This is a genomic window from Streptomyces sp. NPDC051172, assembly GCF_040682555.1.
Taxonomy (GTDB): Bacteria; Actinomycetota; Actinomycetes; order Streptomycetales; family Streptomycetaceae; genus Streptomyces.
Genome location: NZ_JBFBBE010000048.1, coordinates 1 through 57,671 on the forward strand (window position 1 = coordinate 1; position 57,671 = coordinate 57,671).

General features: G+C 70.1%; 49 protein-coding genes, 1 tRNA gene and 1 rRNA gene (1 of these 51 running past the window's edge). 31 read left to right on the forward strand and 20 right to left on the reverse strand.

The window, feature by feature from the left end:
* The 3 genes from rrf to AB0N07_RS26670 all read left to right on the forward strand — a co-directional run.
* A 5S ribosomal RNA gene (gene rrf, locus AB0N07_RS26660) occupies positions 1–95 on the forward strand; the annotation flags it as partial.
* A gap of 115 nt (positions 96–210) precedes the next feature.
* On the forward strand, positions 211–873 hold the full coding sequence (locus AB0N07_RS26665; RefSeq protein WP_365839298.1) for a DegT/DnrJ/EryC1/StrS family aminotransferase: 663 nt from the start codon (positions 211–213) through the stop codon (positions 871–873).
* Between the two features lie 96 nt (positions 874–969).
* Positions 970–1,045, forward strand: a tRNA-Thr gene (locus tag AB0N07_RS26670).
* Positions 1,046–1,128: 83 nt separating this feature from the next.
* On the opposite strand, the gene AB0N07_RS26675 is transcribed toward AB0N07_RS26670, so the two are convergent.
* Entirely contained in the window at positions 1,129–2,373 is a 1,245-nt protein-coding gene (locus AB0N07_RS26675; protein ID WP_365839203.1) for an IS110 family transposase, read from the reverse strand.
* Between the two features lie 298 nt (positions 2,374–2,671).
* On the opposite strand from AB0N07_RS26675, the gene AB0N07_RS26680 reads away from it, so the two are divergent.
* Positions 2,672–4,162, forward strand: a complete 1,491-nt coding sequence (locus AB0N07_RS26680) for an IS66 family transposase (protein WP_365839205.1) — start codon at positions 2,672–2,674, stop codon at positions 4,160–4,162.
* Positions 4,163–4,209: 47 nt separating this feature from the next.
* Here AB0N07_RS26680 and AB0N07_RS26685 read toward each other — a convergent pair whose 3' ends face one another.
* Positions 4,210–6,963, reverse strand: coding sequence for a SpoIIE family protein phosphatase (locus AB0N07_RS26685; RefSeq protein ID WP_365839207.1), 2,754 nt, complete (start codon positions 6,961–6,963; stop codon positions 4,210–4,212).
* A 376-nt stretch (positions 6,964–7,339) separates the two neighbouring features.
* Here AB0N07_RS26685 and AB0N07_RS26690 point away from each other — a divergent pair, with 376 nt between their 5' ends.
* The 9 genes from AB0N07_RS26690 (at position 7,340) to AB0N07_RS26730 (ending at position 21,500) form a co-directional block, all read left to right on the forward strand.
* Positions 7,340–12,811: a HAMP domain-containing protein gene (locus AB0N07_RS26690; protein WP_365839209.1), complete on the forward strand. Its 5,472-nt coding sequence runs from the start codon at positions 7,340–7,342 to the stop codon at positions 12,809–12,811.
* Between the two features lie 244 nt (positions 12,812–13,055).
* Positions 13,056–13,739 (forward strand): response regulator, encoded by a 684-nt coding sequence (locus tag AB0N07_RS26695; protein ID WP_115909444.1) that lies wholly within the window; start codon positions 13,056–13,058, stop codon positions 13,737–13,739.
* Positions 13,740–13,863: 124 nt separating this feature from the next.
* The gene (locus tag AB0N07_RS26700) at positions 13,864–16,572 is read left to right on the forward strand and encodes a DNA translocase FtsK (protein ID WP_365839211.1); all 2,709 of its coding nucleotides are present in this window, start codon (positions 13,864–13,866) and stop codon (positions 16,570–16,572) included.
* Between the two features lie 243 nt (positions 16,573–16,815).
* Entirely contained in the window at positions 16,816–17,655 is an 840-nt protein-coding gene (locus AB0N07_RS26705) for a RodZ domain-containing protein (RefSeq protein ID WP_365839213.1), read from the forward strand.
* A gap of 97 nt (positions 17,656–17,752) precedes the next feature.
* Positions 17,753–19,222, forward strand: coding sequence for a 30S ribosomal protein S12 methylthiotransferase RimO (gene rimO, locus AB0N07_RS26710; protein ID WP_365839215.1), 1,470 nt, complete (start codon positions 17,753–17,755; stop codon positions 19,220–19,222).
* Positions 19,219–19,941, forward strand: a complete 723-nt coding sequence (pgsA, locus tag AB0N07_RS26715; RefSeq protein WP_365839217.1) for a CDP-diacylglycerol--glycerol-3-phosphate 3-phosphatidyltransferase — start codon at positions 19,219–19,221, stop codon at positions 19,939–19,941. Before rimO ends, pgsA begins: the two co-directional genes overlap by 4 nt.
* The gene (locus AB0N07_RS26720; RefSeq protein WP_365839219.1) at positions 19,938–20,483 is read left to right on the forward strand and encodes a CinA family protein; all 546 of its coding nucleotides are present in this window, start codon (positions 19,938–19,940) and stop codon (positions 20,481–20,483) included. The genes pgsA and AB0N07_RS26720 overlap by 4 nt, the downstream gene beginning before the upstream one ends.
* Before the next feature lie 109 nt (positions 20,484–20,592).
* Complete coding sequence (locus AB0N07_RS26725) at positions 20,593–20,967, forward strand: helix-turn-helix transcriptional regulator (protein ID WP_030947329.1); 375 nt, start codon at positions 20,593–20,595, stop codon at positions 20,965–20,967.
* Between the two features lie 254 nt (positions 20,968–21,221).
* Complete coding sequence (locus AB0N07_RS26730) at positions 21,222–21,500, forward strand: hypothetical protein (protein ID WP_365839221.1); 279 nt, start codon at positions 21,222–21,224, stop codon at positions 21,498–21,500.
* Here the strand turns inward: AB0N07_RS26730 and AB0N07_RS26735 are convergent.
* The 3 genes from AB0N07_RS26735 to AB0N07_RS26745 are packed head-to-tail and all read right to left on the reverse strand — an operon-like array spanning position 21,448 to position 28,182.
* Positions 21,448–22,212: an SDR family NAD(P)-dependent oxidoreductase gene (locus tag AB0N07_RS26735; protein ID WP_365839223.1), complete on the reverse strand. Its 765-nt coding sequence runs from the start codon at positions 22,210–22,212 to the stop codon at positions 21,448–21,450. The two genes, AB0N07_RS26730 and AB0N07_RS26735, sit on opposite strands and share 53 nt — an antisense overlap.
* Positions 22,213–22,244: 32 nt before the next feature.
* Entirely contained in the window at positions 22,245–23,081 is an 837-nt protein-coding gene (locus AB0N07_RS26740) for a DNA-formamidopyrimidine glycosylase family protein (protein WP_365839225.1), read from the reverse strand.
* 55 nt (positions 23,082–23,136) lie between these two features.
* Complete coding sequence (locus AB0N07_RS26745; RefSeq protein ID WP_365839227.1) at positions 23,137–28,182, reverse strand: ATP-dependent helicase; 5,046 nt, start codon at positions 28,180–28,182, stop codon at positions 23,137–23,139.
* Between the two features lie 286 nt (positions 28,183–28,468).
* Between AB0N07_RS26745 and AB0N07_RS26750 the strand changes: the two genes are divergently transcribed.
* The 3 genes from AB0N07_RS26750 to AB0N07_RS26760 are packed head-to-tail and all read left to right on the forward strand — an operon-like array spanning position 28,469 to position 30,401.
* Positions 28,469–29,461, forward strand: coding sequence for an AraC family transcriptional regulator (locus AB0N07_RS26750; RefSeq protein ID WP_365839229.1), 993 nt, complete (start codon positions 28,469–28,471; stop codon positions 29,459–29,461).
* Positions 29,362–30,096: an AzlC family ABC transporter permease gene (locus tag AB0N07_RS26755; RefSeq protein WP_365839300.1), complete on the forward strand. Its 735-nt coding sequence runs from the start codon at positions 29,362–29,364 to the stop codon at positions 30,094–30,096. Before AB0N07_RS26750 ends, AB0N07_RS26755 begins: the two co-directional genes overlap by 100 nt.
* Positions 30,093–30,401, forward strand: a complete 309-nt coding sequence (locus AB0N07_RS26760; protein ID WP_365839231.1) for an AzlD domain-containing protein — start codon at positions 30,093–30,095, stop codon at positions 30,399–30,401. Before AB0N07_RS26755 ends, AB0N07_RS26760 begins: the two co-directional genes overlap by 4 nt.
* Positions 30,402–30,411: 10 nt before the next feature.
* Here the strand turns inward: AB0N07_RS26760 and AB0N07_RS26765 are convergent, their stop codons facing one another.
* Positions 30,412–31,356: a hypothetical protein gene (locus tag AB0N07_RS26765; RefSeq protein ID WP_365839233.1), complete on the reverse strand. Its 945-nt coding sequence runs from the start codon at positions 31,354–31,356 to the stop codon at positions 30,412–30,414.
* Positions 31,357–31,436: 80 nt separating this feature from the next.
* On the opposite strand from AB0N07_RS26765, the gene AB0N07_RS26770 reads away from it, so the two are divergent.
* Together AB0N07_RS26770 and AB0N07_RS26775 are read left to right on the forward strand one after the other, a co-directional pair.
* The gene (locus AB0N07_RS26770; RefSeq protein WP_351482413.1) at positions 31,437–31,631 is read left to right on the forward strand and encodes a DUF3046 domain-containing protein; all 195 of its coding nucleotides are present in this window, start codon (positions 31,437–31,439) and stop codon (positions 31,629–31,631) included.
* 60 nt (positions 31,632–31,691) lie between these two features.
* Positions 31,692–32,957 carry an AI-2E family transporter gene (locus AB0N07_RS26775; protein WP_365839235.1) on the forward strand — a complete coding sequence of 422 codons (1,266 nt, stop codon included), beginning with the start codon at positions 31,692–31,694 and terminating at the stop codon, positions 32,955–32,957.
* A 30-nt stretch (positions 32,958–32,987) separates the two neighbouring features.
* Here the strand turns inward: AB0N07_RS26775 and AB0N07_RS26780 are convergent, their stop codons facing one another.
* Positions 32,988–33,794: a hypothetical protein gene (locus tag AB0N07_RS26780; protein WP_365839237.1), complete on the reverse strand. Its 807-nt coding sequence runs from the start codon at positions 33,792–33,794 to the stop codon at positions 32,988–32,990.
* Between the two features lie 361 nt (positions 33,795–34,155).
* On the opposite strand from AB0N07_RS26780, the gene recA reads away from it, so the two are divergent.
* Both recA and recX read left to right on the forward strand, forming a co-directional pair.
* The gene (gene recA, locus AB0N07_RS26785; RefSeq protein WP_365839239.1) at positions 34,156–35,280 is read left to right on the forward strand and encodes a recombinase RecA; all 1,125 of its coding nucleotides are present in this window, start codon (positions 34,156–34,158) and stop codon (positions 35,278–35,280) included.
* Between the two features lie 3 nt (positions 35,281–35,283).
* Entirely contained in the window at positions 35,284–36,177 is an 894-nt protein-coding gene (gene recX / locus AB0N07_RS26790) for a recombination regulator RecX (RefSeq protein ID WP_365839241.1), read from the forward strand.
* A 169-nt stretch (positions 36,178–36,346) separates the two neighbouring features.
* On the opposite strand, the gene AB0N07_RS26795 is transcribed toward recX, so the two are convergent.
* From AB0N07_RS26795 to AB0N07_RS26830, 8 genes are all read right to left on the reverse strand, one after another.
* Complete coding sequence (locus tag AB0N07_RS26795) at positions 36,347–36,778, reverse strand: rhodanese-like domain-containing protein (protein WP_365839243.1); 432 nt, start codon at positions 36,776–36,778, stop codon at positions 36,347–36,349.
* Positions 36,775–37,314 (reverse strand): cysteine dioxygenase, encoded by a 540-nt coding sequence (locus tag AB0N07_RS26800; RefSeq protein ID WP_365839245.1) that lies wholly within the window; start codon positions 37,312–37,314, stop codon positions 36,775–36,777. Before AB0N07_RS26800 ends, AB0N07_RS26795 begins: the two co-directional genes overlap by 4 nt.
* A 77-nt stretch (positions 37,315–37,391) precedes the next feature.
* Positions 37,392–37,439 (reverse strand): hypothetical protein, encoded by a 48-nt coding sequence (locus tag AB0N07_RS26805; RefSeq protein ID WP_309506048.1) that lies wholly within the window; start codon positions 37,437–37,439, stop codon positions 37,392–37,394.
* A 118-nt stretch (positions 37,440–37,557) separates the two neighbouring features.
* Entirely contained in the window at positions 37,558–39,159 is a 1,602-nt protein-coding gene (locus AB0N07_RS26810) for an FAD-dependent monooxygenase (protein ID WP_365839247.1), read from the reverse strand.
* A 175-nt stretch (positions 39,160–39,334) separates the two neighbouring features.
* A complete protein-coding gene (locus AB0N07_RS26815; protein ID WP_365839249.1) occupies positions 39,335–40,267 on the reverse strand; it encodes an amino acid ABC transporter permease in 933 nt (310 codons plus the stop codon).
* A complete protein-coding gene (locus AB0N07_RS26820; RefSeq protein ID WP_365839251.1) occupies positions 40,264–40,932 on the reverse strand; it encodes an amino acid ABC transporter permease in 669 nt (222 codons plus the stop codon). The genes AB0N07_RS26815 and AB0N07_RS26820 overlap by 4 nt, the downstream gene beginning before the upstream one ends.
* A 75-nt stretch (positions 40,933–41,007) precedes the next feature.
* Entirely contained in the window at positions 41,008–41,850 is an 843-nt protein-coding gene (locus tag AB0N07_RS26825) for a glutamate ABC transporter substrate-binding protein (protein ID WP_365839253.1), read from the reverse strand.
* A 79-nt stretch (positions 41,851–41,929) separates the two neighbouring features.
* A complete protein-coding gene (locus AB0N07_RS26830) occupies positions 41,930–42,706 on the reverse strand; it encodes an amino acid ABC transporter ATP-binding protein (protein WP_365839255.1) in 777 nt (258 codons plus the stop codon).
* A 297-nt stretch (positions 42,707–43,003) separates the two neighbouring features.
* Between AB0N07_RS26830 and AB0N07_RS26835 the strand changes: the two genes are divergently transcribed.
* Positions 43,004–43,690: a response regulator transcription factor gene (locus tag AB0N07_RS26835; protein WP_365839257.1), complete on the forward strand. Its 687-nt coding sequence runs from the start codon at positions 43,004–43,006 to the stop codon at positions 43,688–43,690.
* A 9-nt stretch (positions 43,691–43,699) separates the two neighbouring features.
* A complete protein-coding gene (locus AB0N07_RS26840) occupies positions 43,700–45,103 on the forward strand; it encodes a HAMP domain-containing sensor histidine kinase (protein ID WP_365839259.1) in 1,404 nt (467 codons plus the stop codon).
* A gap of 9 nt (positions 45,104–45,112) precedes the next feature.
* On the opposite strand, the gene AB0N07_RS26845 is transcribed toward AB0N07_RS26840, so the two are convergent.
* Complete coding sequence (locus AB0N07_RS26845) at positions 45,113–46,114, reverse strand: TAXI family TRAP transporter solute-binding subunit (RefSeq protein WP_365839261.1); 1,002 nt, start codon at positions 46,112–46,114, stop codon at positions 45,113–45,115.
* Between the two features lie 112 nt (positions 46,115–46,226).
* Here AB0N07_RS26845 and AB0N07_RS26850 point away from each other — a divergent pair, with 112 nt between their 5' ends.
* Entirely contained in the window at positions 46,227–46,631 is a 405-nt protein-coding gene (locus AB0N07_RS26850; protein WP_365839263.1) for a MazG nucleotide pyrophosphohydrolase domain-containing protein, read from the forward strand.
* 641 nt (positions 46,632–47,272) lie between these two features.
* Here AB0N07_RS26850 and AB0N07_RS26855 read toward each other — a convergent pair.
* Together AB0N07_RS26855 and AB0N07_RS26860 are read right to left on the reverse strand one after the other, a co-directional pair.
* Positions 47,273–48,493 carry a cation:proton antiporter gene (locus AB0N07_RS26855; RefSeq protein WP_365839265.1) on the reverse strand — a complete coding sequence of 407 codons (1,221 nt, stop codon included), beginning with the start codon at positions 48,491–48,493 and terminating at the stop codon, positions 47,273–47,275.
* A gap of 4 nt (positions 48,494–48,497) precedes the next feature.
* Entirely contained in the window at positions 48,498–48,983 is a 486-nt protein-coding gene (locus tag AB0N07_RS26860) for a TrkA C-terminal domain-containing protein (protein ID WP_365839267.1), read from the reverse strand.
* A gap of 182 nt (positions 48,984–49,165) precedes the next feature.
* Between AB0N07_RS26860 and AB0N07_RS26865 the strand changes: the two genes are divergently transcribed.
* From AB0N07_RS26865 to AB0N07_RS26880, 4 genes are read left to right on the forward strand one after another with little or no spacing between them, the layout of a single operon-like run.
* On the forward strand, positions 49,166–50,113 hold the full coding sequence (locus AB0N07_RS26865; protein WP_365839269.1) for a sensor histidine kinase: 948 nt from the start codon (positions 49,166–49,168) through the stop codon (positions 50,111–50,113).
* Positions 50,113–50,766: a response regulator transcription factor gene (locus tag AB0N07_RS26870; protein ID WP_365839271.1), complete on the forward strand. Its 654-nt coding sequence runs from the start codon at positions 50,113–50,115 to the stop codon at positions 50,764–50,766. Before AB0N07_RS26865 ends, AB0N07_RS26870 begins: the two co-directional genes overlap by 1 nt.
* Before the next feature lie 58 nt (positions 50,767–50,824).
* Positions 50,825–52,342: a tRNA (N6-isopentenyl adenosine(37)-C2)-methylthiotransferase MiaB gene (gene miaB, locus AB0N07_RS26875; protein ID WP_365839273.1), complete on the forward strand. Its 1,518-nt coding sequence runs from the start codon at positions 50,825–50,827 to the stop codon at positions 52,340–52,342.
* Between the two features lie 54 nt (positions 52,343–52,396).
* The gene (locus tag AB0N07_RS26880) at positions 52,397–53,134 is read left to right on the forward strand and encodes a class III extradiol dioxygenase subunit B-like domain-containing protein (RefSeq protein ID WP_365839275.1); all 738 of its coding nucleotides are present in this window, start codon (positions 52,397–52,399) and stop codon (positions 53,132–53,134) included.
* 71 nt (positions 53,135–53,205) lie between these two features.
* Here AB0N07_RS26880 and AB0N07_RS26885 read toward each other — a convergent pair whose 3' ends face one another.
* Positions 53,206–53,475 (reverse strand): antitoxin, encoded by a 270-nt coding sequence (locus AB0N07_RS26885; RefSeq protein ID WP_365839277.1) that lies wholly within the window; start codon positions 53,473–53,475, stop codon positions 53,206–53,208.
* Between the two features lie 61 nt (positions 53,476–53,536).
* On the reverse strand, positions 53,537–53,824 hold the full coding sequence (locus tag AB0N07_RS26890; protein WP_365839279.1) for a hypothetical protein: 288 nt from the start codon (positions 53,822–53,824) through the stop codon (positions 53,537–53,539).
* Positions 53,825–54,006: 182 nt separating this feature from the next.
* On the opposite strand from AB0N07_RS26890, the gene miaA reads away from it, so the two are divergent.
* The 4 genes from miaA to AB0N07_RS26910 form a co-directional block, all read left to right on the forward strand.
* Positions 54,007–54,945 carry a tRNA (adenosine(37)-N6)-dimethylallyltransferase MiaA gene (gene miaA / locus AB0N07_RS26895; RefSeq protein ID WP_365839281.1) on the forward strand — a complete coding sequence of 313 codons (939 nt, stop codon included), beginning with the start codon at positions 54,007–54,009 and terminating at the stop codon, positions 54,943–54,945.
* Between the two features lie 108 nt (positions 54,946–55,053).
* Complete coding sequence (locus AB0N07_RS26900; RefSeq protein ID WP_365839302.1) at positions 55,054–55,557, forward strand: hypothetical protein; 504 nt, start codon at positions 55,054–55,056, stop codon at positions 55,555–55,557.
* A 138-nt stretch (positions 55,558–55,695) separates the two neighbouring features.
* The gene (dapF, locus tag AB0N07_RS26905; protein ID WP_365839283.1) at positions 55,696–56,595 is read left to right on the forward strand and encodes a diaminopimelate epimerase; all 900 of its coding nucleotides are present in this window, start codon (positions 55,696–55,698) and stop codon (positions 56,593–56,595) included.
* 298 nt (positions 56,596–56,893) lie between these two features.
* Positions 56,894–57,671, forward strand: the 5' end (the start) of a protein-coding gene (locus AB0N07_RS26910) for an HD domain-containing protein (RefSeq protein ID WP_365839285.1). It continues 1,346 nt past the right edge of the window; 778 of the gene's 2,124 nt are visible here — the first part of the coding sequence; it begins with the start codon at positions 56,894–56,896; its stop codon lies beyond the right edge, outside the window.

Genomic DNA, 57,671 nt, shown 5'->3' on the forward strand with positions numbered 1-57,671 from the left:
AAACGCCCGGTTACATTCCGAACCCGGAAGCTAAGCCTTACAGCGCCGATGGTACTGCAGGGGGGACCCTGTGGGAGAGTAGGACGCCGCCGAACCAATTATTCAAAGGGTTGGATCCTGAACTTTGGTTCGGGGTCCAACCCTTTTTTGTTCTCCGTCACTTGAAGTTCACGTTGCGCAACAACCATCCGGAGCATGGGTACTGCTGCAATGCTCAGGGCCGCCGGCGTCGGAGTCGGTGACGAGGTTGTCGTGCCGGCCTTCGGTAACTCCGAGGTCGCCGGGGCTGTCGCCCTCGTCGGCGGGCTGCCGGCGTTCGCCGACATAGATCCGCTGACGTACTGCCTCGACCCGGCCGCTGTCGAAGCAGCCATAACTCCGCGCACGGCGGCGGTCGTTGTCGTACACCGCTTCGGTCGGCCGGCCGACATCGCGCGGCTGCACGGTGTGGGGCAGCGGCACGGGCTTCTGGTCCTGGAGCAGGGCGAGTCCGAGGTTCCGTACGAAGAGATCGCTCAGCGTAGGGAGCGGGCCGCCTATCTCGACGCCAAGTTGAGGGGTGTGCGGACACCAGACGGCGGTGACGGGCACACCTACCAGCAGTACGTCGTGCGGGTGCCGGGGAACGGGCGGCCGGACCGGGATGCCTTCGCTCGGGCAGTGCGCGCCAGGGGAGTTGAGTGCCGGGTGCCGGTGAAGACGCCTGTGCACCGGCTGCCGGAATTCCGCCGGTGCGTGTCACTGCCCGAGACCGAGCGGGCCGCCGACGAGACCCTTGCGCTTCCCGTCGACGCCACGTTGACCAAGCGGGACATGCAGCGGATCGTGGGCGCGTGCAATGCACTGGGTGGATTGCTTCAGCCTGCTTTCTGAGCGGGCGGTCGGCACTGCACGACGCGGTTGGGAGCACGTGTCTGTTCGGGGTACGATCTATTTCGTTGCTGCGGGGAAATCTTCCCAAGGTGACAGGCCCCTATAGCTCAGTCGGTAGAGCGTCTCCATGGTAAGGAGAAGGTCAACGGTTCGATTCCGTTTGGGGGCTCCAACCGGAAGGCCCCGCCCAATTGGGCGGGGCCTTTTTCGGTAGCTCTCTTGAAAATCTCGTCAGCTGAAGCACGTCGGTGCAGTTCAGGTGTCCTCGCGTGGGGTGACGGTGATGTCGAGGCCGAGGGCGGCGAGTTGCGAGAGCAGGCGTCGTGTCTGTCGTTCCTTGCCGAGCCGGTTGGTGAAGTGGTCGGCGCCGAGGTCGTGATACGGGACAAGGTCGTGGAGGATGTGCCAGGTGGCGACGAGGATGGAGTGCCCGACTGCGACGGTCGCGCGTTTCGCGCCGCGGTGCGGGACCAGCCTCCGAAACTGTGCGCCCAGGTAGGTGTTCTTGGAGCGGGCGGCGCTGGTGCCGGCCATGAACAGGGCGGTCTTGAGCCAGGTGTCTCCGTGACGGGTTCGTCCGGACTGCCGTTTGCCCGCCGATTCGTTGTTGCCGGGGCACATTCCGGCCCAGGAGGCGAGGTGCCCGGCGGTGGCGAAGCGGCCCATGTCCACGCCCACCTCGGCGATCAGGACCTGGGCCAGGGTCAGGCTGATGCCGGGAATGGTGATCAGGAGGTCGACCTGCTGCCGCAGTGGCTGGAGTTGCCGGTTGATCTCCTCGCTCAGGCGAACGATCCGGTCGTCGGCCTCGTCGATGGCCCGCAGCATCGAGGCAACCATGAAGGCGTGGTGTTCGCTGAAGCCGCCGGTCAGGGCGCGGGTCAGCAGCGGGACCTTGCCCTGCAGGCTGCCGAGTGCGAGGTTGGCCAGCATCCGCGGGTCGCGTTCTCCGGCCACCAGGGCATCCAGCATCGCCCGTGCCGAGCGGCCGGTGATGTCGGACACCACCGAGGACAGCTTGATCCCGGCGTCCTCCAGGAACATCGCCAGCCGGTTCACGTCGCGGGCCCGGTCGCGGACGGTCTCGGTCCGGTAGCGGGTCAGGTCCCGCAGTTGGCGGATATCGCGCGGGGGTACGAAGCTGGGGCGGACCAGACCGTGTTCGACCAGCCGGCAGATCCACTGGCAGTCCTTCACGTCGGTCTTACGCCCGGGGACGGTCTTGATGTGCTGGGCGTTCAGCAGCCACGGCTCGATCCCCTCGGTCGCCTCCAGGAGGTAGAACAGCGGCTTCCAGAACGATGCCGTCGCCTCCATGCCGATCCGGGTGATCCCGTTCGCCACCAGCCAGTCCCGCAACTCCAGCAGGCCGTCGCTCATCGTGGAGAACGAACGGATCTCATAGCGGGCACGCTTGCCGGCGCCCGGCACCCGGATGCATACCTTCACATCCGCCTTGCTCAGATCAGCGCCCCCGCACCGCTCCTCGAGTACATCCATGTCCTGTCCCCGCCCCTCGCGTCCCGCACCGGAAGCGGTGCCCGCCCATCAGGGACCACAGGATTCAAAGAAGCTCTCTTGCGTGCTCGCGGCAACATCACTGGACTCCTGCGCTCGGTCCCCGCGTCCGACTATTCAACGGGTTCGACCTGCGACACCAAGCTAGATCGACGTCCTCCGGACAGGCACCACGCCTGATTTTCCCGGCCACGGGGCGGGACCGACAGGGCCCGGGATGACTATTCAGCAGGGTGAGGCTGGTTGGCAGTTCGGGTTCGGTGATCGATAGGCTCGTGGGGTGTCCGATCCCGCACGCTCCGATGAGGTGCTCGCTGCCGAACTCGCTGTGTTGCGCGGCGAGTTGGCCGCCGCGCGTGAGCGCGAGGCGGTCAAGGACGAACGGATCGATGCCCTGCTGGTGCAGGTCGGGGAGCTGACCGCGCAGGTCCAGGCACTGGTGCTGCGGCTGTCGAAGGACTCTTCCACTTCCTCCAAGCCGCCGTCCTCGGACGGGCCGGGACGCCGCCCCCGGGGTGGTTCCTCGCGTACCCGGTCGGGCCGCAAGCCCGGCAAGCAGCCGGGAGACCCAGGCACCACGCTGCGGCAGGCCGAAGCACCAGACCACCGGATCATGATCCCCGCTCCAGCCTCGTGCCCGGGCTGCGCCGTCTTGCCGGCCGAGGTGCCGGTGGGTGCGGTACGCCGACGGCAGGTCTACGACCTGCCCGAGCCCGCTCCCGTCGAGGTCACCGAGTACGCGGCCGAGGTCAAATCCTGCCCCGGCTGCGGCATCAGGGCCGCGGGGGCCTTCCCCGCCGGTATCGAGAGCCCGGCCCAGTACGGGCCCGAGATCACCGCCAAGGTCGCCGACGCGGTACTGGGCGACCACATCCCTGTGCACCGCTCGACGCTGCTGGTCATGGAACTGTGCGCCGCGCGCGTGTCGACCGGGTTCGCCGCGTCCCTGCGGGGGCGTGCGGCCCGTCTGCTGGAAGAGACCTTCCTGCCCGCCGTCCGCGCCCTGATCATCACCGCGCCGGTGGTCCACGCCGACGAGACCTTCACCCGCACCGCCGGCGCCACCCGCTACCTGCACGTCGCCGCCACCGAACACCTCACCCTCATGCACACCGGCGACCGCTCGGCCGCCACCATCGACGCCGGGGACGTCCTGCCCCACCTCAGCGGGGTCCTGGCCCGCGACGGCTACGTCGGCTACACCCACCTGGACAACGTCCTGCACGCCTGGTGCGGCGCCCACCTGCTGCGCGACCTGCGCGGCATCCACGAAGCCGACCCCGAAGGCCAGTTGTGGGCCCGTGCGATGGCCGACACCCTGCTGGAGGCCAACCGCCTCGCACACGCCGCCCGCCAAGCGGGCCGCGACGCGCTGAGCGCCGGTGAACTGACCGCCGTCCAACGCCTCTACACCGGCGCCCTGGCCCGTGCCCGCAGCGACAACCGGCACCGCTCAAGCGAGCTGGCCGCGCACGCCCGTACCCTCGCCCGCCGTTTCGAAGACCACCGCGAAGTCATCCTCCGCTTCACCACCGACCTCGCCGTCCCCTTCACCAACAACCAGTCCGAACGCGACATCCGTCCCGCCAAGGTCCAGCAACGCTCCTCCGGCGGCTGCTGGCGCACCCTCCAAGGACTCGCGGACTTCGCGATCGTCCAGTCCTACCTGTCCACGGCCGGCAAGTGGGGCATCGGACGCTACGACGCCCTCAAGCGCCTCTTCACCACCGGGGCGTGGATCCCGCACGCCCTCACCCCCGCTGGCGTGTGACCACACAGCCACACCCTGCTGCTACCTTTTTCGTACTCGCGGATCCCTCAGTCCTTGTGGAGGCCCGGGACCCGCATCGCCAGGATTGCCATGTCGTCGGACGGGGCGTCGGATGCGAAGCGTTCCACCGCGCGCATGATGCGGGCGGCAACCGCGCCGGCTGTCAGACCGGTGCAGGTGGTGAGGACGTCGGTGAGGCCGTCGTCGCCGAGCATGCGGGTGCCTTCACGGCGCTCGGTGACGCCGTCCGTGACGCACAGAAGGACGTCGCCAGGGTCGAGGGTGACCGTCTGCTCGTAGAGCTCCAGGTCCTCCATGACGCCCAGGAGCGGCTGGGGTTCGGCGGCCGGTTCGACGGTGCCGTCCTGGCGCAGGCGGAGCGGGAGGGGGTGGCCGGCGCAGACCACCTTCAGCTCGGCGCTGCCGTCCTCCTGCGGCCGTAGCTCGCCGTAGAGAAGGGTCAGGAAGCGGCTGCGGGCGCCCTCGTCGAGAATGGCCGAGTTCAGTCGCTCCAGGACCGCCGGGCCGCTGAGGCCCTCACGGGCCAGGAGGCGGAGAGCGTGCCGGGCGAGGCCCGTGACCGCCGCCGCGTTGGGGCCCGTACCGCAGACGTCGCCGATGGCGAAGCCGTAGGCGTCGTCGCTGATCGGGAAGAGGTCGTAGAAGTCGCCGCCGACCTCGTTGCCCTCGCCGGCCGCGCGGTAGATGACCTCGACCTCCACGCCGTCGATCTCCGGGAGTTCCGGGGGCAGGAGGCTGCGCTGGAGGGACTGGCTGATGGCCGTGCGCTCCGAGTACAGGCGGGCGTTGTCGAGGGCCAGGGCGGCCCGTCGGCTCAGGTCCTCGGCCAGTTCCAGGATTTCCTGGCGGAAGTGTTCGTCGGTGGGCTTGCCGAGGGTCAGCATGCCGATGACTCGGTTGCGCGCCACCAGGGGGAGTACGACGGTTTCGCCGCCGACGGCGGAGGCGGTGGCGAGCGTGGGGCCGATGCCCGAGGCGATCTGGTGGGTTGGGCCGCCGCTCAGCCCCAGGCTCCGCATGGAGCTGCGCAGGGCCGCCCGGTGGGCGACCTCGCCGGGGGCCGTCCACACGCGGGCGCCGGGCGTGGGTACCGGGTCGGGCGGCGGGACCTTCGACAGCAGCGACTTGATGCCGTCGATGAGTTCCTCGTCCTCGTGCAGGACGTACGACAGATAGGGCTCGGAGGCCTGGTCGGCGATCGTGTAGACGGCGCACCAGGTGGCGAGGGTGGGGACCGTCATCTGGGCCATCAGGGCCAGGGTCTGGTCGCGGTCCAGGGTGCCTGCCAGGAGGTCGGAGGCCTCGACGAGGAAGCTCAGTGAGCCTCGGCGCAGGCGTTCCAGTTCGCCGAGGCGGGCCGACTCGACGGCCAACGCGATGCGGTCCGCGGCGAACTGGAGGCGCAGGGCTTCTTCGTTCGAGTATCTGCGGGGGCTCTCGGCCGCCACGCCGAGGGAGCCGGTGAGGCGGCCCTCGACCTTCAGGGGGACGGTGACGACCGAGCGCATGCCCGTGCCGCTGAGGAGCGGTACGGCGCCCGGTACGGCCGTGAGGTCGTCGTGGACGGCCGGCATGCGGGCCGAGCCGTAGCGGCCGGGGCCTGCCTCGACGGGCACGCGCGCGAAGCGCTGCCGGGCGGAGGGCAGGCCGGTGGAGGCGCGGACCTCCAGTTCCGTCTCGTCGTCGGTCGCCAGGAGCAGGAAGGCGGAGTCGGCGTCGAGCATGTCACGGGCGCGTTCCACCGTGCGCTGGAGGAGACCGTCGAGGTCGTCCGGGGCCGGAGAGCCGATGAACACCTCGAAGGGGTCGGTGCTCTGTCCGTCGGCGGCGGGTGCCGTGTCGGAGGCCGGGATGCGCAGCGGTGTCTGCAGGACGGCCCGTTCGTGGTCCCGGACGAGGAGGCAGACGGTGGACGGTTCGCCGCCCGTGTCGCGGACGCGGAGGTGGGAGGCGTACACGGGGGTGACGCGGCCGTTGGCGCCCCTTATGCCGTAGCTGCCCTCCCAGCGGGAGAGCTGGAGGGCCTCCGCGATACCGGTGCTGGTGCCCGGGGTGTGCGGCCACGCGGCGAGATCGGTAAGGGGCTTTCCGATCACCTGTTCGCCGGGGTAGCCGAAGAGTTCCTCCGCGTCCTCGTTCCACGAAGTGATGGAGCCGCTGCGGTCGATCTGGACGACCGCGACGCGGACCCGCCCGTCGGCGAGGGGGAGGAGGTCGGCGGGGAGGGACGGGCCGGCGGCGCGGGTGCCCACGGCGCGCTCCGGGAGGTCGAGCTGGAACCAGACCTGCTTGTGGGTGGGCGTGTACTCGACACCCCAGCGGCCTGCGAGTGCGGCGCACAGCTGGAGTCCCCGGCCGCCCTCGCGGTCCGGGCTGCCCATGTTGACGGCATGACCCTGGAGGGGGATCTCGCGCTCCGGGTACCGGTCGGCCACCTCGATCCGTACGCCCTCGTCGCTGCGCAGGCACAGGACGTCCGCGGAGGTGCCCGCGTGGACGACGGCGTTGGTGACCAGCTCGCTGGTGAGGACCACGGCGTCGTCGACGATGTCGGCGAAGCCCCAGCCCTGGAGGGTGTCGCGGACGAAGGAGCGGGCGGTCGCTACCGATCGTCCGACGGGCTCGAAGCTGGCGGCCGCGCGCGCGGTGATCACAGAACTCCTCGGCCGGTTGTCGACGGGCAGGGCTGCCTGGCCGACCGGCTCGTGCCGCTGATGCGGCAGACCGCCCGTCGGCCGGGGGTCCGGGGGCTGTCCCCCCGGGATCAGTCCGGTGGTCATGTGTGCGGCCGCCCCTCCGATGCCCGCTCGTTCTCGTGCCACCGCCCAGGCCGGACGGACCGGCGCGGCTGGACAGCCGCATGCAAGGTTACTTACCTTCGACGGCCATGCGGATGCCGGTCTGCAGTGTTTCCGCCCAGAGGGTGTGCGGACGATGTGCGAAGCTGCCGAACTGTTATGGCCGGGTTCAGGCAGGGTGAAACACTGGGCAAGCTTCTTGTGAAGGTCCGGACAGGCCGAGTGGCTTCCGTGTGCAGTGGGCAGCAGCCCGTGGTGCGGCCTGGTACATCGGGCAGAAACAGGCAGCAACAACTGGTACGTCCAGCGGTAGTACCGGAGCACAGCAGTAACGGTCGACCCCTGCGGGAGGGACACAGTGGAGTCTGGCGCAGCGACGCGGGGCACTAAGACGCGCGCGAAAGGCGGACAGTCCCTGAACAACCAGCGCAAACCGCGCGGCGGGACGACCGCAGTGGACACGGCTTCTCTGAACAGGCTGCTGGCGGCTCTCGTGGCGATGCGCGACGGGAACTTCCGCAAGCGGCTCACGGTGTCCGGAGACGGCGTGATGTCGGAGATCGCGGCGGTCTTCAATGAGGTGGCCGACCGGAATCTCCATCTGACGGGTGAGCTGTCGCGGGTGCGGCGCATGGTGGGCCGTGAGGGCAAGCTCACCGAACGGCTGGAGACGGGCGCCTACGAGGGTTCCTGGGTGGCCGCCATCGAGGCGTCGAACGCGCTCGTGGACGACCTCGTACGGCCCGTCTCCGAGGTCGGCCGGGTGCTGTCCGCGGTCGCGGAGGGCGATCTCTCGCCCCGTATGGAGCTGCGGACGCAGGCGCCGGACGGGACCGGGCATCCGTTGCGCGGGGAGTTCCTCAAGGTCGGACGGACTGTAAACAACCTTGTCGATCAGCTGTCGACCTTCACCGACGAGGTCACGCGCGTGGCCAGCGAGGTGGGCACCGAGGGCAAGCTGGGCGGGCAGGCACGAGTGCGTGGCATGTCGGGTTCGTGGAAGGACCTCACGGACTCCGTCAACACGATGGCGTACCGGCTGACGGCCCAGGTGCGGGACATCGCCCTGGTGACGACCGCGGTGGCCAAGGGTGATCTGTCGCGGAAGGTCACCGTTCATGTCGCCGGCGAGATGTTGGAGCTGAAGAACACCGTCAACACGATGGTGGACCAGCTGTCGTCCTTCTCCTCCGAGGTGACGCGAGTCGCGCGTGAGGTGGGCACCGAGGGCGAGCTCGGTGGGCAGGCGCAGGTGCCGGGTGTGGCCGGGGTGTGGAAGGACCTCACCGATTCGGTGAACCTCATGGCCGGCAACCTGACGGCACAGGTGCGCGGAATCGCCCAGGTCACCACGGCGGTCGCCAGCGGTGACCTGTCGCAGAAGGTCACCGTCTCCGCACGCGGCGAGGTCGCGCAGCTCGCGGACACGATCAACCAGATGACGGAGACGCTGCGGATCTTCGCGGACGAGGTCACGCGTGTGGCCAACGAGGTCGGCGCCGCGGGACAGCTGGGCGGCCAGGCGAACGTGCCGGGCGCGGCGGGTACGTGGAAGGACCTGACGGACTCCGTCAACACGGTGTTCCGGAATCTGACCATTCAGGTGAGGGACATCGCGGCGGTCACCACGGCGGTGGCCAACGGTGACCTCTCCCAGAAGGTCACCGTCGACGTGGCCGGCGAGATGCTCGAGCTGAAGAACACCGTCAACGGCATGGTGGATCAGCTGTCGTCGTTCGGTTCCGAGGTCACGCGGGTGGCCCGGGAGGTCGGTGTCGAGGGTGAGCTGGGCGGGCAGGCGCAGGTGCCCGGCGCGGCCGGTACCTGGAAGGACTTGACCGACTCGGTCAACACCGCATTCCGCAACCTCACCGGCCAGGTGCGCAACATCGCCCAGGTGACGACGGCGGTCGCCAACGGCGATCTGTCGCAGAAGGTGACCGTGGACGTCTCCGGCGAGATGCTCCAGCTGAAGAACACCGTGAACACGATGGTGGACCAGCTGTCGTCCTTCGCCGACCAGGTGACGCGGATGGCCCGGGACGTGGGCACCGAGGGTCGGCTGGGCGGCCAGGCGGTCGTACCGGGTGTTGCAGGTACGTGGAAGGAGCTCACCGACTCCGTCAACGGCATGGCCGGCAACCTGACGGCCCAGGTGCGCAACATCGCCCAGGTGACGACCGCGGTCGCCCAGGGCGACCTGTCCCAGAAGATCGACGTGGACGCGCGCGGCGAGATCCTGGAACTGAAGAACACCATCAACACGATGGTCGACCAGCTCTCCGGATTCGCCGACCAGGTGACCCGGGTGGCCCGCGAGGTGGGCACCGAGGGTCGTCTTGGCGGTCAGGCGCAGGTGCCCGGCGTGGCAGGCGTGTGGCGCGACCTGACCGACTCCGTGAACGGCATGGCCGGCAACCTGACGGCCCAGGTGCGCAACATCGCCCAGGTCGCCACCGCGGTCGCCCGAGGTGACCTGTCCCAGAAGATCACCGTGGACGCGCGCGGGGAGATCCTGGAACTGAAGAACACCCTGAACACGATGGTGGACCAGCTGTCGTCGTTCGCGGAGGAGGTCACCAGGGTCGCCCGCGAGGTGGGTACCGAGGGGCAGCTCGGCGGTCAGGCCGAGGTGCAGGGTGTCTCCGGCACCTGGAAGGACCTCACCCAGTCCGTGAACTTCATGGCGAACAACCTGACCATCCAGGTGCGCAACATCGCCGAGGTCACCACCGCGGTCGCCAAGGGCGACCTGTCCAAGAAGATCACTGTTGACGCGAAGGGCGAGATTCTCGAGCTCGTCACGACGGTCAACACGATGGTCGACCAGCTGTCCAGTTTCGCCGAGCAGGTGACCCGGGTGGCCCGCGAGGTGGGCACCGAGGGCATCCTGGGCGGCCAGGCGCACGTTCCGGGCGTCACGGGCATCTGGAAGGACCTCAGCGGCAATGTGAACCTGATGGCCAAGAACCTGACCATGCAGGTGCGCAACATCTCCCAGGTCGCGGCGGCCGTCGCCAACGGCGACCTGACGCGGACGGTGACGATCGAGGCGCGCGGCGAGGTGCAGCAGCTGGCCGACACCTTCAACACGATGGTGAAGACACTGAGTTCGTTCGCCGACCAGGTCACGAAGGTGGCCCGCGAGGTGGGCACGGACGGCATCCTGGGCGGTCAGGCGCATGTGCCGGGCGTGGCGGGCACCTGGAAGGACCTCACCGATTCGGTGAACGGCATGGCGTCCAACCTGACCGGTCAGGTGCGCAACATCGCCATGGTCACCACCGCCATCGCCAAGGGCGACCTGACCAAGAAGATCGACATTGACGCCCGCGGCGAGATCCTCGAGCTGAAGACGACGATCAACACGATGGTCGACCAGCTGTCGTCCTTCGCCGAGGAAGTCACCCGAGTGGCCCGTGAGGTGGGCACGGAAGGCCAGCTCGGCGGTCAGGCACGCGTGCGTGACGTAGACGGCACCTGGCGCGACCTCACCGAGTCCGTCAACGAAATGGCAGGGAACCTTACCCGGCAGGTGCGCGCCATCGCGCGCGTGGCGACCGCGGTGACCCGCGGTGACCTGAATCTGAAGATCGACGTCGATGCGTCCGGGGAGATCCAGGAGCTCCAGGACTACATCAACAAGATGATCGCCAACCTGCGTGACACCACGATCGCCAACAAGGAGCAGGACTGGCTGAAGGGCAACCTCGCCCGTATCTCGGCGCTGATGCAGGGCCGTCGCGATCTGCAGGACGTGGCCTCCCTGATCATGAGCGAGCTGACGCCCGTGGTCTCGGCACAGCACGGCGCGTTCTTCGTGGCGATGCCGCTGATGGACGGCAAGGACCTGAACGCCGAGAGCGAGGACGCGTACGAATTGCGCATGCTGGGGTCGTACGGCTACTCGATGGGCTCCATGCCGACGTCGTTCCGGCCCGGCGAGGCGCTGATCGGGACGGCCGCCGAGGAGAAGCGCACGATCCTGGTGGAGAACGCGCCCAGCGGCTACCTGAAGATCTCCTCCGGCCTCGGCGAGGCACCGCCGGCACAAGTGATCGTCCTTCCGGTGCTGTTCGAGGGCAAGGTGCTCGGTGTCATCGAGCTGGCCTCCTTCAATCCCTTTACGCAGATCCAGAAGGACTTCCTCAACCAGATCGCCGAGATGATCGCGACCAGCGTCAACACGATCTCCGTCAACACCAAGACGGAGCAGCTGCTGAAGCAGTCGCAGGAGCTGACCGAGCAACTCCGTGAGCGCTCGGCCGAGCTGGAGAACCGGCAGAAGGCCCTCCAGGCGTCCAACGCCGAGCTGGAGGAGAAGGCCGAGCTGCTGGCCCAGCAGAACCGCGACATCGAGGTCAAGAACACCGAGATCGAGGAGGCGCGGCAGGTCCTGGAGGAGCGCGCCGAGCAACTCGCCGTGTCGATGCGTTACAAGAGCGAGTTCCTCGCCAACATGTCGCACGAGCTGCGCACACCGCTCAACTCGCTGCTGATCCTGGCCAAGTTGCTCGCCGACAACGCGGACTCCAACCTCACCCCGAAGCAGGTCGAGTTCGCCGAGACCATCCACGGCGCCGGATCGGACCTGCTTCAGCTGATCAACGACATCCTCGACCTGTCCAAGGTCGAGGCGGGCAAGATGGACGTCTCCCCGACGCGTATCGCGCTCGTCCAGCTCGTCGACTACGTGGAGGCCACCTTCCGGCCGCTGACCGCGGAGAAGGGCCTCGACCTGTCCGTACGGGTGTCGCCGGAGCTGCCCGCCACGCTGCACACCGACGAACAGCGGCTGCTGCAGGTGCTGCGGAACCTGCTGTCCAACGCGGTGAAGTTCACCGACTCCGGGGCCGTGGAGCTGGTCATCCGGCCGGCCGGCCGGGAGGTGCCGGCGGCGATCCGGGAGCAGCTGCTGGAGGCCGGGTCGATGAGCGACCCGGACGCGGATCTGATCGCGTTCTCGGTGACCGACACCGGTATCGGTATCGCCGCCAGCAAGATGCGCGTGATCTTCGAGGCGTTCAAGCAGGCGGACGGCACGACGAGCCGCAAGTACGGCGGTACCGGCCTGGGGCTGTCGATCTCGCGGGAGATCGCGCAGCTGCTCGGCGGTGAGATCCATGCGCAGAGCGAGCCGGGACGCGGTTCGACGTTCACGCTGTATTTGCCGCTGCACCCCAGCGAACTGCCGCCGCAGGGCTATCAGCAGGCCCTGCCCTCCTTGAACGTCGGCGACCTGGTGGCCGCCTCGGAGCGCGCTCATCTGTCCGAGGTGGAGATCGAGACGCCGGCCGAGGTGAGGTCGTACCGGGAGACGCAGAACGGCGCCGCCGCGCTCTTCAGGCGCCGCCGCAGGCACGGACTCGATGTCGACCAGCGTCTGGCGACGCAGGAGCAGTGGTCGGCCGCCGAGCAGGACGCGGCGCCGCAGGTGCAGCGCGGCATCCGGTTCGGCGGCCAGAAGGTGCTGATCGTCGACGACGACATCCGTAACGTCTTCGCGCTGACCAGCGTGCTGGAGCAGCACGGGCTGTCGGTGCTGTACGCCGAGAACGGCCGCGAGGGCATCGAGGTCCTGGAACAGCACGACGACGTCGCAGTCGTCCTGATGGACATCATGATGCCCGAGATGGACGGCTACGCGACGACCACGGCGATCCGCAGGATGCCGCAGTTCGCGGGCCTGCCGATCATCGCGCTGACCGCGAAGGCGATGAAGGGCGACCGGGAGAAGGCGATCGAGTCGGGCGCCTCCGACTACGTGACGAAGCCGGTCGATCCCGATCATCTGCTGTCGGTGATGGAGCAGTGGATGCGGGGGGAGTGACGGGAACCATCGATGTTCACGCGGAGTTGCTGACTCAGTGTGCCCGAAGCCGTGTAGAAGTACGGGATTCGGGGAACCTTCTGGTCTCCCGCTACGTTTCTGCTACGTGCACAGTGACATCGCGGTGACAGGGTGTGGCGACAGGCGGGGTGCGGCTACGATGACCGGCACAAGGACGGGCGGCGAAAGGGAGTCGTCCCCAGGGGCGGCGCCCGGTGCACATCCGGGGCGAGGAGGGCGGGCCATGGTGCAGAAGGCCAAGATCCTCCTGGTCGATGACCGGCCGGAGAATCTGCTTGCGCTGGAGGCCATCCTCTCTGCGCTCGATCAGACGCTGGTGCGGGCATCGTCAGGGGAGGAAGCGCTCAAAGCACTGCTCACGGACGACTTCGCGGTCATTCTGCTGGACGTCCAGATGCCGGGAATGGACGGTTTCGAAACAGCCGCGCACATCAAGCGGCGAGAGCGGACCCGGGACATCCCGATCATCTTTCTCACGGCGATCAACCACGGCCCACACCACACCTTCCGTGGGTATGCGGCCGGCGCGGTGGACTACATCTCCAAGCCGTTCGACCCGTGGGTACTGCGCGCGAAGGTCTCGGTTTTCGTCGAGCTGTACATGAAGAACTGTCAGCTGCGGGAGCAGGCGGCGCTGCTGCGGCTCCAGTTGGAGGGCGGCGGCGGCAAGACCGCGGCGGGCGAGGCCAAGGAGCCCGCCAGCCTGCTCGCCGAGCTTTCGGCGCGGCTCGCGGCGGTCGAGGAACAGGCCGAAGCGCTGTCGAAGCAGCTCGACGACGAGTCGGCGGATGCGGCGGCCGTGGCGACCGCGGCTCATCTCGAACGCAAACTCACGGGGTTGCGGCGGGCGCTGGACGCCTTGGAACCGGGCGCCGGCAGCGCGTCCTCGGTGTCCTCGCAGAACTGACTTCTGGACGCGGACCAGTTGTCCATGAGGACGCGTCAGTTCTGCGCCCGCTTCAGGGCGACACGAACGGGTGAAGCAGTAGGCACACGTGTCCGCTGTCGCCTCCACCGGTAACCTCACCTCTATGGCCTCACGTCCCTCCGCTGCCAAGAAGCAGCCCGCGAAGAAGGCGGCGGCTCCGGCGAAGAAGGCCGCTGCGAAAAAGGCCCCGGCCAAGAAAGCCCCGGCCAGGAAAGCCGCGGCGAAGAAGTCGGCGCCACCGCCGAAGCCTGCGCCGAACCCGACCGGGGGCGTCTACAAGCTCGTCCGCGCCCTCTGGCTCGGCGTCGCGCACGCCGTCGGCGCCGTCTTCCGCGGCATAGGGAACGGCGCCAAGAACCTCGACCCGGCCCACCGCAAGGACGGTGTCGCCCTGCTGCTGCTCGCCATCGCGCTCATCGTGGCCGCGGGTACCTGGGCAGATCTGCGCGGGCCCGTCGGTGACCTCGTCGAGATCCTGGTGACCGGCTCCTTCGGCCGCCTCGACCTGCTCGTGCCGATACTGCTCGCGGTCATCGCCGTGCGCTTCATCCGCCATCCCGAGCAGCCCGAGGCCAACGGCCGCATCGTGATCGGCCTGTCCGCGCTCGTCATCGGTGTGCTCGGCCAGGTCCACATCGCCTGCGGGGCGCCCGCCCGCAGCGACGGCATGCAGGCGATAAGGGACGCCGGCGGCCTCATCGGCTGGGCGGCGGCGACCCCGCTGACGTACACGATGGGCGACGTCCTCGCCGTACCTCTGCTCGTGCTGCTGACGATCTTCGGTCTGCTCGTCGTCACGGCCACTCCCGTCAACGCCATTCCGCAGCGGCTGCGGCTGCTCGGAGTGAAGCTCGGCGTCCTCCACGATCCGGAGGAGGACGAGTTCACCGATGACGATCAGCGTTACGACGACCAGTGGCGCGAGGCGCTGCCCGCGCGCACGCGCAGGCGTGGTCCGGCCCCCGAGTCGTACGACCCCGACGGCGCGGAGCAGGAGGCCCTCTCGCGGCGTCGCGGCCGCCCGCGCAGGTCGGCGGTGCCGCAGCCCGACATGCAGCGCCCCATGGACGCCGTGGACGTCGCAGCGGCTGCGGCCGCCGCGCTCGACGGCGCCGTCCTGCACGGTATGCCGCCCTCGCCGATCGTCGCCGACCTCACCCAGGGGGTGAGCGTCGGGGACCGCGAGGAGAGCACACCGACCCCCACACCGGCACCGAAGGCCGTGCCGGCCGCGCGCCCCAAGCAGGAGAAGCTGAAGGTCGAGGTCGCGGACCTCACCAAGCCCGCCCCCGAGGCGCCCGGTGACCTGCCCGCCCGCGCCGAGCAGCTTCAGCTCTCCGGCGACATCACCTACTCCCTGCCTTCGCTCGACCTCCTCACGCGCGGCGGCCCCGGCAAGGCGCGCAGCGCCGCCAACGACGCGGTGGTCGCGTCACTCACCAACGTCTTCACCGAGTTCAAGGTCGACGCCGCCGTCACCGGTTTCACCCGCGGGCCGACGGTCACGCGCTACGAGGTCGAGCTCGGCCCCGCGGTGAAGGTCGAGCGGATCACCGCGCTGACGAAGAACATCGCGTACGCCGTCGCCAGCCCGGACGTGCGGATCATCAGCCCGATCCCCGGCAAGTCCGCGGTCGGCATCGAAATCCCGAACACCGACCGCGAGATGGTCAACCTCGGAGACGTACTGCGCCTGGCGGCGGCGGCCGAGGACGACCATCCGATGCTGGTCGCGCTCGGCAAGGACGTCGAGGGTGGCTATGTGATGGCCAACCTCGCGAAGATGCCGCACGTCCTCGTGGCCGGAGCCACCGGTTCCGGTAAGTCGTCGTGCATCAACTGCTTGATCACGTCAATCATGGTCCGCGCAACTCCCGAGGACGTCCGTATGGTCCTCGTCGACCCCAAGCGGGTCGAGCTGACCGCCTACGAGGGCATCCCGCACCTGATCACGCCGATCATCACCAACCCGAAGCGGGCCGCCGAGGCGCTCCAGTGGGTCGTACGGGAGATGGACCTCAGGTACGACGACCTGGCCGCGTTCGGGTTCCGGCACATCGACGACTTCAACGCGGCCATCCGCAACGGCAAGGTGAAGCTGCCCGAGGGCAGCGAGCGGGAGCTGCAGCCGTACCCGTATCTGCTGGTGATCGTGGACGAGCTCGCCGACCTGATGATGGTCGCGCCGCGGGACGTCGAGGACGCGATCGTGCGCATCACGCAGCTCGCGCGCGCGGCCGGCATCCACCTGGTGCTCGCCACGCAGCGGCCCTCGGTCGACGTCGTCACCGGTCTGATCAAGGCGAACGTGCCCTCGCGGCTCGCGTTCGCCACTTCCTCGCTCGCCGACAGCCGCGTCATCCTCGACCAGCCCGGCGCCGAGAAGCTGATCGGCAAGGGTGACGGGCTGTTCCTGCCGATGGGGGCGAACAAGCCGACCCGTATGCAGGGCGCCTTCGTGACCGAGGAGGAGGTCGCGGCCGTCGTCCAGCACTGCAAGGACCAGATGGCGCCCGTCTTCCGGGACGACGTCACCGTGGGCACCAAGCAGAAGAAGGAGATCGACGAGGAGATCGGCGACGACCTCGATCTGCTGTGCCAGGCGGCCGAGCTGGTGGTGTCGACGCAGTTCGGGTCGACGTCCATGCTCCAGCGCAAACTGCGCGTCGGCTTCGCCAAGGCCGGGCGGCTCATGGACCTCATGGAGTCCAGGGGCATCGTCGGACCGAGCGAAGGGTCGAAAGCTCGTGACGTTCTTGTGAAGGCCGACGAGCTGGACGGCGTGCTCGCGGTGATCCGCGGGGAGGCTTGAGGAGAGGCTCGCGCGGGAGGGTCACCGATGTCCGATCGTGACTCACCCGTAAGGGATCATTGAGCAACCGTTTCCCGTCCACGTACGTCAAGTTGAGGGAAGCGACCATCGCGCACCCACCATCGGCGTGTCCGGCCATTCCGATGGGCTACAAAGTCCGACCGCCCGGTTGCCCCACCCTTTCGCACCCCCCATAGACTGAACCTCCAGCACAGGTGGCTTAAACGCTCGAAAGGCGCCCCCGTGTCCATCGGCAACTCCCCTGCAGACGAGCGTCCGTTCGAAGACGATCGCGCGGAAGCCCACCGCTCCATCGGCCATGCCCTCCGGCAGGCGCGAATCGCGGCCGGGTTGACCGTCGACGACGTCACCAACGCCACCCGGGTCCGCATCGCCATCGTGCACGCCATCGAGGCCGACGACTTCGCCCCCTGCGGTGGCGACGTCTACGCCCGGGGCCACATCCGGACCCTGGCCAAGGCTGTCCACCTCGATCCGGCCCCGCTGCTCGCGCAGTACGACGCCGAGCACGGCGGCCGCCCCGCGCCGACCCCCGCGGCTCCCCTCTTCGAGGCGGAACGCATCCGGCCCGAGCGGCGCGGACCCAACTGGACCGCGGCCATGGTCGCCGCGATCGTCGCCGTGGTCGGCTTCGTCGGGTTCACCGCGTTCAAGGGCGGCGACGACAGCGGCGCGAAGACCCAGGTCGCCGAGGGATCCACGCCCTCGACCAGCAAGTCGGCCTCGCCCACGCCCAAGAGCAGCAAGTCCGACATCCCGAAGTCCAACCCCTCGGACAGTGCCATCGCGGCCGCTCCCCAGGACAAGGTGACCGTCCAGGTCAGTGCCGCCAACGGCCGCAGCTGGATCTCGGCCAAGGACCACAACGGCCGGCTGCTCTTCGACGGGCTCCTCAAGCAGGGCGACTCCAAGACCTTCCAGGACAGCGAGAAGATCAACCTCGTCCTCGGCGACGCGGGCGCGATCCAGCTCTATGTCAACGGCAAGAAGATCGACGACAACTTCCAGTCCGGCGCGGTGGAGCGCCTCACCTATACGAAGGGCGACCCCCAGGCCGGCTGACAGTCGGCCGGCAGCGGGTAGGGCTCATACGGGGTTGGCCACGATCGGCCAACCCCGTCGACGTGGGCTGTCAGTCAGACAAAGTAGTCTTGAGCGCATGCCTGAACGCCGTACCGTCGCACTCGTCACCCTTGGCTGCGCCCGTAACGAGGTGGACTCGGAGGAGCTCGCAGGCCGCTTGGAGGCGGACGGCTGGGAGCTCGTGGAGGACGCCGCGGAAGCGGACGTCGCCGTCGTCAACACCTGTGGCTTCGTCGAGGCCGCCAAGAAGGACTCCGTCGACGCCCTCCTGGAGGCCAACGACCTCAAGGGCCACAGCAGAACCCAGGCCGTCGTGGCGGTGGGCTGCATGGCCGAGCGGTACGGCAAGGAGCTCGCCGAGGCCCTCCCCGAGGCAGACGGCGTACTCAGCTTCGACGACTACGCGGACATCTCCGACCGTCTGCAGACCATCCTGAACGGCGGCATCCACGCCTCCCACACCCCGCGCGACCGACGCAAGCTGCTGCCGATCAGCCCCGCCGAGCGCCAGGAATCCGCGACCGAGGTCGCGCTGCCGGGGCACGGCCCGGCGGATCTCCCGGACGGGCTGGCGCCCGCCTCCGGCCCCCGTGCGCCCCTGCGCCGCCGCCTGGACGGCGCCCCGGTCGCCTCGGTGAAGCTCGCCTCCGGCTGCGACCGGCGCTGCTCCTTCTGCGCCATCCCGTCCTTCCGCGGTTCCTTCATCTCCCGCCGCCCCAGCGACGTGCTGAACGAGACGCGGTGGCTGGCCGAGCAGGGCGTCAAGGAGATCATGCTGGTCTCCGAGAACAACACCTCGTACGGCAAGGACCTCGGCGACATCCGCCTGCTGGAGTCGCTTCTGCCGGAGCTCGCCGAGGTCGACGGCCTGGAGCGCGTGCGTGTGAGCTATCTCCAGCCGGCCGAGATGCGTCCCGGGCTGATCGACGTCCTGACCTCGACGCCGAAGATCGCCCCGTACTTCGACCTGTCCTTCCAGCACTCCGCCCCCGGCGTGCTGCGCGCGATGCGCCGCTTCGGTGACACCGACCGCTTCCTGGAGCTGCTCGACACCATCCGGAGCAAGGCTCCGCAGGCAGGCGTGCGCTCCAATTTCATCGTGGGCTTCCCGGGCGAGAGCGCGGACGACCTGGCGGAGCTGGAGCGGTTCCTGAACGGCGCGCGGCTCGATGCCATCGGCGTCTTCGGCTACTCCGACGAGGAGGGCACGGAGGCGGCGACGTACGACAACAAGCTGGGCGAGGACGTCGTCGCGGAGCGGCTGGCACGTGTCTCCCGGCTGGCCGAGGAGCTCGTCTCGCAGCGTGCCGAGGAACGCCTGGGCGAGACCGTGCACGTGCTCGTGGAGTCCGTGGACGAGGACGGCGTGTACGGCCGCGGGGCGCACCAGGCGCCGGAGACGGACGGCCAGGTGCTGCTCACGAGCGGCGAAGGCCTGAGCGTCGGCCGTATGGTCGAGGCGAAGGTGGTCGGTACGGAAGGTGTCGACCTGGTTGCCGAGCCGCTGACGGGCTCGCTCGGGTGTAGTGAGGAGGCGGGCAGATGACCGGAGTACCGGCATCGGCGGCGAACGGCTCCTCCCCGGCGGATTCCTCGCAGGCCGGCCCCGCCGCTTCCGACCGGCAGACAGGGGCGAAGTCCCCGAGGAGCGGGAAGCTGGCCGCCGCGGCCGTCAACCAGGCCAGCGTCTGGAACGTCGCCAACCTGCTCACCATGCTCCGGCTGCTCCTCGTGCCCGGCTTCGTCGCGCTGATGCTGGCCGACGGCGGGTACGACCCGGCATGGCGCTCTTTCGCCTGGGCCGCCTTCGCCATCGCCATGATCACCGATCTCTTCGACGGTCATCTGGCGCGCACCTATGACCTCGTCACCGACTTCGGAAAGATCGCCGATCCCATTGCCGACAAGGCGATCATGGGGGCGGCGCTGATCTGTCTCTCCTCGCTGGGCGACCTGCCGTGGTGGGTGACGATCGTCATCCTGGGCCGGGAACTGGGGATCACGCTGTTGCGTTTCCTCGTCATCCGGTACGGCGTCATACCGGCGAGCCGTGGCGGCAAGCTGAAGACGCTCACCCAGGGCGTGGCCGTGGGGATGTACGTCCTGGCGCTGACGGGCTGGCTGGCCAGCCTGAGGTTCTGGGTGATGGCGGCGGCGGTCGTGCTGACCGTGGCGACCGGGCTCGACTATGTAAGACAGGCCATTGTGCTGCGCAGGCAGGGAATCGCCGAGCGCAAGACCGCGTTGGAGGAGACGGAAGCGTGAACTCTCCGGCCGCCGACGTCGTACGACTACTGACGGTGAGGGGCGAGACCCTCGCGGTCGCCGAGTCGCTCACGGGCGGGCTGGTTGCGGCGGAAATCACAGCCGCCCCAGGAGTGTCCAAGGCGTTCCGCGGTTCGGTGACCGCCTACGCCACCGAGTTGAAGCACGAGATCTTGGGCGTCGACGACACCCTGCTGGCACAGCGCGGAGCGGTGGACCCGCAGGTCGCGGCCCAGATGGCGGTCGGCGTACGCAAGGCGCTGGGCGCCGACTGGGGCATCGCGACGACCGGTGTCGCGGGTCCGGAACCCCAGGACGGGAAGCCCGTCGGGACGGTTTTCGTGGCCGTGGACGGCCCCTTCGGAGCGGATTCCGGTTCCGCCGGTGGCGGAAAAGTCGAGGCCCTGCGGTTGAACGGCGACCGCGCGGAAATTCGTATGGAGAGTGTACGGAGCGTACTCGCACTGCTCCTGAAGGAGCTTGCGAGCGAACAGTCCGGGAATGAGCTGGCACAGGATACGGAACAGAACGGGGGGTTTTGATGTTTGCAGCCCTGAGTGAACACGACATCGCTCCCCGCACGGCCGCAGCGCGAGGCGGTACGGTGGGGCGTGAAGGATGCGGCTACGCGGTCCGAGGAGGGAGCCACCGATGATTCTGCTCCGTCGCCTGCTGGGTGACGTGCTGCGTCGGCAGCGCCAGCGCCAGGGCCGTACTCTGCGCGAAGTCTCCTCGTCCGCCCGAGTCTCACTCGGCTATCTCTCCGAGGTGGAGCGGGGGCAGAAGGAGGCTTCCTCCGAACTGCTCTCCGCCATCTGCGACGCGCTGGACGTACGGATGTCCGAGCTCATGCGAGAAGTGAGCGACGAGCTCGCCCTTGCCGAGCTGGCCCAGTCTGCTGCGGCCACCGAGCCTGTGCCCGCGCCGGTTCGTCCGATGCTGGGTTCCGTGTCGGTGACCGGTGTGCCACCGGAACGGGTGACCATCAAGGCGCCCGCCGAGGCGGTGGACGTGGTCGCCGCGTGACGTTCACGCGCGTGGCTTGAGCCGACGTGCACGTGCAAGGCCCCGGCCGGGGCTTCTCCAGGGAGAACTGGGGAGGTGCGGTCGGGGTTTTTTCGTGTTGTCGGGGCGCCCTGTACGGCTGTGCGGGTCCGTTTGCCGGTGCGGCTCGCGGCGGTCATGGTGGATGCCTGCGATGCGTTGCGCCCATGTGCCGTCGATGCGCCCTTTCCGGGGGTGAAGGCGGCGGTCTAGCTTCGGGGCCGGAGGTGGCGTCCATGGCACGGCCGACAGTGCACTGGGGGGCGTTTCTCGGGCTTGGGGTGCTGTGGTGGTGGGCGGTGCTGCGGCTTGCGTTTGCGCCCGGGGCCGGCGTGCTGGAGGGGGCGGTCGCCGCCGGGGGCTGGGGGCTCGGACTGCTGCCGGTGCACTGTGTGCCGAAGCGGCGGGCGACGGGCGCCATGGGGGCAGGGCGGTGGCGGGTGGCCTGGCGGACGGCCCGCGTCACCACGGCATCGCCACCCCGCCGTTCGGACGCAGGATCTGGCCCGTCGTGAACGACGAGGCGTCGGAGGCCAGATACAGCACGGTGTGAGCGACGTCCTCCGGTTCGCCGACCCGGCCCAGCGGTGACATCCGGGCCATCAGCGCCTCGGTCTTGGCCTGTGCCTCGGCTTCATGGCGGTCGGTCATGGGGGTGCGGATCCATCCGGGGGCGACGGCGTTGACCCGGATTCCATGTCGGCCGACCTCGTTCGCCAGGGTCTTCGTCAGCTGGACGACGGCCGCTTTGGCCGCGCCGTAGCAGAGGAGGCCGGGACGGCCGGTGTCGACGGCGCTGGAGGCCATGGTGATGATGCTGCCGCCGGTCTTCCGGTCCACCATCAGACGGGCGGCCTCCTGGCAGGCGTACAGCACTCCCTTGAAGTTCACGCTCAGGACCCGGTCGAGGTCCTCGTCCCGGGTCTCCAGGACCGGGCTGCTGTGCATGATCCCGGCCACCGCGGCCATCACGTCCAGGCGCTCGCAGGATTCGACGGCCTGTCCGAGCTGCCCCCGGTCGGTGACGTCCAAATGGTGGACACGGGCGGTGCCGCCACCGTCCTTGATCAGGGCCGCCGTCTCGTGCAGGCCCTGTGCGTCGCGGTCGGCGCAGTGGACCGTGGCGCCGGCTTCGGCGAGCAGCACGGCCGAGGCGCGGCCGATGCCGCCGGCCGCTCCGGTGACGAATGCGGTGCGTCCGGTGAGTTCGTACGCCTTGACGGGCATGAAGGGACGGTACGAGGGTTCCTGACGGACCGTCAATTAGTCGTACGGCGTGGAGTTGTGCGGGATGGGGCGGTGCTCGGCGCCGGTCCCGTCTGGCAGCTCGGGCACCAGTAGGTGGGGCGTTCGCGGGAGCCGTCGCCCTGGTCGGCCACGCGGACGGAGGTGTGGCAGCGCAGGCATGGGCGGGGTGCGCGGCCGTACACGAACAACTCCTGGCCGCGGCGGCCCGTCGTGGTGCGGACCGGGCGGTCGCGGTTGGCCTCCAGGAGCTTCTTGGCGAGTGCGGGCAGCTTCGTCGCGCGGTCGGCGGGCAGTGCGCCGATGGGGAGCCAGGGGGTGGCGCCGAGCAGGAAGCAGAGCTCGCTCTTGTAGACATTGCCGATGCCGGCGAGGTTGCGCTGGTCCAGGAGGGCCTCGCCGAGCGGGCGGGCGGGGTCGGCGAGCAGGTTGGCCAGCGCCTGCTCCGGGTCCCAGTCCGGGCCGAGGAGGTCGGGGCCGAGATGGCCGACGGCGCGCTGTTCGTCGGCGGTGCGCAGGAGGTCGAGGACGGGGAGGCGGTAGCCGACTGCTGTGCGGTCGGCGTTGCCCAGGATCACGCGGATCTGGTGGGACGGGCCGCCGGTCCAGCGCATGCCGTTCGCGTACACCTTCCAGGAGCCGTCCATCCTCAGGTGGGAGTGGAGCGTCAGGCCGCCCTCGATACGCGTCAGGAGGTGCTTGCCGCGTGGGGTGACGTCCAGGACGGTGCGGCCCGTGAGGTCGGTCGTGGCGTACTTGGGCACCCGGAAGTCGCTACGGATCAGCACCTTGCCGGCGAGGGCGTCGTGCAGGCGTCTCGCCGTCTGCCAGACCGTGTCTCCTTCGGGCATGGGGCAAGGGTGTCACGGGCGGGCACTCGCGGGCTCGGAGAGCGAGCCCCTGTGGTTACGCCCGCAGCCTCAGGCCTCGCGGAGTTGCGATGAAGCCTGCTCCTTCCAGGAGGGTGCCGATGGGGGACGTCAGGGCCGAGGCGCCGTTGACCCGCTCCACCGTGACGGTGCCGAGGGAGCCTGCTCGGGCGGCTGCGGCAAGAGCCTGCGCGGCTGCCTGCAGACGTGGGTCCTCGGTGGCGGTGCCTTCCGGGTCGGCGGGCCAGGCCAGCAGTGTCTTGCCGCCGCGCTCCATGTAGAGCGTCAGCTCACCGTCGACGAGGACCACCAGGGAGCCCGCCTTTCGCCCCGGCTTGTGCCCCGCGCCGGTCGGGGGCTCCGGCCAGGGCAGCGCAGCGCCGTACGCGTTCGCCGGATCGGCTGCGGCGAGGACGACGGCTCGGGAGTCGGGAGTGGGGCGGGGGCGTCGATCGGGGAAAGCAGAGCCGTACGGGACGGGTGTCGTGCCGGGGCCGTTTCGGGGGCCGCCTGCGCCTGGGGACGCGAAGTCGCGGGGCGAGACGTATTCGTCCCGTGAGGTGCGGGCGGGCGGGAGACCGAAGTCGTCCTCGAAGCCGGTGATGTCGAACTCGGGCCGGTCCCGGCCGGCACGGTCCCCGCTCCGGGCGGGGCCGCTCCCCGAGTCGAAGCCGGCCGTCCAGTCGAAGGTGTCGGGATCTTCGGAGCTGTGTGGTGTGTGTCCGTGGGGCGTTCCGGCGCTCGGGTCGCCGGGCGCGGTGAAGGCGTGGGAGGAGCCGAAGGGACCGGCGGGGAAGCCGCTCGGTGTGCCGTCGGCCGACGGCTGCGGCAGGGTTTCACCGCGGTCGCGGGCGTTGGAGACCGCGCGCAGGCGGTCCACCGCGCCGTCCATCGCGAACTGGGCCGCGCCCAGCCCCTCCACGACATAGCCGCGCCGTGCCTGGCCGCTCTCCTCGAAGGCGGACAGGATGCGGTACGTCGCCGAGAAGCCGCCCTCGACACCTTCCGCGGAGACGGCGCCCCGGGTGACCACGCCGTGCCGGTCGAGGAGGGTACGGGCGACGGCGTGCGCGCGCACCGTCGGGTCCGTCTCCCGTGCCGGGAGCAGGGACCAGCGGCCGGCGACGGTCGGTGGACCGCTGCGGGAGGCTGGGCGGGCCGCGGCGGTCAGGGAGCCGTAACGCCCGCGAGGGACACTGCGCTTGGCGCGGTGGGCTGTGGAGCCCGCGGTGCGGCCCGAGCCCAGCAGCGAGCGCATGGGCGCCAATGTGTCGTTCGTGAGATGTCCGGACCAGGCCAGGTCCCAGACGGCGTCGGCGAGTTGCGGATCGGTGACGTCGGGGTGGGTGGTCGCACGGATCTGGTCGGCGATCTGGCGGAAGAACAGGCCGTAGCCCCCGGAGAGCGCGTCCAGTACGGACTGGTGGAGCGCGGTCAGTTCCAGCGGGTGTGGCGGGGGCTGGAGCAGGGGAGCAGCGTCCGCCAGGTAGAGGGAGACCCAGCCGTCCTTGCCGGGAAGGGCGCCTGCGCCGGCCCAGACGACCTCTCCGGCGGCGGTGAGCTCGTCGAGCATCGCGGGCGTGTAGTTGGCGACACGGGACGGCAGCACCAGCTTCTCCAGGGCCGACGCCGGCACCGATGCGCCCTGCAACTGCTCGACGGCACGCACCAGTCCGTCGACACCGCGCAGGCCGTGCCCCTTGCCGATGTGCTGCCACTGCGGCAGGAACTGGGCGAGCGCGGCCGGTGCCACCGGTTCCAGCTCGTGCCGTAGCGCGGCCAGGGAACGGCGGCGCAGTCGGCGCAGCACTGCCGCGTCGCACCACTCCTGCCCGATGCCCGCCGGATGGAACTCGCCCTGCACGACACGACCGTTCGCAGCGAGGCGCTGGAGTGCGCCTTCCGTGACGGCCACCCCCAGGCCGAAACGGGCCGCCGCGGTGGCCGATGTGAAGGGGCCGTGGGTGCGGGCGTAGCGGGCGAAGAGGTCGCCGAGGGGGTCCTTCACCGGCTCCGTGAAAGCCTCCGGGACGCCGACCGGCAGGGCCGTGCCGAGGGCGTCGCGCAGGCGGCCCGCGTCCTCGATCGCCGCCCAGTGGTCCACGCCGGCGATGCGGACCCTGATCGCGCGGCGGGCGCGGGCCAGCTCCTGCGCCCACTGCGGCTCGGCGCCGCGCTCCGCCAGTTCCGCGTCGGTCAACGGGCCGAGCAGGCGCAGCAGGTCGGCGACACCCTCGGCGTCCTTGACGCGCCGGTCCTCGGTGAGCCATTGGAGCTCCCGCTCCAGCTCGGTCAGCACCTCGGCGTCGAGCAGCTCGCGCAGCTCCGCCTGGCCCAGCAGCTCGGCCAGCAGCCGCGAGTCCAGGGAGAGCGCGGCGGCGCGGCGCTCGGCGAGCGGCGAGTCCCCCTCGTAGAGGAACTGGGCGACGTATCCGAAGAGGAGGGAACGGGCGAAGGGGGAGGGCTCGGGGGTGGTGACCTCGACCAGGCGTACCTTGCGGGACTCCAGGTCACCCATCAGCTCGACGAGGCCGGGGACGTCGAAGACGTCCTGAAGGCACTCACGGACTGCTTCCAGGACGATCGGGAACGAGCCGAACTCGCTGGCCACCTGCAGCAGTTGGGAGGCGCGCTGGCGCTGCTGCCACAACGGGGTGCGCTTACCCGGGTTGCGGCGCGGCAGCAGCAGCGCGCGGGCCGCGCACTCGCGGAAGCGGGACGCGAACAGGGCGGAGCTGCCCACCTGGTCGGTGACCACCTGGTCGACCTCGCCCTTGTCGAAGACGACGTCCGCGGCGCCGACGGGTGCCTGGTCGGCGTCGTACTCCGTGCCCGCCTTCATCGGCTCCTGGTCGAGCAGGTCCAGGCCCATGAGGTCGGCGTCCGGGAGGCGCAGCACGATGCCGTCGTCGGCGTGCATGACCTGGGCGTCCATGCCGTACCGCTCGGAGAGCTTGGCGCCGAGAGCTAGTGCCCACGGCGCGTGCACCTGGGCACCGAAGGGGGAGTGGACGACGACCCGCCAGTCGCCGAGCTCGTCGCGGAAGCGCTCCACGACGATGGTGCGGTCGTCCGGGACATGACCGCAGGCCTCGCGTTGCTCGTCCAGATAGGACAGGACGTTGTCCGCGGCCCAGGCGTCCAGGCCCGCCGCGAGGAGGCGCAGCCGGGCGTCCTCCTTGGGCAGCGAACCGACCTCGCGCAGGAACTGGCCGACCGCGCGGCCCAGTTCGAGCGGGCGGCCGAGCTGGTCGCCCTTCCAGAAGGGGAGCCGTCCCGGTACGCCCGGAGCGGGGGAGACCAGGACGCGGTCGCGGGTGATGTCCTCGATGCGCCAGGAACTGGTGCCGAGCGTGAACACATCGCCCACGCGTGACTCGTAGACCATCTCCTCGTCGAGCTCGCCGACCCGGCCCCCGCCCTTCTTGGGGTCGGCTCCGGCGAGGAAGACCCCGAAGAGCCCGCGGTCGGGGATGGTGCCGCCGGAGGTGACGGCGAGGCGCTGAGCACCGGGGCGGCCGGTGACCGTGCCGGCGACGCGGTCCCACACCACGCGCGGGCGCAGCTCGGCGAACGCGTCGGACGGATAGCGGCCCGCGAGCATGTCGAGGACCGCCGTGAAAGCCGACTCCGGGAGCGAGGCGAAGGGCGCGGCCCGGCGGACCGTGGCGAGCAGGTCGTCGACCTGCCAGGTGTCCAGGGCCGTCATCGCCACCAGTTGCTGTGCCAGCACGTCCAGGGGGTTGGCGGGGACCTTCAGGGATTCGATGGAGCCGGTGCGCATGCGCTCGGTGACCACCGCCGCCTGGACGAGGTCGCCGCGGTACTTGGGGAAGACCACGCCGGTGGAGACCGCGCCCACCTGGTGTCCCGCGCGGCCCACGCGCTGCAGACCGGAGGCGACGGACGGCGGGGACTCCACTTGGACGACGAGGTCCACGGCACCCATGTCGATGCCCAGCTCGAGGCTGGAGGTGGCGACCACGGCGGGCAGGCGGCCCGCCTTGAGGTCCTCCTCGACGAGGGCGCGCTGCTCCTTGGAGACCGAGCCGTGGTGGGCACGGGCGATGACGGGTGGTGCACCCTGCGCCGCTCCGGAGCCGCCCATGAGCTCGGCCGGGGCGTGGTGCTCGTCCAGCGTCTCGCCGGTGGCCCGCTCGTACGCGATCTCATTGAGCCTGTTGCACAGGCGCTCCGCGAGACGACGGGAGTTGGCGAACACGATCGTGGAACGGTGTGCCTGGACGAGGTCGGTGATCCGCTCCTCGACATGCGGCCAGATCGACGGGCGCTCCGTGCCCTCCGACCCGTCGGCGACCGGGGAGCCGCCCAGTTCTCCCAGGTCCTCGACCGGGACGACCACCGAGAGGTCGAACTCCTTGCCCGACTTCGGCTGGACGATCTCCACCTTGCGGCGCGGAGAGAGATACCGCGCGACCTCGTCGACCGGGCGGACCGTCGCCGACAGGCCGATGCGGCGGGCCGGCTTCGGCAGGATCTCGTCCAGCCGCTCCAGGGAGAGCGCGAGATGCGCGCCGCGCTTGGTGCCCGCCACCGCGTGCACCTCGTCGAGGATCACCGTCTCGATGCCGGTCAGCGCGTCGCGCGTGGCCGACGTCAGCATCAGGAACAGGGACTCCGGGGTGGTGATCAGGATGTCCGGGGGGCGGGTGGACAGGGCGCGGCGCTCGGCGGCCGGGGTGTCGCCGGAGCGGATGCCCACCTTCACCTCGGGCTCGGGCAGCCCCCGGCGCACGGATTCCTGGCGGATACCGGTCAAGGGGCTGCGGAGGTTGCGCTCGACGTCGACTGCGAGAGCCTTGAGCGGGGACACGTACAGGACGCGGCAGCGCTTCCGGGGGTCTGCGGGCGGCGGTGTCGAGGCCAGCTGGTCCAGGGCGGCGAGGAACGCAGCCAGGGTCTTGCCGGAGCCGGTGGGGGCGACCACCAGCACGTCCGAGCCCTCTCTGATGGCCTGCCACGCGCCTGCCTGGGCCGCGGTGGGCGCGGAGAAGGCCCCCGTGAACCAGCCGCGGGTCGCGGGGGAGAAGCCGTCGAGGGCTCGGTGTGCGGAGCTGACCATGCGTCCATCCTGCACCCGGCCACTGACAATGGCTCTGGCCTGCGTTTTCGCGGCGCTGAGCTTGGGCCGGGCGCGATGTGGTTCGTCGTGGGTCGGGGTCGCGGCGGTGTGGCGAGCCCGCCGCCCGCGGGAGATCGGCCTGGTGTCGGCGGGGCCGGCAGCGGGACGACGTGCGCGGCGGGCTGCGCCGCACCGCCGCGACCCGCTCCCGTGCGGCGGCGGCTGCGGGTGGGTGGGGGTGCGGGCGTGGGGGCTGCTTTGGGCCGGGTCGACGGAGAATGGCGGTATGGCGGGTTCGGGGAAGGAGTTGGCTCGGCACTGGCAGTACGCCGAGCTGCCCGGGGTCGATCTGCTGCGTGCCCGGTACATCCGCAAGGAGTTCGTGCGGCATACGCACGAGAACTTCGTCATCGCCGCCATCGCCGACGGGGTCGAGGTCTTTCACCATCGCGGGGCCGATCAGTACGCGGGGGCGGGGGCGCTCGCGCTGGTCAATCCGGACACCCCGCACACGGGGCGGGCCGGTGTGCCCGAGGGGTGGCGGTACGGGGCCGTGTATCCGTCGCCGGAGGTGGTGGCCGAGATCGCGGCCGAGACCACGTTCATCCGGGGAACGCCCGGGTTCGTCAGTCCGGTGCTCGACGATCCGTACACGGTGGGACTTGTGCATCAGGTGCTGCGTGCCGCGGAGGACGGCAATGCCCTGGCCGCCGACACGCTGCTGCGGGTCGCGGTGACGAGGCTGCTGCGGCTCAATGGTGGGTCGTTGCCGCAGCGGGAGGTGCGGACGGCGGGTGCCCGGATCGCGGCACGCGCGCGTGCAGTGCTGGAGGAGCGGCTGGCCGAGCCTCCGACCCTGGAGAGGCTTGCGGCCGATCTCGGTACCAGTCCGTTCGCTCTGCTGCGGGCGTTCCGGGACACCTACGGGATGCCGCCGCACACCTGGCTCACGGACGCGCGGGTACGGCGGGCGCGGCGGCTTCTGGACGCCGGCACGACGCCCGCGGAGACTGCCGTCGCCGTCGGGTTCACCGATCAGCCGCACCTGAACCGGCACTTCACCCGGATCGTCGGTGTGCCCCCTGGGGCGTACCGGCGTGAGCGCAAGAACGTACAAGACGCGCGAGGGGGACTGCTCCTACCGTCGGGTGCGTGGCAGAACAGACAGCTCTCACAGGCATACGTCCGGAAGACGGAGGAAAAGCGGATTCCGCCGTCGTACGGGATGCGCTCGGAGTCGGCGTCGCCGTCGGACTGTCCGGCTTCGCCTTCGGGGTGACCTCGGCCGGCAGCGGGCTCACGCTGCTGCAGACGTGCGCGCTCAGCCTCCTGGTGTTCACCGGTGCATCCCAGTTCGCCCTCGTGGGGGCGCTCGCGGCCGGTGGCAACCCGCTCACGGCAGCGGCGGGCGCCTTCTTCCTGGGGGTGCGCAACGCGTTCTACGGGCTCCGTCTGTCGCAGTTGCTGGCACTCCCGCGCGCGGTGCGGCCGTTCGCCGCCCAGTGGGTCATCGACGAGACCACCGCGGTCGCGCTGGCACAGCCCACCCGGCGGGGTACGCGCATCGGCTTCGCCGTCACCGGGCTCAGCCTGTACCTGCTGTGGAACCTCACCACGTTCCTCGGCGCACTGGGCGCCGACGCCATCGGGGACACGGACGCATGGGGCCTCGACGCCGCCGGGCCGGCCGTTTTCCTCGCTCTGCTCGCGCCGATGGTCAAGACCACCACCGAGCGCGCGGTGGCCGGCCTCGCCGTCCTTCTGGGGCTCGGTCTGCTGCCCGTGCTGCCCGCCGGAGTGCCTGTCCTGGTGGCCGCGCTGGCAGCGCCCGGCGTGCTCTGCCTTGAGGGCCGCCGCCGGGGCACGTCACGCAAGGAAGCACTCGAGAACGACGTACCAGGGGAGGACCGTTGAACACCTGGATCGCGATCGGCGCGACCGCCTTCGGCTGTTACGTCGTCAAGCTCGCCGGACTGCTCGTACCCGCGGGCGTGCTCGAGAAGCCGCTCGTCAGGCGTCTGGCCGCGATGTTGCCGGTGGCCCTTCTCGCCGCTCTCACGGCCCAGCAGACCTTCGCCGACGGGCACGCCCTGGTGCTCGATGCGCGGGTCGCAGGGCTCGCCGCAGCCGCCGTGGCGCTGGTCCTGCGCGCCCCGTTCCTGCTCGTGGTGGCGGCGGCCGTCGTGGTGACCGCCGGAGTGCGCGCCATGGGCGGGTGACGGCGCCGGGTCAGCCGATGGGACGCCCGTGCGCCCTGAGGGTGTGCAGCGCCTCGATCGTCGCCATGGGGCGAGCTTCCAGGGCGGTTCCCGGTGCCCACCGGTGCCGGCGGACGGGCCAGCCGCCGTCCTCGTGCTGCCCCTCCGCGAGGAAGTCGAGTGAGCGCGTCATCTCCGCATCCGTGAACCACGCGCGCGCCAGAGAGCCCGGCGTCTTCGCGTAGTCGTGCGGGAAGTGGTGCGCATCAGGCGCGTAGCCGAGGGCGACCGGGTATGCGTCGAGGCGGTCGGGCTCCAGAGCCGCGAGCCGGTGTTCGCGCACCAGGCGGCCGAGACGGTCGGCAGCCGCCTCCGCGCGCGGGCGATCGGGAGCGGAGTCCAGGAAGGCCACGGCGGCCTCGATCTCGTAGGGGTGGGACTTCTCCAGCGACTCGACCGCATGCCAGCAGAAGTCCGTGGCCCTGAACAGCCAGGCATGCCACACCTCGTTGCGGTTCAGCAGGCCCACCACCGGGCCCGTGGTGAGGAGTTCGCTGGGCGGGTCGTCCACGATCGGCATGAAAGGGGCCGCCGGATAGCCGCGCTGGCTGGGACGGATCGCCGGCAGGGCACCGTCCGTCGTGGACACAGCCGTCAGATGGCGGCACACGCGCTCCACCCGCTGTCCGCCACAGCGCCCGATGGCATCCAGAACACGCAGCGCGTGCACAGTGTGCAGCGGCTGGCTGACCGGGCCGCGCAGATCGGGCTCCAGCGCGTGGCCGTACCCGCCGTCCTCGTTGCGGTACGCGTCCAGCGCGGTCTCCACCGGGTCGGCGCCCCCGTTCAGGAAGTGGTACGCGAAGAGGCGCTGTTCCAGCACGCGCGCGGTGAGCCAGACGAAGTGCTCGGCGCGGAAGAGCGGGGAGCGTGCCGGGGGCGAGGCAGGGAGTGGGGAAGCTCCTGTTTCGGACATGCGTCAGACCGTAGGGCGGAAAGCGGTCTCGGCAAGGGGTCCCGGCTCAGGCCCACCCTCAGGGGCGGGATACTGGAGTCATGCGGTTGACGGTCTTCTGGCAGCGGATGGCGGATCACTTCGGTCCGGGATACGCCGACACCTTCGCACGCGACCACGTGATGGCGGAGCTCGGCGGTCGCACGGTGCGCGGGGCGCTGGACGCCGGCTGGGATGCCAAGGACGTGTGGCGCGTGGTCTGCACAGTCATGGACGTTCCGCGGGAGAAGCACTGATCGGTCACGAAGATCGCAGGACGGTAGTTGATTGTCAGACCAGTGGGCGAGACTTGATCCGTGGCACCCACTGACGAGGCCGGGCAGACGGCCCAGCACGCATCCCCGTTCGGCACGACGCCGCCCGGCAGACGCCCGGCCGACGCCGCCGGGCCGAGCGTGCGCATGCCGCGCTGGCTGCCGCGCGCCGTGGTGCTCGTCCTCGCCCTCTACGCTGCCTTCCAGCTGGGCACTTGGGCGTTCCACCAGCTCACCGGCCTGCTGATCAACATTCTCATCGCGTTCTTCCTGGCTCTGGCCGTCGAGCCCGCGGTGAGCTGGATGGCCTCGCGCGGCATACGCAGGGGGCTGGCCACGGGCTTCGTCTTCCTCGCCGTAATGATCATGGCGGCGGGCTTCGTGACCCTGCTCGGTTCCATGCTCGCGGGACAGATCATCAAGATCGTCGAGGAGTTCCCGAACTACCTCGACTCCGTCATCAACTGGGTCAACACGCACTTCCACACCGAGCTCAGACGGGTCGACGTCCAGGAGGGCCTGCTCCGCTCCAACTGGCTGCGCAACTACGTGCAGAACAGCGCCACCGGGGTGCTGGACGTGTCCGCCCAGGTCATCGGCGGTCTCTTCCAGCTGCTGACGGTCGCGCTGTTCTCGTTCTACTTCGCCGCAGACGGCCCGCGGCTGCGCCGCGCGATCTGCTCCGTCCTGCCGCCCGCGCGTCAGGCCGAGGTGCTGCGTGCGTGGGAGATCGCCGTCGACAAGACCGGCGGTTACATATACTCGCGCGGCCTGATGGCGCTCATCTCCGGCATAGCGCACTACATCCTGCTGCAGATCCTTGGTGTGCCCTACGCGCCCGTGCTCGGCGTCTGGGTGGGCCTGGTCTCCCAGTTCATCCCGACCATCGGCACCTACCTCGCAGGCGCCCTGCCCATGCTGATCGCCTTCACCGTCGATCCCTGGTACGCGCTGTGGGTGCTGATCTTCGTCGTGGTCTACCAGCAGTTCGAGAACTACATGCTGCAGCCCAAGCTGACCGCGAAGACCGTCGACATCCACCCCGCCGTCGCCTTCGGTTCGGTCATCGCCGGCACCGCGCTCCTCGGCGCCGTCGGCGCGCTGATCGCCATCCCCGCGGTCGCCACTCTGCAGGCGTTCCTGGGGGCGTACGTGAAGCGGTACGCCGTCACGGACGACCCTCGTGTCCACGGCCACCGCAGAGGGGGATCGGGGCCTGGTCTGCTCACGCGCGCGAGGCAGTTGTGGATACGGCAGCCAGGGATGGCACAGGACGAAGCGATGGAATCCGGGGAGGGTTCCTCCTGAGGCACGGCCCGATGAGCGGGCACAACCGGCTCAGTACGTGAGGACGGCCCACACCCCGGCGCCGATGACGGCGGCCACGTAGCAACCGGTCGCCGCGGCCACGATCCGCCGCCGGACCGTCTCGCTCCAGGACGTGCCGGACAGCAGCCGGGCCAGCACCGGCAGGACGAGCACCGCATGCAGGCTGACTCCGTGCAGCGGCTTGAGCGACGCCGTCGAGTGGTAGGCCGCCTCCTGGTGTCCGGTCCGGGTGAGCACGACGCCGCGCGCGATCATCGCTGCGCCCGAAGAGAGCGCGACGAGCAGGATCGCGAAGCCGGAACGCACCGCGAGCGCCATCCCCGCGGGACCTGCGGGTCGGTGCCGGAACGACGCGACGGCGAACAAGGTGAGCAGCACCACGAGGACACCACCGCCCACCGCGAGCGTCATGGACACCGCGGTGTCGAACGGTGTCTCCATGTCGAGGTGCGAGGGCACCCGGCGCCAGGCCTGAAGAGTGATACCGCCGACCTCCACGACGCAGTCGGCGGCGAACACGACGAGCAGCAGAGCGCGCAGCCGCGAACCGATGCGCAGATACGACGTCACCCAGGTCACCGCGATCAGCGTCGCCCCGAAGGACAGTCCGAAGGTGACGGGCTTGCGCCAGGAGACGGGCCCGTCCCAGGGGCCGCCGTCGGCAGCGAACACCACCAGGTGCACGAGGCCGGAGAGGATCAGAAGAAGTCCGACCGTGTGGCAGAGGCGCTCCGCCGGGCGGTCCCCCGCCGTGGCGGCAACGACAGGGGGACGTTCCGCCGTGCCGTCTTCCCGGGTGAGCTTCGTCGTCTCCATGCCCTCAGCCTCGCGAGAGCGCCCCCTTCGGTCGTCGTCCGGCCGAAGACACCCGCCGTACGCCGTGGGGAGTAGCCGAACGGGGCGCAGGCACGAACAACGGCCGCACGGCTCGCAGTCCGGCCCGTTGTCGGACCGCGGACGTAGGGTCGGAGGTGTCGCATGGTGCGCTTGACACGAAAATCGAACATCCATTCTTATGGAGGTTCCGGCGAGGCTCTCGACGGGTAATTCGCCGCGGTTTTGGCGGAGATGTACCCGAGTTATCCACAGGCCGGACGGGCGTCGGGGCGCATTGTCAGTGGCAGGCGTTAGCGTCTTTGACGTGAAGCGATCGACTCAAGCAAACCGGGTGGAACCCATGGCAGGAACCGACCGCGAGAAGGCGCTCGACGCCGCGCTCGCACAGATTGAACGGCAGTTCGGCAAGGGCGCTGTGATGCGCCTCGGCGAGCGACCGAACGAGCCCATCGAGGTCATCCCCACCGGGTCGACCGCACTCGACGTCGCTCTCGGCGTCGGCGGCCTGCCGCGTGGCCGTGTCGTGGAGGTGTATGGCCCGGAGTCCTCCGGTAAGACGACCCTGACCCTGCACGCGGTGGCGAACGCGCAGAAGGCCGGCGGCCAGGTCGCCTTCGTGGACGCAGAGCACGCCCTCGACCCCGAGTACGCGAAGAAGCTCGGCGTCGACATCGACAACCTGATCCTCTCCCAGCCGGACAACGGCGAGCAGGCCCTGGAGATCGTGGACATGCTGGTCCGCTCCGGCGCCCTCGACCTCATCGTCATCGACTCCGTCGCCGCGCTCGTCCCGCGTGCGGAGATCGAGGGCGAGATGGGCGACAGCCACGTCGGTCTCCAGGCCCGTCTGATGAGCCAGGCCCTGCGGAAGATCACCAGCGCGCTCAACCAGTCCAAGACCACCGCGATCTTCATCAACCAGCTCCGCGAGAAGATCGGCGTGATGTTCGGCTCCCCGGAGACCACGACCGGTGGCCGGGCGCTGAAGTTCTACGCCTCGGTGCGCATCGACATCCGCCGCATCGAGACCCTGAAGGACGGCACCGAGGCGGTCGGTAACCGCACCCGCTGCAAGGTCGTCAAGAACAAGGTCGCCCCGCCCTTCAAGCAGGCCGAGTTCGACATCCTCTACGGCCAGGGCATCAGCCGCGAGGGCGGCCTGATCGACATGGGCGTGGAGCACGGCTTCGTCCGTAAGGCCGGCGCCTGGTACACGTACGAGGGCGACCAGCTCGGCCAGGGCAAGGAGAACGCGCGCAACTTCCTGAAGGACAACCCCGACCTGGCCAACGAGATCGAGAAGAAGATCAAGGAGAAGCTGGGCGTCGGCGTGCGTCCGGAGGAGCCCACCGCTGAGCCGGGCGCGGACGCCGCCGTCTCCGCCACCGCGGACGAGGCCGCGAAGGCGGTGCCCGCTCCTGCGGTCAAGGCGGCCAAGGCCAAGGCTCCGGCTGCCAAGAGCTGACGTATGACACGGCGAACCGACTGGGCCGAGTACGCCTACCCGGACCCTCCGCGAGGGCGGGGCGGGAGAGGCGACGCGGCTCTTGCCGGGGCGGACGGTGATGAGTACGGGGCCGATGTGGGGCACGGCACGCACGGGGGACAGGACCGCGCGAGGTCACGCGGCACGACGGCGTACGGCACCGGGGGGTCGTACGGCGAAGAGCCGGGCGGCAGCGAGTGGCCGGACGACGGGGGACCGGACGGTTTGGGCTCGTCGGACGGTGGTTCGCGCCGTGGCGGCCGGGCTCGTGGGGCGGGCGGCTCCCGCGGGCGTCGGCAGCGGCGCCGCGGTGAGCCGTCCGGTGAGGACGGGGGCTCCGCCTCCTCGTCGAGGGCCGAGCAGGAGGAGTCCTCAGGGGACCCGGTGGAGCAGGCACGGGCGATCTGCCTGCGCCTGCTCACCGGGACCCCGCGCACGCGCAAGCAGCTCGCCGACGCCCTGCGCAAGCGGGAGATTCCGGACCAGGCCGCCGAGGAGGTGCTGTCACGGTTCGAGGAAGTCGGGCTGATCAACGACAGCGCGTTCGCGGACGCCTGGGTGGAGTCCCGGCACCACGGCCGGGGGCTCGCCCGGCGGGCACTGGCCCAGGAACTGCGGACCAAGGGCGTCGACTCCACGCTGATCGACGCGGCCGTCTCCCAGCTCGACTCGGAGCAGGAAGAGGCGACCGCGCGCGAACTCGTCGCCCGCAAGCTGCGCTCCACCCGCGGCCTCGACCGCGACAAGCGCCTGCGTCGCCTCGCGGGCATGCTCGCCCGCAAGGGCTACTCCGAGGGCATGGCGCTGCGGGTGGTGCGGCAGGCGCTGGAGGAGGAGGGGGAGGACACGGAGTTCCTCGGGGACGAGGGGTTCTGACGGGGCAGGAGCCACAGAGGTGTGGCCGCCGGGATGCGTGCCGCGCTCGGTACGGCGTGACCGTCGAACCCGGCGGCGCGGTCCCTCCTTGCCGGTGCTGTCGCCCGCGCCGAGGCCATGTCGAGCGGCTGCTGAGTACCGGCGTCTGCGACGACCGATCGCCGACCGCCTATGACGTCACCGGCAGCCCCGCCGCCTTCCACGCCTGGAACCCGCCGACCAGATCCGTGGCTCGTCCCAGCCCCAGACCGTGCAGGGAGGCCGCCGCGAGGCTCGACGCATAGCCCTCGTTGCAGATCACCACGACCCGCACCTCGTGACTCGTGGCCTCGGGCACGCGGTGGCTGCCCTGCGGGTCGAGGCGCCACTCCAGCTCGTTGCGCTCGACGACGAGGGCGCCCGGGATCAGCCCGTCCCGCTCGCGCAGGGCGGCATATCGGATGTCGACCAGGAGCGCGTCGCCGGCGCGAGCAGCGTCGTACGCCTCCTTCGGCTCGATCCGCTCGTAGCCTCCGCGCACCCGCTCCAGCAACTCGTCGATGCCGACGGGCTGTTCACCCGTGCCGCCCGCTTGCCCGCCGACCGGACCGTCGCCGCTCACTGCCAGTCCTCCGGGCGCTCGACCTGCTCCAGGCGCAGGACCTGGCCCACACGGCTGTAGCGGCGGATCTGCGGCAGCGGCGGGTAGTAGGCGTGGACGGAGACCGCGTGTTCGTCGGTGGACTCGTTGAGCACCTCGTGGACATGGTGGCGGCCGAAGGCGCGACCCTTGCCGGCCGGCAGCTGCCGCTCCCGGTCCACGCCGTCGGTGAGTTCCAGGGTCTTCCAGCCGTCGGCGGGCAGCCGGGCGGTGAGCGAGTTCTCCCTGAGCTCACCGGACGCAGTCACGAAGGCGCCGACCGACTCGGCGTGGTCGTGCCAGCCGGTGCCCGTGCCGGGCGGCCAGCCGATCAGCCAGGCCTCGCTGCCGCCGGGCCCCTCCAGGCGCACCCAGGTGCGGCCCTCGGGATCGAGCGGCAGGGAGGCGATCAGCTCCGCGTCAGCGGCCGTACGTCGTACGAAGTCGAGGAGGTCCGCCTGTGTCGGAGCCTGGGTGGCTGCGGCGGCAGACGGAGGGGCAGAAGGGGAGACAGACACGTGGCACCGTCCTGAAGGAGCGTTCGCGGGGGCGCGCGGCAGCACTGGAAGGCGCGCGCGGCAAGAGGGATGCGAATTCAGCAGGACGGACGACACACGCAGCCCGCATAGCGGACGAGGTCCATATGGACCCTCCGCCACAGGCGCACATAGGTGTCGGTCACGTACCGGAGTACACCATTGACGATGTAGAGCGGTCAACTCACCGTCACTATGTGGACCACGGTGTGACGGTGAGTAAGGTCACTTCGAGGGTGAGCCGGCCGTGGCCTCCGCCTTCGCCGGTCCCCCCAGCGTCGCCTCCGCCGCCGAGTAGAGCTCGGCCGGACGCACTCCGCCCAGCGCCGTGATCAGGTGGCCGTCCGGCCGTACCAGCAAAACGGTGTGGGCCGCCGCGCCGGGGTAGCTCTCCGCGACCAGCAACTCGGCGGGGTGCGGCAGCGCGGCCACCGCGGCCGCCAGCCGGGGCATGATCCCGGCGGTCATCCAGTGCTTGCGGTCCCACACCGCCGTGCCCGGCGCGATCAGCACCACCAGCAGGGCTCCGCGCCCGAGCCGGTCCCGCAGCTGTACGAACGTGCCGTCCTCCGCGGTGACCCGCACATCGGTGACGGGCTCGCCGGGCGCTGTGTCCACGGGGACCTCGGCTTCGAGGTGCTGGGGGGCGAGAGGGGAGGCGGCGTACGCCCCTGGCACCCCGAGTGTTCCGCGCCCCAGATGACCGTCCGTGAGCAGCGCCTCGTGGCCGCGGGCCGAGCCGGGCACGTACGAGCGCAGCCCTCCGCCGCCGCGTAGGAGCGGCAGGACCTGGTCGGCGGCGCGCAGCCGGCCTGCGACGACTCCCCGTCGCTCCGCCTGGTAGCTGTCGAGGAGCGCCTCGTGCGGTCCGTGGTGCCAGGCGAGCGCCAGCTTCCAGGCCAGGTTGTCGGCGTCCCTGAGCCCCTCGTCGAGTCCCTGCGCGCCCAGCGCACCGAGCAGATGCGCCGCGTCCCCGGCGAGGAAGACCCGGCGGACCCGCCAGCGGCGGGCGAGACGGTGGTGGACCGTGTGGACTCCGGTGTCGAGGAGCTCGTACGGCGGTGTCGGGCCCCCGCTCCAGCCGGCCAGGGTCTCCCGGATGCGGGCCAGCAGCAGTTCGGGTGTGACCAGGTCCTTGCCCGGCGGCAGCAGCCAGTCCAGGCGCCACACACCGTCCGGGAGGGGGCGGGCGGTCACCTCCCCGGCCGAAGGCCCGGACGTCCGCCACGGCGGCATCCGGTGGAGCAACGCTTCGTTCGCCCACGGAAGTTCCGTGCGCAGGGCGGCCACGGCGTGCCGCTCCACCGCCGTACGGCCCGGGAAGCGGATGTCCTGGAGTTTGCGCACGGTGGAGCGCGGGCCGTCGCAGCCGACCAGGTAACTGCCGCGCCACCAGGTGTCCTTGGGGCCGCGGGTGTGGGCGGTGACCCCGGAGGCCTCCTGCTCGACGGTGTCGAGGCGGCTGTCCACGGCGACCTCGACGAGCGGCTCGGTGGCCAGGGCGGCGCGCAGGGCGCCGGTCAGGACATGCTGGGCGATGTGCAGCGGGGCGGGTTCGTCGCCGCCGAACGTGACCTCGCGCATCACCTGCTTGCGCCGCATCGACCGCCATCCGGCCCAGTGGGCCCCCTCCTGTGCAAGCGGAACGCCGGCCAGCCGCTCCATCAGCGCGGCGGTGTCCTCGCGCAGGACCACGGTGCGCGCGGGGCGCGGTTCGTCCTTGCCGGGGCCCTCGTCCAGCACGACGGACGGCACTTCCTGACGGGCCAACGCCAGGGCGAGCGTGAGCCCGACTGGCCCCGCTCCGACGATGATCACCGGGTCCACGGCGTGGCGCCCCCTGCCCGCGGCGGTGTCCTGACGGACATATGTGAACAGGAAGTTGGAGCAGGGTGCACGATCACAGAACGTATGCAACCCATTGGCGGGGTTTGCGTCAAGCGACGGAGGCAGTGGCGATCATGCCACTGCCTCCGTGTCGTTCATACTGTTTGACTGGCCGTCAGGGATAGGTCCTGCTGCCGGAGGTGCCACCGCCTTCGCCCCCCGTGCCAAAGCTACCGCCCACCGCCACCGGGTTGACCTCGACCGCGTCCTCGCCGAGGACCGCGCCCGTGCTTTTCTTGCTGCGCCTGAGCCGGCCCTCGAGCCAGCTCGCGAAGGTCGTGAGCGAGAAGTTCAGCGCGATGTAGATCACGGCGATGACCGTGAAGCTAGCGATGGTGTTGCCGTAGTAGCCGATCATCGTGTTCGTCGACGCGAGCAGTTCCGGGAAGGTGAGGACCGCGCCGCCCAGGGCGGTGTCCTTCACAATCACGACGAGCTGGCTGACGATAGCCGGGAGCATTGCGGTGACCGACTGCGGCAACAGGATGAGCCGCATGACCTGGCCCTTGCGCATCCCGATCGCCATGGCGGCCTCGGACTGGCCCTTGGGCAGGGCCAGGATGCCGGCCCGGACGATCTCCGCGAGGACCGCGGCGTTGTACAGCACAAGGCCGGTCACAACCGCGTACAGCGGGCGGTCATCCGAACTGACGTTGGTGTAGTTGGCGTACAGGGCCTGCCCGAAGATCATCAGGACCAGCACCGGGATCGACCGGAAGAACTCCACGACGATCGCGGCCGGTACGCGGACCCAGACGTGGTCGGAGAGCCGGGCGATGCCCAGGACGGCACCGAGCGGCAGCGCGATGACCATGGCCAGCGCGGCGGCTTTCAACGTGTTCTGCAGACCCGGCCAGATGTACGTGGACCAGGCCTCCGTGCCGGAGAAGAAGGGCTTCCACAGCGCCCACTCGAGCTGATTCTTGTCGTCGAGACTGGTGTACACCCACCACACCACCGCCGCGAGGGCGACCACGAAGACGCCGGTGAAGAGGATGTTGCGCCGCTTGGCGCGCGGCCCCTGCGCGTCGTAGAGAACGGAACTCATCGCTTGATCGCCACCTTCTTGCCCACCCAGCCGAGGATCAGACCGGTCGGCAGCGTCAGAATCACAAAGCCCAGCGCGAAGACCGCGGCGATCGGGATGAGTTGGGCCTCCTTCTCGACCATCGTCTTCATCAGGGTCGCAGCCTCGGCGACACCGATCGCGGCGGCCACCGTGGTGTTCTTCGTAAGGGCGATCAGGACGTTCGCCAGCGGGCCCACGGACGAACGGAACGCCTGCGGCAGTACGACCAGCCGGAGCACCTGGGAGAAGCTAAGACCGATCGCGCGGGCGGCCTCTGCCTGACCGACCGGCACGGTGTTGATGCCGGACCGGACCGCCTCACACACGAACGCCGACGTGTATGCGATCAGGCCGAGAACAGCGAGCCGGAAGTTGAGCGTGTCGATGACCCCCTTCGCGCCGAGGGTGACGCCCAGGGTGTTGGCCAGGCCCAGCGACGTGAACAGGATGATCACGGTCAACGGAATGTTCCGCACGGTATTCACATAGACGGTGCCGAAACCGCGCATCAGAGGCACCGGCCCGACGCGCATGGCGGCCAGCAGAGTGCCCCAGATCAGGGAGCCGACGGCGGCGAGCAGTGTCAGCTGCACCGTCGTCCAGAAGGCCCCCAGCACGTCGTAACCTTCAAGAAAGTCGAACACGATCTCCCGCGCTTCCGCGTGTAGGGACGCTTCGGTGCGCCGCCGCAGAGGGCGGCGCACTCGTCAGGCGTTGCTTCAGCTCTTGACGACGCCGATCTTCGGTGCGGGCTCGTTCTTGTAGCCCGCAGGGCCGAAGTTCTTCTTCACGGCCGACTCCCAGGAGCCGTCGGAGACCATGTCCTCGAGAGCCTTGTTGATCTTGGCCTTGAGGGCGCTGCCCTTCTTGACGCCGATGCCGTAGTTCTCGTTGGTCATCTTGAAGCCGCCCAGCTTGAACTTGCCCTTGTACTGGGCCTGGGAGGCGTAGCCGGCGAGGATCGAGTCATCCGTGGTGAGTGCGTCGATCGCGCCGCTCTGCAGACCGGTCAGACAGGCGGAGTAGGTCGGGTACTTCTGCAGCTGGGCCTTGGGGGCCAGCTTGTCGTGCACGTTCTGCGCCGACGTCGAGCCGGTCACCGAGCACAGGTTCTTCTTGTTGAGGTCGGCCGGCGACTTGATGGAGTTGTCGTTGGCGCGGACCAGGACGTCCTGGTGGGCCAGCAGGTACGGGCCCGCGAAGTCGACCGACTTCTCGCGCTCCGGCGTGATCGAGTACGAGGCGGCGATGAAGTCGACGTCACCGCGCTGCAGCATGGTCTCGCGATCGGCGCTCTTCGACTCCTTCCACTCGATCTGGGTGGCGCTGTAGCCGAGCTTCTTGGCGACGTAGGTGGCGACATCGACATCGAAGCCGGCGTAGCCCTGAGGCGTCTTCTGGCCGATGCCCGGCTGGTCGAACTTGATGCCGATAGTGATCTTCTTGCCGCCGCCGGAGGACGAGCCACTGCCCTTGTCGTTGTTGCTGGAACCGCATGCCGTAGCCGCCACAGCGAGGGCGAGCACGGCGGCCGAGGCGGCGGTGACCTTGCGGAGCTTCATGGTGAACATCCTTTGGCTGGTGAAGAGAGGAGCGCCGGCGGATAGAGGAGAGCCGGCGATGGCCGGGCGGGGCGAGCCGTCAGTGGTGAAGGATCTTCGACAGGAAGTCCTTGGCGCGGTCGCTGCGCGGATTGCTGAAGAACTGGTCCGGCGCAGCCTCCTCGACGATTCGGCCGTCCGCCATGAAGACCACCCGGTTTGCAGCCGATCGTGCGAAGCCCATCTCATGGGTGACGACGATCATGGTCATGCCGTCGCGGGCGAGCTGCTGCATGACCTCGAGGACCTCGTTGATCATCTCCGGGTCGAGGGCCGACGTCGGCTCGTCGAAGAGCATGACCTTCGGGTCCATGGCCAGCGCCCGCGCGATGGCGACGCGCTGCTGCTGGCCGCCGGAGAGCTGAGCGGGGTACTTGTCCGCCTGGGGGGCCACGCCCACCCGGTCGAGCAGGGCCCGGGCCTTCTCCTCGGCCTGCTTCTTGTCGGCCTTGCGGACCTTGATCTGGCCCAGCATCACGTTCTCGAGCACGGTCTTGTGCGCGAAGAGGTTGAAGGACTGGAAGACCATCCCCACGTCGGCACGCAGCCGGGCCAGCTCCTTGCCCTCCTGGGGCAGCGCCTTGCCGTCGATCGTGATCGAGCCCGAGTCGACTGTCTCCAGGCGGTTGATGGTGCGGCACAGGGTGGACTTACCGGACCCGGAGGGCCCGATGACCACGACGACCTCGCCGCGGGCGATCGTCAGGTCGATGTCCTGGAGTACGTGCAACGCGCCGAAGTGCTTGTTGACGCTCTTCAGGACGACCAGTTCGCCGGTCGCGGCCACATCTTCCTTGGCCACCGATACTTCGGTCATCGCTATCGGGCTCCGTCCTCCTCGGTTTCGGAGGACAGTAGTAACCCCGTTCCACCAGCGTCATTACATCTGAGGGGAATCTGAGCATCACGATCCGATAGCAATCGGACACGTGTCGTAGCACTTCGCAGTACTTGCGCGCGGGCCGCGTATCGGCCGGGTAACTAATGCGGTCCGCAACCGGAACCCACTTGACGCCGTCCTCGTCCATCAGCGTGACTGCGTTGGTGCACGCGCGCGTGCCAGGCGTTTCGTACCCATCCTGTTCGTAAGGCCGATGAACCGAAGGAGGCCCGGATGAGACTGCTCCTCGTCGAGGACGACAACCATGTCGCCGCCGCTCTTTCTGCGGTTCTGGCGCGGCACGGTTTCGACGTCACGCACGCGCGCAGCGGCGAGGAAGCTCTCCAGGCGCTCGTTCCGGAGGGGGACGGCTTCGGCGTCGTCCTGCTCGACCTGGGCCTGCCCGACCAGGACGGCTACGAGGTCTGCGGCAAGATCCGCAAGCGCACCGGCACACCGGTGATCATGGTCACCGCGCGCTCCGACGTCCGCTCCCGCATCCACGGCCTCAACCTCGGCGCCGACGACTACGTGGTGAAGCCGTACGACACCGGGGAACTGCTCGCCCGTATCCACGCCGTCAGCCGGCGCAGCGTCCACGAGGACGCCGCGGCGGGCGGCGACCACGAGCTGCGCCTCGGGTCCATGCTCATCGAACTGCCCACCCGGCAGGTCAGCGTGGACGGTTCGGTTGTCCAACTGACCCGCAAGGAGTTCGATCTCCTCGCCCTGCTCGCGCAGCGCCCCGGGGTCGTCTTCCGCCGGGAGCAGATCATCAGCGAGGTGTGGCGCACCAGCTGGGAGGGGACCGGACGCACCCTGGAGGTGCACGTCGCGTCCCTGCGCGCCAAGCTGCGCATGCCGGCCCTGATCGAGACCGTACGCGGCGTCGGTTACCGGCTCGTCGCCCCTTCCTCGTAGCGTGCACGGGTGCGTACTCGTCTTCTTCCGCTGCTGATCGTCCTGATGGCGGCCGTGCTGCTCGCGCTCGGCATCCCGCTCGCCGTGAGCGTGGCCTCCGCCCAGCAGCAGAAGGTCGTCGTCGACCGGATCGACGACACGGCGCGCTTCGCGTCCCTCGCCCAGTTCGTCACCGACGCCTGCAGTTCCACGCGCACGTCCACGGACGAGCGGCTGGAGACGCTGCGCAGTGAACTCGCCAGCTACTACGGCGTCTACGGCATCCGGGCCGGGGTGTTCTGCCGTACCGACATCCCCATGGCTCAGGCGCCGCAGACCTTCTTCCTGCCCGACCAGGGCGAGGTGCGCGACGCCTTCGCCGAGGCCCTGCTCAGCCGCCGCAGCCACGACCCCAAGCAGGTGTGGCCCTGGCAGCGCAACCGTCTGGTCGTCGCCTCACCGGTCATCCGGGACGGCGATGTCGTGGCGGTCGTGGTCACCGACTCGCCCACCGGGGCGCTGCGTTCGCGGATCCTGCACGGCTGGCTGGTCATCGGTGTGGGTGAGATCGCCGCGATGCTGCTGGCCGTCGGCGCCGCGCTGAGGCTGACCGGCTGGGTGCTCAGGCCGGTACGGGTGCTGGACGCCACCACTCACGCGATCGCGAGCGGCCGTCTGAAGTCCCGGGTGGCGGCTGCCGGCGGTCCTCCGGAACTCCGGCGCCTGGCCCACTCGTTCAACGAGATGGCGGACAACGTCGAGGAGGTGCTGGAGCAGCAGCGCGCCTTCGTCGCGGACGCCTCGCACCAGCTGCGCAACCCCCTTGCGGCGCTGCTGCTGCGCATCGAACTGCTCGCTCTCGAACTGCCGGAGGACAACGAGGAGATCGCATCGGTCCGCACCGAGGGCAAGCGCCTCGCGGAGGTCCTCGACGACCTGCTCGACCTGGCCCTGGCCGAGCACGCAGAGGCCGACCTGCGGATCACCGACATCGGCGCGCTGACCGCCGAGCGCGTCGCGGCCTGGACGCCGACCGCCGAGGCCAAGGGGGTACGGCTGGTGGGGAACTGCCCGCCGACCACCGCCTGGGCCGACCCGGTCACGCTCTCCAGCGCGCTGGACGCGGTGATCGACAACGCGGTCAAGTTCACGCCGAAGGACGAGTGCGTCGAGGTCACGGTCGCGGCCGACGGCGACACCTCGACGGTCGTGGTCACCGACAACGGCCCTGGCCTGACCGACGAGGAACTCGCCCGCGTCGGGGACCGCTTCTGGCGCAGCAGCCGCCACCAGAACATCAAGGGCTCCGGTCTCGGCCTGTCCATCTCGCGCACGCTGCTCGCCGCGGGCGGCGGCTCGATCTCGTACGGCCGTCACGAGCCGCACGGGCTCACGGTGACGGTGGCCGTGCCGAGGAACCGCCCTGCGGTCTGACGGCGGAGCCTACGGCTTGACCGAGCGGTAGTAGCGCCGGGCGCCCTCGTGCAGGGCCAGCGGGTCGGTGTAGATCGCGGTGCGCAGGTCGACGAGTTGCGCGGAGTGGACCTGCGTGCCGATGCCGTCCCGGCTCCTGATCACGGTGCGGGTCATCCACTCGGTGAGCCGGGGGTCCATGTCCTTGCGCGTCATCAGCAGGTTGGCCACGGCCAGGGTAGGCACGGCGAACCCTCCCTGGATGCTGGGGTAGGCCGACTCCGGCATGTTCGTGGCGCGGTAGTAGCGGGTGGCACGGTCCTGCTCGTGCAGTTCGGCGACGAGGTCGGGTGTGATCGGCACGAACCGGAAGGTGAAGGTGTCGGCGAGCTTCTGCAGTCCCTCCGTGGGCAGCCCACCGGACCAGAAGAACGCATCGATCTTGCCCTGCTTCAGTCCGTCCGGACCGGTGTCGATGCCGTCGGCGAACGGCGTGATGTCCTTCGCCGCGTCGATGCCGGCCGCCTTGAGCACCCGGTCGGCGATCAGCCGTACACCCGAGCTGGGCGGTCCTATGGCCACCCGCTTGCCCCTGAGGCCAGCGACGGACGTGATGCGTGAGTCGCGCGGGACGACGAGCTGCACATAGTCGTCGTACAGGCGGGCGACGCCCCGCAGCTGGTCGGCGCCGGGGTTGTGGCCGCCGAGCTCGTAGGTCTCGACCGCGTCGGCCGCGGCGATGGTGAAGTCGGCCTTGCCGGTGGCCACCCGCTTGACGTTCTCCTGGGAGCCGTCGCTGGTCAGCAGCTTCACCTTCAGGTCCGGCATGTCCTTGTCGAGCGCGGTGCGCAGCAGCTTCCCGTACTGGTGGTAGACCCCGGCCTGCGTTCCCGTGCTGATCGTGATCGTTCCGCTCGGAGGGGCTTCGCCCAGAGGCAGCAGCCACCACAGCAGCAACCCGAAGGCGACGAAGCCGGCAGCTGCGCCCTGCAGGGCCCGGCGGCTGCCGATCCGGGGGAACATCTTGGACATGCCAGGGATCCTGCCAGCAGGAACGCGGTGCTGACCAGGGCTGCTGACCGGGGCAGGGGTCACAACGGGATCACGAACGGGCGTTGTCAGTGGCGGTCGATACAGTCGCCGTATGAGCTCATCGCCCGCCGACCTGGTTCGCCAATTCCACCTCGCCGTCGGGCTCGACGCCCGCAGTAGGCCCACCGAGGTCCCGCCCTCGCTGGCCGCCCACCGCGGAGAACTGCTCGCGGAGGAGGCCGCGGAGGTCGCCGAGGTCTCGGTCACGGGCCCGCTGGACAAGCTCGCCCACGAGCTGGCCGACGTCGTCTACGTGGCCTACGGCACCGCCCTCGTCCACGGCATCGACCTCGACGCGGTGATCGCCGAGATCCACCGATCCAACATGACCAAGCTGGGCCCCGACGGCCTGGTCACCCGCCGCGCCGACGGCAAGGTCCTCAAGGGCAACCACTACGAGGCCCCGGACGTGTCGGCGGTACTGCGCCGACAGGGTTGGGCGCCCGACGGCATATGAGGCCTTGCGGCGGCACCGCCGAAGGCCCTGTCTGCCGTCTGCCATCCGGCGTCCTCAGCCCGCCATCCGCCATCCGCCATCCGGCGGCCGATGGACGAGCGGCGGTCCATGAGCCTTGCGGCGGCCTGTCGGTGAGGCCGTCGGCCGCCCCCGGGGGGGAGCTGAGGTGCGTGCTTCCCGCCAAAGGCCCGTCGACCGGGCTGTCCGCTGTCCACCGGCGGATCGGTCCCCGGCGGCGGGTGAGTTGTGGGGCGGCCTGTCGGTGAGACCGTCGGTCGCGTCCATGTGTCTCCGACGTTCGGTCGCTCCCGCAGCGCTGGTCGACGGGGCGTCAGCTGTGTAGCGGCGGATCGGTCCCCGGCGGCGGGTGGGTTGTGCGGCGGCCTGTCGGTGAGGCCGTCGGTCGCACCGAGGTGGCCCGTGGCGCGTGTGCTCCCGTTTGCGCCCGTCGACGGGTCGTCAGCCGTCCAAAGGACCGATCGGTCCTTGATGGCGAGTGGCTGGTGCGGCGGCCTGCTGGGAGGCCGTCGGTCGCCCCCATGGGTGTCCGACGTGCGCCGCAGCGACCGGTCGACGGGTCGTCAGCCGTTGACCGGCCGATCGATCCACGACGGTGCGTGAGCCCTGCGTCAGCGCCGCGTTCAGGGCCGTCGTTCGCCCACCGACACGCCCGCCCTTGCCGACTCCGAGGAATCCGTACGGGCGTTCCGCCGCTCGCTCAGGCGCTGTGCCAGAGGCTCGGTGTAGCGGGCGGTGAGGGGGCCGAGGACGACGAGGATGAGGACGTACGCCGTGGCCAGCGGGCCCAGGGACGGCTCGATGCCGGCGCTCACCGCCAGTCCGGCGATGACGATCGAGAACTCGCCGCGCGCCACCAGGGCACCGCCCGCGCGCCAGCGGCCCTTGACGGAGATCCCGGCCCGGCGCGCCGCCCAGTAGCCGGTGGCGATCTTCGTCGCCGCGGTGAGCAGGGCCAGCGCGAGGGCGGGCAGCAGGACGGGCGGGATGCTCGCCGGGTCGGTGTGCAGCCCGAAGAACACGAAGAACACCGCGGCGAACAGATCGCGCAACGGTCTCAGCAGGGTATGGGCGCCCTCCGCGACCTCCCCGGACAGCGCGATACCCACCAGGAAGGCACCGACGGCCGCCGACACCTGGAGCTGCTGCGCGACGCCCGCGACCAGGATCGTCAGGCCCAGCACGACAAGCAGCAGTTTCTCGGGGTCGTCACTGGAGACGAACCGTGAGATGACGCGCCCGTAGCGCACGGCCACGAACAGGACCAGCCCGGCGGCCCCCAGCGCGACCGCCAGCGTCACGCTCCCGGCCAGCAGCCCGGCCCCGGCCACCAGCGCGGTAACGATGGGCAGGTACACCGCCATGGCCAGGTCCTCCAGCACGAGCACGCTGAGGATCACCGGAGTCTCCCGGTTGCCGACCCGGCCCAGGTCGCCGAGCACCTTCGCGATGACACCGGACGACGAGATCCAGGTGACACCGGCCAGTACGACAGCGGCCACCGGCCCCCAGCCGAGCAGCAGCGCCGCAACCGCGCCCGGCACGGCGTTGAGCGCACAGTCGACCACGCCCGACGGATAGTGCGCCTTCAGGTTGGTGACCAGGTCACCGGCCGTGTACTCCAGGCCCAGCATCAACAGCAGCAGGATGACGCCGATCTCGGCGCCGATGGCGACGAACTCCTCGCTCGCCCCCAGCGGCAGCAGCCCGCCCTCGCCGAAGGCCAGGCCGGCCAGCAGGTACAGCGGAATGGGGGAGAGCTGAATGCGGGCGGCGGCCCGGCCGAGCAGGCCGAGGCCGAGCAGAATGGAACCGAACTCGATCAACAACACGGCGGAGTGCACCGGTTCACTCCCGCCCGAGTATCGCCGCGGCGGCGTCGACGCCCTCGCGCGTGCCGACGACGATCACGATGTCACCGCCCGCCAGCCGGAAGTCCGGCGCCGGCGACGGAATCGCCTCGGCCCGGCGCAGCACCGCCACCACCGACGCGCCCGTCTCGGTCCGCATCCGCGTGTCACCCAGCACCCGCCCGTTCCAGCGCGAGGCCGCGACCAGCTCGATCCGCTCGGCCACCAGCCCCAGGTCGGAGGCGTAGAGCAGGCTCGCGCTGTGGTGGGACGGCTTCAACGCGTCGATCAGCGCGCCCGCCTCGGAGCCGGACAGCCGCAGCGACTGGGCACAGGAGTCGGGGTCGTCGGCCCGGTACACATTCACCGTGCGCGCGCCGTCGCGGTGCGCCACCACCGACAGATGGCGCTGGTCGCGGGTCACCAGGTCGTACTGGACCCCGATGCCCGGCAGCGGCGTCGCCCTCAGTCGTGGCGCAGACACGTTTCTCCCCTTGTCCTGGCGGCATGGTCGTGGTCTGCCGGTGATCAACCCCGGCCGCTTCGCATGCTGCCAGCCGCCCGTACGGTGGCGACATGGGTGACGTCACGGATATACGCGGTCGCGGACGGACGGCGAGGCTGGCCGGAGCCACATCGGGAGCGCCTGCGGAACCAGGGAGGACCGTGTCACTGTTCTGGCGGATCTTCTCCCTCAACGCCGCGGGTCTGATCGCGGCCGCCGCCCTGTTGCTGGGCCCGGTCACCGTGTCGACGCCCGTCCTGCCGACCGAGGCGCTGGTCGTCGTCGTGGGCCTGACCGCACTCCTGGCAGGGAACGCGATCGTGCTGCGTCTCGGACTTGCTCCGCTGCGGCGGCTCGGCCGGGCCATGGCCACCGCGGACCTCCTGCGTCCCGGCGCCCGCGCGGTCGTCGCCGGTCCGGCGGAGGCGACCGAGCTGATCACGACGTACAACACGATGCTCGACCGGCTGGAGAGCGAACGCGCGGCCGGAGCGGCCCGTGCCCTGTCCGCGCAGGAGCGCGAGCGGCAGCGCATCGCCCGCGAGCTCCACGACGAGGTGGGCCAGACGCTGACCGCCGTCCTCCTCCAGCTCAAGCGCGTCGCCGACCGCGCTCCCGAGGAACTGCGCAGGGAGGTGGGCCAGGCGCAGGAGGCGACCAGGGCGGGTCTGGATGAGATCCGCCGTATCGCCCGTCGGCTGCGCCCCGGTGTTCTGGAGGAACTCGGCCTGGTCAGCGCCCTGCGCTCACTCGCCGCCGAGTTCACCACCCACGGGCTGACGGTGCGCCACCACATCACCGGCGACCTGCCTCCGTTGACCCAGGAGTCGGAGCTGGTGGTCTACCGCGTGGCCCAGGAAGGACTCACCAACACGGCCCGGCACGCCGACGCCGACCGTGCCGAGGTCCGCCTCCGGCCGGTCGCGGACGGTGTCGAACTGCTCGTACGCGACAACGGCAAGGGCCTCGGTACGGCCCCGGAGGGCGCCGGAATCCGCGGCATGCGCGAACGCGCGCTGCTCATAGCAGCCGACCTTTCACTCGAACCCGGCCCCCAGGACGGCACCGACGTGCGCCTGCGGGTTCCCGTCAGCGCGGGAGGCCGCTGATGGCATCCCCCGCGCGCGTCCTGCTCGCCGACGACCATGCGCTCGTACGCCAGGGCGTGCGGCTCATCCTGGACGGCGAGCCCGATCTGACCGTGGTCGCCGAGGCCGGGGACGGGGCGGAGGCGGTCGAGCTGGCACGCGCGCGTGACGTCGACCTGGCCGTCCTGGACATCGCCATGCCCCGTATGACGGGCCTCCAGGCGGCCCGCGAACTCTCCCGCCGCCTGCCCGGCCTGCGCATCCTCATGCTCACCATGTACGACAACGAGCAGTACTTCTTCGAGGCGCTCAAGGCCGGAGCCAGCGGCTACGTCCTCAAGTCCGCCGCCGACCGCGACCTGGTCGGGGCCTGCCGGGCGGCGGTGCGCGACGAGCCGTTCGTGTACCCGGGCGCGGAACGGGCCCTCGTCCGCTCCTACCTGGACCGCCTGCACCGGGGCGACGATCTGCCCGCGCGGCCGGTCACCGAGCGCGAGGAGGAGATCCTCAAACTGGTCGCCGAGGGCCACACCTCGAAGGAGATCGGCGAACTGCTCTTCATCAGCACGAAGACGGTCGAGCGCCACCGCGCCAACCTGCTGCACAAGCTGGGCATGCGCGATCGCCTGGAACTCACCCGCTACGCGATCCGCGCGGGCCTCATCGAGCCCTGAGCCCCCGGTTGTCCACAGGCGGGCAGGAGGCACTTCCGGCACCGCCTACCCTTGTCACATGAGCAGCATCGACCGGAGCCAGGCAGTGGGCGTGAAGACCTACGAAGTCCGCACCTACGGGTGCCAGATGAACGTCCACGATTCCGAGCGATTGTCCGGGCTGCTCGAAGAGGCCGGGTACGTGCGTGCGCCCGAGGGCTCCGACGGCGACGCCGACGTCGTGGTCTTCAACACCTGCGCGGTCCGCGAGAACGCCGACAACCGGCTGTACGGCAACCTCGGCCGCCTCGCGCCGAAGAAGGCCTCGCGGCCCGGGATGCAGATCGCGGTCGGCGGCTGTCTCGCGCAGAAGGACCAGGACACCATCGTGAAGAAGGCGCCCTGGGTGGACGTCGTCTTCGGCACGCACAACATCGGCAAGCTCCCGGTGCTGCTGGAACGCGCGCGCGTGCAGGAAGAGGCCCAGGTCGAGATCGCCGAGTCCCTGGAGGCGTTCCCCTCCACCCTGCCGACGCGCCGCGAGAGCGCGTACGCGGCGTGGGTGTCGATCTCCGTCGGCTGCAACAACACCTGCACCTTCTGCATCGTCCCGGCCCTGCGCGGCAAGGAGAAGGACCGCCGCACCGGCGACATCCTCGCCGAGATCGAGGCCCTGGTCGCCGAAGGCGTCTCCGAGATCACCCTGCTCGGACAGAACGTCAACGCGTACGGCTCCGACATCGGCGACCGCGAGGCCTTCAGCAAGCTGCTGCGCGCCTGCGGACGGATCGAGGGCCTGGAGCGTGTCCGCTTCACCTCCCCGCACCCGCGCGACTTCACCGACGACGTGATCGCGGCGATGGCCGAGACCCCCAATGTGATGCCGCAGCTGCACATGCCACTGCAGTCCGGCTCGGACACGGTCCTGAAGGCGATGCGCCGCTCCTACCGGCAGGACCGCTACCTCGGGATCATCGAGAAGGTACGGGCCGCCATACCGCACGCCGCGATCACCACCGACATCATCGTGGGCTTCCCCGGCGAGACGGAGGAGGACTTCGAGCAGACCCTGCACGTCGTCCGTGAGGCGCGGTTCGCGCAGGCCTTCACCTTCCAGTACTCCAAGCGCCCCGGCACCCCGGCCGCGACCATGGAGAACCAGATCCCGAAGGAGGTCGTGCAGGCGCGTTACGAGCGTCTCGTCGCCCTCCAGGAGGAGATCTCCTGGGAGGAGAACAAGAAGCAGGTCGGCCGCACCCTGGAGCTGATGGTCGCCGAGGGCGAGGGCCGCAAGGACGGCGCCACCCACCGCCTCTCCGGCCGCGCCCCCGACAACCGCCTGGTCCACTTCACCAAGCCCGAGCAGGAGGTGCGACCCGGCGACGTGGTGACGGTCGAGATAACGTACGCCGCCCCGCACCACCTCCTCGCCGAAGGAGCCGTCCTCGACGTGCGCCGCACGCGTGCGGGCGATGCCTGGGAGAAGCGCAACGCGGCCGAGGCGGCAAAGCCTGCCGGCGTCCTGCTGGGTCTGCCGAAGATCGGTGTGCCCGAGCCGCTGCCGGTCGCGACGGGGAGCGGCTGCGGCTGCGACTGACCGCTGCGCTCGGCGCGGTGTCCGCCGCCGGGCGGCGGGGCTACCCTGCCGATCATGCTTGTCGTCGCCGCAGTCTGCCCGTGCCCGCCGCTGCTCGTGCCCGAGGTCGCCGCGGGTGCCGCCGCCGAGATGGACGTCGCGCGTGCCGCGTGTACGGACGCCGTCGGTGTGCTCGCGGCCGCCTGTCCCGACCGGCTCGTCGTCGTCGGTCCCGCGGAGCCGAGCGGCCGGGGCACGTATCCCGAGGGTGCGCCGGGTTCCTTCCGCGGTTTCGGCGTCGACGTGGACGTACGGCTCGGCCTGGCCGGGCATGCCGGGGCCGAAGTCCCGGCCCCGGCGGCCTCGGAGCGGTCGCTTCCGCCCTCGCTGGCGGTGGCCGCGTGGCTGCTGCAGCGCACCGGCTGGTCCGACACCCCGATCGAGGGACTCGGTGTGGGGGAACCTCTGGCGGCCGAGCGGTGTATTCACGTCGGAAGGGAAATCGCCGCCGGGCCCGAGCGGGTGGCGCTGCTGGTCATGGGTGACGCCAGCGCCTGCCGCACGCTCAAGGCCCCCGGTTACCTCGACGAGCGCGCGGCGCCCTTCGACGCGGAGGTCGCGCGTGCGCTGGGAGCGGCGGACGTGGCGGCCCTCAAGGCGCTGGACACCGAGCTGGCGTCCGAGCTGAAGGCATCGGGCCGAGCCCCTTGGCAGGTCCTCGCGGGCGCGGCCGAGGGCACGGACCTCGCGGGCACGCTGCTGTACGAGGACGCGCCGTACGGAGTGGGCTACCTGGTCGCCACCTGGTCGTAGCGGCGCGGGATGAACGGCGGACGGCCGGGAGCCCTCGGGCCCCGCGGCCGTCCGTCGGTGTGCCGTGCCGTTCAGGAAGCAGGCGGCGTGGAGTCGGGCGGTGCGGTCGTGCCACCGCCTGCCCCGGGGTCGTCCTTGTGCGCGAGTCGGTCCATGGCGCCCTTGGCCTTGCCCGTCCCGGTGTGGATCTTGTCGCTGTACCTGCCACTGGTCTTCTCGTCGACGACCTTCGCGGCCTTGTCGAGACCATGCGTGATCTTGTCCCCGTGCTGCTGCGCGAGGCCGGAGACCTTGTCCATGGCCGGGTTGAGCCTGGCCTTCAGGTTGTTCAGCAGACCCATGGTCCACCTTCCGTCGTTCCCGGGCTCGGCACGTCCCTGCGGCTCACTCGGGCAGGGGCGGTTACGTGCGGGCGTCCTCGCCGGCGTCCCGGTCGGCCGCCTCCTCGGCGGACTGCTGCTTGGGGATCTCGACGGCCTCACCGGAGGCGGACTCGGCAGCCTCCGTCGCCTCCGGTTCGCCCTCGGTCAGCTCCTCGGCCCCGGCCGACGCCTTCGCCTCGACCGACGCCTGCGCCTCTGCCGGCTCCTCCGTCGCGGGCTCGGCCGTCGGTGTGTCGGCCTGAGCCTCGGCGGTTGACGCCTCCTCCGTAGCCTTCGACCTCCGCAGAAGTCGTGCGAAAACGCCCATATCAACTCCATACGTTACTTGTGCGGGTGAAATCCCGCGTCGTCCGGTGCGTCCGTTTGCGCCGCCCGGGTCGCCGCCCCCCGAAACCGGCGGCGAGAGCCTCGCAACGGGCAACGACCCGGCATCCGTGCCGTCACGTAACTCGTTCGAGGAGTGCCCTCGGGGTTTGCGAGACTGGTGCGGTGAGCAGCGCACCCCCCGCCCCCCGAGTCATCGCCGTCGTCGGACCGACCGCGGCCGGAAAGTCCGATCTGGGCGTTTTCCTCGCCCGACAGCTCGGAGGCGAGGTCGTCAACGCCGACTCCATGCAGCTCTACCGTGGGATGGACATCGGCACCGCCAAACTGACGCCCGAGGAGCGCGGCGGCATTCCGCACCACCTGCTCGACATCTGGGACGTGACGGTCACGGCGTCGGTCGCCGAGTACCAGAAGCTCGCCCGCGCCAAGATCGACGGCCTGCTCGCGGGAGGCCGCTGGCCGATCCTGGTCGGTGGCTCCGGCCTGTACGTGCGCGGGGCTGTCGACAATCTGGAGTTCCCCGGCACCGACCCCGAGGTCAGGGCCCGGCTGGAGGAGGAGCTCGCGCTGCGTGGCTCCGGTGCGCTGCACGCCAGACTCGCCGCCGCGGACCCCGAAGCGGCACAGGCGATCCTGCCCAGCAACGGCCGCCGCATCGTCCGTGCCCTCGAAGTGATCGAGATCACCGGTCAGCCCTTCACCGCCAACCTGCCCGGCCATGACTCGGTCTACGACACCGTCCAGATCGGCGTCGACGTGGCCCGCCCCGAACTCGACGAGCGCATCGCCCGCCGGGTCGACCGGATGTGGGAGGCCGGGCTCGTGGACGAGGTGCGTGCGCTGGAGGCGCAGGGCCTGCGTGAGGGCCGTACGGCTGCTCGCGCGCTCGGCTATCAGCAGGTGCTCGCGGCGCTGGCCGGGGAGTGCACCGAGGAGGAGGCGCGGGCCGAGACCGTGCGCGCCACCAAACGCTTCGCGCGCCGGCAGGATTCCTGGTTCCGGCGCGACCCCCGCGTGCACTGGCTGAGCGGGGCTGCGGCGGATCTCACAGAACTTCCGCAGCGCGCACTGGCGTTGGTCGAACGACCGGTTACAGCCTGATCACGTCATGGCATCGGGACGCTCCGGCCGCCGTTCCGGCATCCGGTGCCGTGCCATCATCGAGCTTCGATCGACCAAGTGGAGTCCTAGTTGGGAGGGCGCGTGGCGATGGAGGCCGGCCCTCGCGACACTGCACAAGGCACCGAGCCCCTCACCGTCGAGAGCGGTGAATCGGAGCAGGACGAGAACCGTCTGAGCCCAGACGGGCCCGACGACACGCAGGGCGGAGTGACAGCCGACGGCCCCGAGCCGGACGAGATGTTCGCCGGCGGCCCCGAGGTCGAGGTCGAACTGCGCCCGCAGCGCCGCCTGCGTATCTGGCAGCTCGCCCCCATCGTCGCCCTTGCCGCGGTCGGCTCCCTGATGTTCGCCTTCCCGCTCGCCTTCGACTTCGGCGACAGCGGGGCCGTGATCGCCATGCTGGGGCTGCTGATCTGCTCCTGCGCAGCCGGCTGGGGCATGATGGCCGCCCGCCGGGTGGGTTACACGGGCCCGGGCCTGCCGCCGCGCGGCTCCGGCCGCAGACCGGACTGGCGGGTGGTCCTGGCGTACGTGGTGGTGGTCGCGGCGGTGGTAGTGCTCGCCGTGTGGCGCGTGGCAAGGCTCCGCTGAAGCGCCCCTGGTAGGGGCGCTGGGCTGTGTCGATATGCGGCTCCGCCGCGTGGGCGCGACCAGCCCCCACAGGCTCGCACGGACCCACCGCCCTCTCCGTCCGTCATCCCCAGCGCAGTGGTCCCTTACGATCGAGGAATGAGCACGCGCACGCGGATCGCCTTCCTCAAGGGCCACGGCACGGAGAACGACTTCGTGATCGTGCCGGACCCCGAGAACTCCATCGACCTCCCCCCGACCGCCGTCGCCGCCCTGTGCGACCGCCGCGCGGGCATCGGCGGTGACGGCCTGCTGCACGTGGTGCGCTCCGCCGCTCACCCCGAGGCGCACCACATGGCGGCCGAGGCCGAGTGGTTCATGGACTACCGCAACGGCGACGGCTCGATCGCGGAGATGTGCGGCAACGGCGTGCGGGTCTTCGCGTACTACCTCCAGCGCGCCGGGTACGTCGCCGAGGGCGACCTCGCGGTGGCCACGCGCGGAGGCGTGAAGAGCGTGCACATCGCAAAGGCTGCATCCAACAGCGGCTCCGCCGCGGGCGACATCACCGTCGGCATGGGCAGGGCGCGCCTCCCCGAAGGGGACGTCACGGTGACCGTCGGCGAGCGCAGCTGGCCCGCACGGAACGTGAACATGGGCAACCCGCACGCAGTCGCGTTCGTCGACGACCTCGCGCACGCCGGAAACCTGTACGCGCCGCCGCCGTTCAGCCCGGCCTCCGCATACCCGGACGGCGTGAACGTGGAGTTCGTGGTCGACCGCGGCCCCCGGCACGTCGCGCTGCGCGTGCACGAGCGCGGCGCCGGCGAGACCCGCTCGTGCGGCACGGGCGCGTGCGCTGTCGCCGTGGCCGCCGCCCGCCGGGACGGCGCCGACCCGGCCGTCACCGGGAGCCCGGTGACGTACACCGTCGACGTGCCCGGCGGGACCCTGGTCATCACCGAACAACCCGACGGCGAGATCGAGATGACCGGCCCCGCAGTGATCGTCGCCGAGGGTGAGATCGACTCCGAGTGGCTGGAAACATTCGTTCGCTGAACAGGATGGCGGCTTGGAATCCGAGGCCTGTATGCCGGGTGGTGCATGGGAGTTGTTCCAGGGTGACGACCACGCGTTCGAAATCACAGGCGGCTCTGTTTCGCGTGGCTCGAAACCGTAAACCTGCAGACCTTCGCTCGAATGGGTGATCCGTTTCACGCTCGGCGAGAGGCGGTCAGCCGCACGTGATGGGCTCGGTAGCATCAAGCACCGGCCCGGACGGGGGACCGTTGCCATCCCCTGAGCCGTGTCCGCCATGGGGCACCCCGTCCGCCGGTCCATGCAGCCGGAGGTGCCCATGAGTGCGGAGGCGACGAATCCCGCGACCCCAGGTCCGGTAACAGGCCCGGCGGCGCGCTGGCGGGCGCGGATCGACCTGCGCCGCCTCGGCCGTGCCGCCCTGCTCGGCCCCGCCACCCGTGACCGGCTGCCCAGTGCCATCAGCCATGTCGTCGACGCCCACCGCGCCCACTACCCGAGCGCCGACCTCGAACCCCTGCGCCGGGCCTACGTGCTGGCCGAGTCCTCGCACCGCGGCCAGATGCGCAAGAGCGGCGAGCCGTACATCACGCACCCGCTCGCGGTGACGCTGATCCTCGCCGAACTCGGCGCGGAGACCACGACCTTGACGGCCTCTCTGCTCCACGACACCGTCGAGGACACGGACGTGACCCTCGATCAGGTCGGCGAGGAGTTCGGTTCCGAGGTCCGCTATCTCGTCGACGGCGTCACGAAACTGGAGAAGGTCGACTACGGCGCCGCCGCCGAACCCGAGACCTTCCGCAAGATGCTCGTCGCCACCGGCAGCGACGTCCGTGTGATGTCGATCAAACTCGCGGACCGGCTGCACAACATGCGCACGCTCGGTGTCATGCGCCCCGAGAAACAGGCCCGCATCGCCAAGGTCACCCGCGACGTGCTCATCCCGCTCGCCGAGCGGCTCGGCGTCCAGGCGCTGAAGACCGAGCTGGAGGACCTGGTCTTCGCGATTCTCCATCCCGAAGAGTACGAGCACACACGGGAGTTGATCGTCGACAACGCCTCCCGCGCCGACGACCCGCTCGCCGAGATCGCCG

Bases quoted from the DNA above. Each gene is read 5' to 3' on its own strand.
- AB0N07_RS26665 (WP_365839298.1), top strand. From the start codon at position 211: ATGCTCAGGGCCGCCGGCGTCGGAGTCGGTGACGAGGTTGTCGTGCCG.
- AB0N07_RS26675 (WP_365839203.1), bottom strand. From the start codon at position 2,373: ATGGATGTACTCGAGGAGCGGTGCGGGGGCGCTGATCTGAGCAAGGCG.
- AB0N07_RS26685 (WP_365839207.1), bottom strand. From the start codon at position 6,963: ATGACCACCGGACTGATCCCGGGGGGACAGCCCCCGGACCCCCGGCCG.
- AB0N07_RS26695 (WP_115909444.1), top strand. From the start codon at position 13,056: ATGGTGCAGAAGGCCAAGATCCTCCTGGTCGATGACCGGCCGGAGAAT.
- AB0N07_RS26700 (WP_365839211.1), top strand. From the start codon at position 13,864: ATGGCCTCACGTCCCTCCGCTGCCAAGAAGCAGCCCGCGAAGAAGGCG.
- rimO (WP_365839215.1), top strand. From the start codon at position 17,753: ATGCCTGAACGCCGTACCGTCGCACTCGTCACCCTTGGCTGCGCCCGT.
- pgsA (WP_365839217.1), top strand. From the start codon at position 19,219: ATGACCGGAGTACCGGCATCGGCGGCGAACGGCTCCTCCCCGGCGGAT.
- AB0N07_RS26725 (WP_030947329.1), top strand. From the start codon at position 20,593: ATGATTCTGCTCCGTCGCCTGCTGGGTGACGTGCTGCGTCGGCAGCGC.
- AB0N07_RS26730 (WP_365839221.1), top strand. From the start codon at position 21,222: ATGGCACGGCCGACAGTGCACTGGGGGGCGTTTCTCGGGCTTGGGGTG.
- AB0N07_RS26735 (WP_365839223.1), bottom strand. From the start codon at position 22,212: ATGCCCGTCAAGGCGTACGAACTCACCGGACGCACCGCATTCGTCACC.
- AB0N07_RS26740 (WP_365839225.1), bottom strand. From the start codon at position 23,081: ATGCCCGAAGGAGACACGGTCTGGCAGACGGCGAGACGCCTGCACGAC.
- AB0N07_RS26745 (WP_365839227.1), bottom strand. From the start codon at position 28,182: ATGGTCAGCTCCGCACACCGAGCCCTCGACGGCTTCTCCCCCGCGACC.
- AB0N07_RS26750 (WP_365839229.1), top strand. From the start codon at position 28,469: ATGGCGGGTTCGGGGAAGGAGTTGGCTCGGCACTGGCAGTACGCCGAG.
- AB0N07_RS26765 (WP_365839233.1), bottom strand. From the start codon at position 31,356: ATGTCCGAAACAGGAGCTTCCCCACTCCCTGCCTCGCCCCCGGCACGC.
- AB0N07_RS26770 (WP_351482413.1), top strand. From the start codon at position 31,437: ATGCGGTTGACGGTCTTCTGGCAGCGGATGGCGGATCACTTCGGTCCG.
- AB0N07_RS26780 (WP_365839237.1), bottom strand. From the start codon at position 33,794: ATGGAGACGACGAAGCTCACCCGGGAAGACGGCACGGCGGAACGTCCC.
- recA (WP_365839239.1), top strand. From the start codon at position 34,156: ATGGCAGGAACCGACCGCGAGAAGGCGCTCGACGCCGCGCTCGCACAG.
- recX (WP_365839241.1), top strand. From the start codon at position 35,284: ATGACACGGCGAACCGACTGGGCCGAGTACGCCTACCCGGACCCTCCG.
- AB0N07_RS26815 (WP_365839249.1), bottom strand. From the start codon at position 40,267: ATGAGTTCCGTTCTCTACGACGCGCAGGGGCCGCGCGCCAAGCGGCGC.
- AB0N07_RS26825 (WP_365839253.1), bottom strand. From the start codon at position 41,850: ATGAAGCTCCGCAAGGTCACCGCCGCCTCGGCCGCCGTGCTCGCCCTC.
- AB0N07_RS26830 (WP_365839255.1), bottom strand. From the start codon at position 42,706: ATGACCGAAGTATCGGTGGCCAAGGAAGATGTGGCCGCGACCGGCGAA.
- AB0N07_RS26835 (WP_365839257.1), top strand. From the start codon at position 43,004: ATGAGACTGCTCCTCGTCGAGGACGACAACCATGTCGCCGCCGCTCTT.
- AB0N07_RS26845 (WP_365839261.1), bottom strand. From the start codon at position 46,114: ATGTCCAAGATGTTCCCCCGGATCGGCAGCCGCCGGGCCCTGCAGGGC.
- AB0N07_RS26850 (WP_365839263.1), top strand. From the start codon at position 46,227: ATGAGCTCATCGCCCGCCGACCTGGTTCGCCAATTCCACCTCGCCGTC.
- AB0N07_RS26870 (WP_365839271.1), top strand. From the start codon at position 50,113: ATGGCATCCCCCGCGCGCGTCCTGCTCGCCGACGACCATGCGCTCGTA.
- miaB (WP_365839273.1), top strand. From the start codon at position 50,825: ATGAGCAGCATCGACCGGAGCCAGGCAGTGGGCGTGAAGACCTACGAA.
- AB0N07_RS26880 (WP_365839275.1), top strand. From the start codon at position 52,397: ATGCTTGTCGTCGCCGCAGTCTGCCCGTGCCCGCCGCTGCTCGTGCCC.
- AB0N07_RS26885 (WP_365839277.1), bottom strand. From the start codon at position 53,475: ATGGGTCTGCTGAACAACCTGAAGGCCAGGCTCAACCCGGCCATGGAC.
- AB0N07_RS26890 (WP_365839279.1), bottom strand. From the start codon at position 53,824: ATGGGCGTTTTCGCACGACTTCTGCGGAGGTCGAAGGCTACGGAGGAG.
- AB0N07_RS26900 (WP_365839302.1), top strand. From the start codon at position 55,054: ATGGAGGCCGGCCCTCGCGACACTGCACAAGGCACCGAGCCCCTCACC.
- dapF (WP_365839283.1), top strand. From the start codon at position 55,696: ATGAGCACGCGCACGCGGATCGCCTTCCTCAAGGGCCACGGCACGGAG.